We start from the raw sequence: 53,938 nt of genomic DNA on the forward strand, positions 1-53,938 counted from the left end.
GCCGGTTAACAGCCGGCTGCTCTACCACTGAGCTACCGCGGAACAGGTCGCTCTCAAGAGAGGGCGGTTGATAGCCGCCCCGGTGACTCGGCGCAAGCCGCACAATCGCGCTGCGGCGAGATGAACCAGTAAAGCTTGTGGAGGAATTTCCTGGGCGACGAGGTCTTCGAATGATCGAAGGAAGAGTGGCTCCGCGGGTAGGATTCGAACCTACGACCAGCCGGTTAACAGCCGGCTGCTCTACCACTGAGCTACCGCGGAACAGGTCGCTCTCAAGAGAGGGCGGTTGATAGCCGCCTCGGTGACTCGGCGCAAGCGCCTTCGAGATAAAAAACAGCCCGGTTCGAAAACCGGGCTGTGAAAAGTTGAGTGATGGTGGGGCGCCTTCAAAAAGAAGACGCTCACAACCTCGCCAATCATGGTTAACCAGATCTTAATTTCACACCGACCCGCCAAAAGGTCGCAGGGGTGAAGCACGGGCGCCCTGCCCGGCGGCATCGGTATGACGCCGCTTGGGCGGCCAAGGCTCGCGACCAAGTCTCGCGACCATGTGTAACAGCGATACGTCGGCATCTTCCCGCCGGCCGACTCGGCGGCTAAAGCGTTCACCATGAACGAACCCGACGACCAGTGGTCGGTCACGCTCCAGCGCGGCGTGGCCAGCCTCGACTTCCAGGTGGCGCGCGATCCCGCCGTGGCCGCGCCCGTCATGACCGGCCTGCTGGGCGACCTGCGCGGGGCGCGGGCGATGGTCCAGGCCGCCGCCATGGCCGCCGCCGAGGCCGATCGCTGGGTGGCCGCCGGGTCGGGCGACGTTCCCATTCCGCGCGCCCTGGTGCTGACCCGCCGCGACCTGGCCAAGGCCAAGGCCGCCGAACCGCCCGGCAGCACGACCTCTCCGTTCACGGCCGGCTACGCCGCCGTCTATCGCCTTGAGCTGGCCCGCCTGCTTTGGGCCGCCATTTCCGACGCCCCGGCCCGCCGGCTGGAGGAACTGGCCCGCCGGGTTCCGGCCAACTAGAAACGTCGCCAGAGGGCGATGACCGCCCCACGCTCGCGCAGGGCGTTGCGACCGGAGGCCGTGCCGGTGAGCCCGGCCTGGGCCGACCAGCCGGCCGGCAGGGCGTAGACCGCCGAAAGCTCCAGGTTCAGGTAGCGATAGGCCTCGTAGCCGCCCTGCCCGGCTCCGAGCGACGAGACGGCATAGGCCTGCGCCATCAGCGTCAGCGGCTTCCTGGGCCGCACGCCGAGCGTGGCCTCGAAGCGCCGCTCGTCGGGCGGATCGCCGTCGCGGCGGCGCAGCCCGCCCTGGACATCGGCGAAGACCTCGCGGCCGCCCACGGTTCCGCTCCAACCGACCAGCAGGCGGCTGTCATATTCGGTGTCGGGCGAGCCCTTCTGCGCCGCGCCCGGATCGGCGTCGCCGCCCGGCAGGCGCACCGAGGTCTGGTTCGACATCACCCAGCCGTCGCGCGCCAGCAGGCGGTAGCGAACCCCGACCTCGATATGCCCTGGCTCGTCGGCGCGGCCGTTGGCGGTGCGCAGGCGGCGGACCGAACCCTGGAGGCCGAGGGTCAGCCGGTCGGTCAGGCCGTATTCGGCGAAGGCCTGCAGCTCGGTCTTGCGGTAGTCGACGATGTCGACCGCGCCGCCGCCGGCGTCGAAGCCGTGGGTGCTGTCCTGGGCGCGCAGGCTGACGATCACCTCCTTGCCGCCCTTGGGCTGGGTCCAGGCCGCCGCCTCGGCCTGGCTCCACGACGCAACCGTCGCCACAGCCGCCAGCAGAGCGACGCCCCCGCGCCGCCTCACATCGAAGTCCATGCCGCCTCGCCCCTCCGCGACCGGTGAGCGATGATAGAAGCACGAACTATCGCTAAGGCTGCATATGATTTTATGCGATTGACTCGCAACAACATGAGTCCTAGATCTTGTTGCGAACCAATCGCAAATCGATGTCGGGTTTTCCCTCCCCTCACCCATGACATCGCCTGCGTCCGGCGGGGCTCTCCTCCGCCGGACGCCTTTTGCGCCGAACTGCGTCCGCCGACTGCCCGCCGACTTGGAGGTCTCAATGAGCTGCGCCTGCGGACTGGAGATGGACTTCGAGGACACCGGCCCCGAGGGCCTGGCGCGGGGCGAGCGCCTCTTGCTGTGGGGCGTGCGCACCTGGGCGGCGCTGCGCCTGCAAGGCCAACCAGCCGACGCCGCGATCCGCGCGACCTTCGCCCGCAACGCCTCGCCGCGCACGGCGGCGCTGTTCATGCAGACCATGCTGCTGGTCGAGAGCGATCTCGTCCGGCCGTTGCAGATCCAGTGCCCGCACTGCGCCGGCTACGCCATGGACGAGCAGCGGCTGGTGACCGCCTGCGGCCTCGCCGCAGCGGCGCCGGGCCTGGCCGCAAGGCTGCTGGCCCCGTTGGTGACGCGGCCCGAGGTGGCCAGCACGTTCGCCCGCGCCCTCAATCACGCCCTGGCCCTGGACGGCTGCCCCCTGCCCGTGCGGATGGGCGAACCGGTGGAAGAAGCCCCGCCCCTGCGCATGGCGACGGTGCACTAACCCCGCACGCTGGAGACGGCTTGGCGGAACGGCGCAGCTCGCCTATCCAGAAACCATGACCGCTCCCCGTATCGTCGCCCGCGACCTGGCCTATTCCGGCTGGCTGCGCCTGCATATGCTGACCCTGGAGACCGAGGGCGGCGAGCGCTTCAAGCGCGTGGTCGAGGACCACGGCTCGGCCGTCGCGGTCCTGCCCTACGACCCGGAACGCAAGGTTGCCGTAGTGGTGCGCCTGACCCGGGCGCCGCTGCTGATGAAGGAAGCCCAGCCCGTCGTCGAGGCGCCGGCCGGGCTGATCGACGCCGGCGAGACGCCGGCCGACGCCGCCCGCCGCGAGGCGATGGAAGAGACCGGCCTGACCCTGCGCGAGATCATTCCGGCCGGCGAGATCTGGAGCATGCCGGGCGTGTCCAGCGAGCACATGACGCTGTTCCTGGCCGAATATGGCGCGGCCGACCGCACCCACGTCGGCGGCGGCCTGGCCGAGGAGCACGAGGACATCGAGGTGATCGAGCGCCCGCTCGACGCGCTGTGGGCCGAGACCAATGGTTCCGCGCCCGCAGACGCCAAGACCCGGATCCTGTTGCAGGCCCTGCGGCTGAAGCGTCCCGACCTCTTCGACGGTCCGCTCTAGAGCGCGACCTCGAAGCGCAGGCCGTCATAGGCCGGCTCGACGCCCGGCGGCAGCTGGCCGGCCAGGGCGTTGTAGTCGAGGTCGATGTGCAGGTTGGTCAGGATCGCCCGCTTCGGCTTGGCCCGCTCGATCCAGCTCAGCGCCCGCTCGACGGTGGCGTGAGTGGGATGCGGCGTCCAGCGCAGGGCGTCGACGATCAGCACGTCGAGGTTCTCCACCGCCGGCCAGCTGGCCTCGGGGATCTCGAGAACGTCGGGAATGTAGGCCACGTCGCGGAAGCGGAAGCCGGCGGCGCGGATTTCGCCGTGGTCGACGTCGAAATTGACCACCGGGATCGCGCCGCTTGGGCCATCGATACTCCAAGCCTCGCCATGCGGCGGCAGACGACGCGCCTCGCAGATGGCCGGATAGCCGCCCTTGGTCTCGAAGATGTATTTGAACCGGAGCAGCAGGCCGTCATAGGTGGCCGGGTCCATGAAGGTCGGAATGCGGAAGCGGTGGTTCTGATAGAACGGCCGCACGTCATCGATGCCGTGGGCTTGGTCGGCGTGATCGTGGGTGAACAGCACCGCGTCGATACGGCCGGCGCCCGCCCGGGCGGTCTGCAGCCGCAGGTCCGGCGAGGTGTCGACAAGCACCGTGGTGTCGCCGCGCGGATCACCGCCCGACAGCCGCCGCACCAGCATCGAGCAGCGCGAGCGGTGATTCTTCGGCTCGGCCGGATCGCAGACGCCCCAATTGCCGTCGGCGCGCGGCACTCCTCCGGAGGAGCCGCTGCCGAGGATGGTGAACTCGAGCCGGCCGCCGGTCATGGGCGCGGTATCGCGTCGAACAGGGCGAAGAAGGCGTCTTCCGAGCGCTGCTCGGCTTCAGCACGGGTCCAGCCGCGGATCTCGGCAAGCTTGTCGACGATGTGCGGCAGGTGGGCCGGCTCGCAGCGGCGGCCGCGCATCGGCACGGGGGCCAGATAGGGACAGTCGGTCTCGACGATGATGCGGTCGGCCGGCATGTCGCGGATCACGGAACGCACGTCCTCGGCCTGCTTGAAGGTGGCGATGCCCGAGACCGAGAACCAGGCGCCCAGGGCGGCGGCCCGGCGGGCCAGGTCCGCGCCGCTGGTGTAGCAGTGCATCAGGATCTTGAAGGCGCCCTTGGCGTGCTCCTCCTCCAGGATCTGGCCCATGACGTCGTCGGCCTCGCGGGTGTGGACCACCAGCGGCAGGCCCGTCTGGCGGGCGGCGGCGACATGTTCCTTGAACACGGCGGCCTGCACCTCGCGGGGCGACAGATCATAGTGGAAGTCCAGTCCCGTCTCGCCGATGCCGACGACCCGGGGCTTGCCGGCCAGCTCGACCAGGTGGGCGGTCGTCAGGTCGACGTGGTCCTTGGCCTCGTGCGGGTGAGCGCCGACCGTGCACCAGATGTCGGCCTCGGTCATGGCGATGGCGTGGACGGCCGGGAAGTTGGGGATCTTGTCGCAGATGGTCAGCATCATCTCGACGCCGGCCTCGCGGGCGCGGGAGATGACGGCGTCGCGGTCCTCGGCGAACTGGGGCGCGTGCAGGTTTACGTGGCTGTCGATGAGCATGCGGTCAGATGGCGGCCTTGGCGGCGGCGCGCAAGTCCGCAATCGCCGTCCAGAACACGTCGGCGCGGTCGAGGTTCACCGCCTCGGCCTCGATCGGCCAGCGGATCAGCCGCTCCCAGGCGCCGGCCCAGCGGTCGAGGCCGGCGGGCGTGCGATCGCCGGCCATGCCCACGGCCATGGAATGGATCTGGTCGGCCAGGCGCTCAAACAAGAGCTCGAAGCGGGCTTGGCCTTCGGCGCCCTTGAAGGTGTCGGCCAGGGCCAGCAGCGCGGCCTCGTCGATCTCGGGCAGCTTGCGCAGGATCTCGCCGGCGGTGTCGTCGGCCTCCAGGGCCTTGGCCGCGGCCAGCTGCAGGGCCTTGCCCGGCGCGCCGTGGGCCATGCGGCCCAGGCGCTCGGCCTGGCGTCGATCCAGGCCAAGGCGATGCTCGACCATGTCGGCGGCGCGCTCGACGCCGGGCGCGGGCACGGCCAGGCGGCGACAGCGCGAGCGGATGGTCGGCAGCAGCTTGCCCGGCGAATGGCTGATCAGCAGGATGATCCCGCGCGCCGGCGGCTCCTCCAGCGTCTTCAGGACGGCGTTGGCGGCGTTGACGTTGAGATCGTCGGCGGCGTCGATGATCGCCACCCGGTAAGGCGAGGACGCCGGCGAATTGGCGAAGAAGCCTGGCAGCAGGCGAGCCTCGTCGACGGGGATGGACTTGCGGGCCTTGCCGTCGTCGGTGGCGCGCTCCAGCACCATCAGGTCGGGATGCGAGCGGGCCGCCACCTGGCGGCTGATGAAGTCCGACGGCGCCGAGCCCAGCAGACCGAAGGCCGGATCGGGCCGCGCGCCCAGCAGCCGGCGGGCCATGCGATAGGCCAGGGTCGCCTTGCCGACGCCCTCCGGACCGGTCAGCAGCCAGGCGTGGTGCAGCCGGCCACGGCCCAGGGCGTCGATGAACGCGGCCTCGGCCTTGTCCTGGCCGTCGAGCGAGAAGACGTCGCGCGGATGCGGAGGCGCGTCGCTCATGCCAGGTCCAGCCGCTCGGACACGGCCTCCCATACGGCCTGAGAGACCTCTTCGATGGTGGCGGTGGCGTCGACCACCGCGCAGCGATCCCGTTCGCGGCGCGCGATCTCCAGGAAGCCGGCGCGCAGCCGCTCGTGGAAATCCAGGCCCTTGGATTCGAAGCGCGCAGCCCCACCCCGCGCGGAGGCGCGTTCGAGGCCGACGGTCGCGGGCAGGTCGAAGACCAGGGTCAGGGTCGGGATCGTGGCGCCCAGCACATGCTCTTCCAGGCTGGCGATCAGCGAGGCCGGCGCATCGCCGCCGGCGCCCTGATAGGCGCGGGTCGAATCGGCGAAGCGGTCGCAGACGACCACCGCGCCGCGATCCAGGGCGGGACGGATCACCCGCTCCACGTGGTCGCGGCGGGCGGCGTACATCAGCAGGGTTTCGGTCACCGGCGACCAGCGGTCGGCCGCGCCGTGCACCAGCAGTTCGCGGATCGCCTCGCCGCCGGGACTGCCGCCCGGCTCGCGGGTGACGACGACCTCGTGGCCGAGCGTCTCCAGCCGCTGCGCCAGGAGGCGCACCTGAGTGGATTTGCCGGCGCCTTCGCCGCCTTCGAAGCTGATGAAAGTTCCGCGGGTCACCGGCCTCAAATCGGCTGGAACGCGGGGCTTGTCCAGACCTGGTTGGGTGGGCTCTACACCGAACCGTAAAACCCCCGCGAAAGCGGGGACCCAGGCTTTTTTTCTGAAACGCGGGGCGCTCGACGATAAAACGCCTGGGTCCCCGCTTTCGCGGGGATTTTACGGATAGAGGTTCTTTAGGGCCGCAGCACCGTGGCGTCGCCGAAGCCGAGCGAGGCGACGCGGTCGCGGACGCCCCAGGCCTCGCCCTCGTCGGCGCCGCAGTTGACGACGACGCGGTAGAGGGTGCCGCCGCCGCGATCCATCGGCTCGACGGTGACGCGGCCGGCCGAGGCCAGGCGATCGGCGGCGCGCTGGGCATTTTCGCGGTTGGCGAAGCTGCCGGCCTGGACGCGATAGGCGCCGCTGGACGGTGCATCGACCTTGGTGACGCGCGACGACGGGGCCTCGGCCGGCGGGTCATAGAGATTCGCGGCCGTCTCGCGCGGGATTTCCCGATAGGCCGGCTGGGACGGCGGCGGGGTGGCCGGAATGGCGGCGAAGCGGCGGGGCTGGTCGACGGCGCTCTTGGGCGCCGGGCCGATATAGCGCACCCGCACACGGGCCAGACCCCTGCCCTTGTAGCCCAGTTCGTCGGCCGCGGCCTTGGAGAGGTCGATCAGGCGGTCGCCGACGAACGGGCCGCGATCGTTGACCCGCACGCGCATCTTCTTGCCGTTGTCGAGGTTGGTCACCTCCACGATCGACGGCAGGGGCAGCGTCTTGTGGGCGGCCGACGGCAGATCCATGTCGAACAGCTCGCCATTGGCGGTGCGACGATTGTGGAACTGCTCGCCGTACCACGAGCCGGTTCCGACCACGTCGTAGTCCGGATCCGCCTTCGGATAGTACCAGATGCCCTTGATCTGATAGGGCTTCTCGGTGCCGCGCAGGCCCTGGCCGTAACCGGGCGGCGGCGGACCATGATATTCGCGGTCGGGCGAGCTGCTGGCGACCGGCTTGTTGATCGGCAGGCGCGGCGACGGCGTCGCGCAGGCGGCCAGGCCCGCGGCGCCCAGCGCCGTCAGCCCCAGGACCTTCAGCGCGCGGATTTCAGAACTGTAGGTGCGCCGCATGCGTCGCCAAAACTCCGGATGGTCGTCCCCCATCGTGGTTTCAGCTTCGTTCAGATGTTTTTAGGCTTGGTTAAGGATGCCTGCGACAGATCGTTCTGGAGCCGAAGCACAAGCGCTGATATAGCCGCCCGCTCCGGACAGGTGGCCGAGTGGTTTAAGGCAGCGGTCTTGAAAACCGCCGTAGGTGGAAGCCTACCGTGGGTTCGAATCCCACCCTGTCCGCCACCCCTTCTTCAGACGCACCGCTCTCACGACGCCGAGGCCAACACCTCGGCTGTCGTCGTGACCACCGCGTATTCGCCGTGCAGGTTCGAGAGGCTGAACAGGCTCCACTCCCCGGCGGGGCGCATCCGGCCGTGCAGGTCGGCCTTGTCGAAGGTGAAACAGGCGTCGCCCGGCACGGTGACATCGAAGCCCTGGCAGGCGGCGGCGCGGACCGTGGCTTCGACGGAGTTGCTGGTGCTGACCCCGACGATCACCAACCGCGACAGATCGCGCGCCTTCAGCCAGCCCACGAGTTCGCCGCCGGCGAAGGCGTCTGGGACGATCTTCTCCAGACGGTGCTCGGACGGCAAGGGCTCGAACCTCGGCTGAAACTCCGATGACGGCTCCCCGCGTTGGAAGGCGCCGTCGGGCGAGCGGCTGAAGTGGCGCACGTGCACGACCGGAAGACCACGTTCGCGCCAGGCGGCCAGCAGGCGGGCGATGTTGTCCTCGGCGCCAGGATTGTCCCGGGGGCCGGTATTCTGCGGCAGCATGGCGCGCTGCAGGTCGATCAGGATCAGGGCCGGCTTGGTCATCCCGCCAGCTTGATCGGACGCCTCGCGGCGCGCAACCGGGCCGGCTCAGGTCCTTCCCTTGTCTGAAACTCTGGCATCCGGGGCCTCGCCAAGGTAACCAACGCCCCTTCCCGACCTTTCCAGTCCCGCGACCAAGATCCTTTCCCCATGACCGACACGACCTCCGCCGCCGTATATGGCTTTCCCCCGCGCGAGGTGATCGAGACGCCGCGTGGCGCGATCCAGACGGCCCCGACCGTGCCGGGCGCCGAGCCGCTGGAAGGGCTGGCCGACGCCTCGCTGGACGCTTTCGTCGCCCTAGCGCCGGCCGGCGCCGTGGAGCGCCGCTATGTGCTGGCCCAGATGCTGCGCGCACTGAAGCCGGGCGGCCGGCTGACCGTGGCCGCGCCCAAGGATCGCGGCGGCCTGCGGCTGAAGAAGGAGCTGGAGGCGTTCGGCTGCAAGATCGGCGAGGACGCTCGCCGTCACCACCGTATCTGCATCACCCTGCGCCCCGAGACGCCGGCGGGTCTCACCGAGGCCCTGGCCGAGGGCGCGCCGCGCCGCATCGACGGCGAGGGCCTGTGGACCCAGCCCGGCGTGTTCAGCTGGGATCGCCTCGACACCGGCACCGCCCTGTTGATGAGCGCCCTGCCCGCCTTCTCCGGCGCCGGCGCGGACCTGGGCTGCGGCATCGGCGTGCTGGCCCACCAGGTGCTGGCCTCGCCCAAGGTGACCAAGCTCGCCCTCATCGACATCGACCGCCGGGCGCTGGACGCGGCGCGGCGCAATGTCGGCGACGATCGGGTGAGCTTCTCGCATGCCGACGTGCGGCTGGGCCTGCCGGAGCTTTCGGGCCTCGACTTCGTGGTCTCCAATCCCCCGTTCCATGAAGGCGGCGGCGAGGACAAGGCGCTGGGCCAGGCCTTCATTCGCGGCGCCGCGGCCTTGCTGAAGAAGGGCGGCGCGCTGTGGCTCGTGGCCAATCGTCACCTGCCCTACGAGGCGGTGCTGGGCGAGCACTTCACGCGGGTGCGGTCCGTGATCGACCAGAACGGCTTCAAGGTGTTCGAGGCCGTCAAATGAGCAAGCCGCTGATGGCGCGCCTGGATCGGCTGCTGGCCAATCTGGGCTATGGCGCGCGGCGCGAGGTGCAGGCTCTGGTCTCGGCGGGCAAGGTCACCTTCGACGGCGTGCCGCTGAAGGACGCCGGCAAGCGCATCGCGGTGACCGCCGACCTGCCCCAGCACCTGATGATCCGTGGCGTTCCGGTGGATCCGCCCGCCCCTCTGGTGCTGCTGATGAACAAGCCCCTTGGCGTGGTGTGCTCGCACCGGGAGGACGGGGCCAAGATCTACGACCTGCTGCCGCGTCGCTGGCAGGTGCGCGATCCGGCGCTGTCGAGCGTGGGGCGGCTGGACAAGGACACCTCGGGCCTGCTGCTGATCACCGACGACGGCGACTTCCTGCACCGGGTGATCTCGCCCAAGCGGCATGTGGCCAAGACCTATCTGGCGCATCTCGACCGGCCCCTGTCGGGCAAGGAGGGCGAGGCCTTCGCCAGCGGGACGCTGATGCTGGAAGGCGAGGAAAAGCCGCTGCTGCCGGCGCAGCTGGACGTGGTCGACGAGACCACCGCGCGCCTGACCATCACCGAGGGCCGCTACCACCAGGTGCGCCGGATGTTCGCGGCCATGGGCAACCACGTGGTCGCCCTGCACCGCGAGCGGATCGGCGGGATCACCCTGCCCGGCGACCTGGAGCCCGGCAAGTATCGGATCCTCAGCGGCGAAGAGGCCGAGCAGGTGTTTTCGTGAGCGATATCGAGGTCGACGCCCGGGGCCATCGCTGCCCTGTGCCGACCTTGCGCCTGCGCCGGGCGCTGGAGCACGCCCCGGCCGGGGCGACCGTGCGGCTGCTGGCCGACGACCCGTTGGCCCGCATCGACGTGCCGCATTTCGCCCGCCAGTTGGGGGCGACGCTGGAAGGGGTCGAGGACCTGCCCTCCGGCGCGATCAGCTTTCGGGTGACGAAGGCGCCTTGAGGCCGATGGCCTTGGGGCCGTCGAGCAGGGCCTGGGGCCGCTCGTCCAGGGCGATCTCGACCTCGGTGGCCAGAGCCCCGCCGAAGAACACGGCGTTCACGCTCCACGACAGCCAGATCAGGAAGATGATCACGGCCGAGATCGAGCCGTAGGTCGCGCCCAGATGGGCCACCTTCTCGACGTAGAAGGCGCTGGCCCACGACATGAAGACGCAGAACAGGGCCGCGGCGACGCCGCCCGTGATCGAGGCGCGCCAGCCGACCGGCACGCGCGACATGGCGTAGCGGTAGATCAGGGTCATGCCGACCACGAGGCCGAAGGTCGCCCAGCTCCACTCGCTCTGGATCCACGAGACGCCCTGCAGCGGCCGCAGGTCCAGGGTGCTGGAGAGCAGCCGGAAGGTCAGGAAGATGCCCGACATGGCGAACAGCAGGCCGAAGGCCGCGATCAGCACGAACAGCGCCATCAGGTTGAAGCCGAAGAAGCCGCGCTGGTCCTCCTCGTCATGGATGAACGACAGGCCGGCCAGCAGGGCCTTGAAGCCGCGATGGGCGGCGTAGACGCCGATGACCAGGATCACGAGGCTCTGCAGCGAGACGGTGTAGACCGGCGCATGGGCCAGGCGCTGCATCTCGCTCTGGAAGATAGGCCGGGCGCCGGTCGGCATCATGAAGGCCAGGGCGTCGGCCTGGCGGGCGGCTGTGCTGGGATCCAGCAGCAGGCTGTAGAGCCCGATCAGGATGGCCAGGCCCGGGAACACGGCCAGCAGGGCGAAGAACGAGACGCCGCCGACATACAGCATGACGTCGCGCCCCCACAGCCGGGACAGGGCCAGGCCGAGGACGCGGAGAATTTCCTGGATCCAGTGGATCGGGTCGAGATCGAGGTCTCGCCAGCGGATGGGGGCCTTGGGGGGCTGCATCCGCCGGAAACTGCCTGCCGTCGCCCGGTGAAGCAACCCTTGGCGGCTCGGCTTGTCGTCAAACAGTCAAAGACGCGCCGCCTCAGGGAAAGCGACGCGTCTCCGCAGGACTTGCCTGAACCGGACGCCACATCGAGGGACGGGTTGGCGCAGCGGCCGGTTACAGGTCGAAATTAGGATTCGCCGCCTGAACCGCGCCTGAACGTGGTTGTCAGTTTGGCGGGGGTGCGAAAACCTCGCCCCTACAGCGCCCCAGACGCCTCCAGCGCGGCGATGGCCGCGCCATCGAAGCCCCAGTCCGACAGAGCCTGGGCGTTGTCGGCCCCGATCTTCGGCGGCGGGCCCTGGATGACGCCGGGGGTGGCCGAAAAGCGTGGCGCGGGCGCGGGCTGGATGACGCCGGCGATCTCGACGAAGGTCTCGCGGGCCTTGTTGTGGGCGTGGTCGGGGGCCTCGTCCATGGAGAGGACCGGGGCGAAGCAGACGTCGGTGGCGTCCATCAGCTCGCACCACGCGTCGCGGGTCTTGGTGGCGATCACGGCGGCCAGCTTCTCGCGCAGGGCGGGCCAGTCCTCGCGGCTCATCTGGGCCTGGAAGTGCGGGTCGGTGATCCCGGTCTTCTCCAGCAGCAGCAGGTAGAACTGCGGCTCGATCGAGCCGATCGACACCCACTTGCCGTCAGCGCACTGGTAGGTGTCGTAGAAGTGGGCCCCGCCGTCGAGCAGGTTGCTCCGCCGCCCCTCGCGCCACATGCCCATGGCCTTGAAGCCGTAGAACATCGCCATCAGCGAGGCCGCGCCGTCGCTCATGGCGCAGTCGATGACCTGGCCCTGGCCGCTCTCGCGCGCATGGATCACGCCCGCCAGCAGGCCGAAGGCCAGATAGAGCGCCCCGCCCCCGAAGTCGCCGACCAGGTTCAGCGGCGGGATCGGCTTGTCCTCCGTGCCGATGGCGTCGAGAGCGCCGGTGATGGCGATGTAGTTCATGTCGTGGCCAGCGGCCTTGGCGTAGGGGCCGGTCTGGCCCCAGCCGGTCATGCGGCCGTAGACGAGCTTGGGATTACGGGCCAGGGCGACGTCGGGACCAAGACCCAGGCGCTCCATCACCCCCGGACGGAAGCCCTCGAACACCGCGTCGGCGGTCTCCATCAGCTTCAGGCAGGTTTCGACGGCGGCGGGCTGCTTGAGGTCCAGCGCCACCGAGCGACGGCCGCGGGCGGTGACATCGGCGGGCGAGGAGCGGCCCGAACCCTTGCGGTCGATGCGCACGACGTCGGCGCCGAGGTCCGACAGCAGCATGCCGCAGAACGGCCCCGGGCCGATCCCGGCGAACTCCAGCACCTTCAGCCCCGACAGCGGTCCCTGGCCCATGCGTTCCTCCTGTTTTCTGTTCTGTTGGCGCCAGTAGGACCCGGCTGACGCTCGGTCAGGCAAGCCCGGCCGCAAACCACCTGTCGACAAGGTAAAGGCTGCGACCTTGCATCCCTTTGCCGCACCCCCGCCTCTGCTATGTTGGCTCGCGAATCGAGGCCCTGCGCCAGCGGAGAACGAATTTGGCGGTGAACGCCCGGATCCTGATCGTGGCGCGTGACGACACGCGGGCCGGTCCCCTTTCCGAGGGGCTGGACCGGCTGGGCTGGCGCACCATCACCGCCCGCGGCCCCTATGCGGCCCTGGCGGCGCTGGGCGATCTGCAGATCGAGGCCGTGATCGTCGACATCGACGCCGCCGGTCCCGACAGCCAGACGCTGGCTCGCCGCCTCAAGGCCGCCGTGGCCCCGCGCCGCCTGCCGGTGATCGCCATCGGCGAGCCGGGCACGGACGCCGGCCAGGCCGCCTTCGACCTGACCCTGTCGCCCCCGCTGCATCCGTCGCAGGCGGTGCTGCGCCTGGAATCCCTGGTCCGCACGGCCATCGCCGAGGAAGAGTTCGAGCTTCGCCTGACCACCTTCGGCGATCGCGGCCGCCGGCTGGACCTGCCCGAGCCCACGGCCACGCCCTATCGCGTACTGGCCATCGGCGAGCCGGCCCCGCAGTTCCTGGCCCTCTCCAACGCCCTGACCCGGGGCGGCGCGGACGTGGTCGGCGCCTTCACCGCCTACACCGCCTTCGACTACCTGCACGAGCGGGCCTTCGACGCGGTGGTGCTGTGGGCCGGCGAGAACCAGCAGGAGGCGATGTCGATCGCCGCCGGCATGCGCCGCAACACGCGGCTCTTCCACATCCCGGCGCTGCTCTACATGAACGCCGAGAGCTATGTGACGATGTCCGAGGCGTTCCATCGCGGCGTCTCCGACGTGGCCTCGCCCCAGACGCCGGAGGGCGACACCGCCCGCCGGGTCATCGAGCTGGCCCGCAACTACCGTCGCGGTGAAGCCATTCGCGGCGCGCTGGAGAAGGCCCGCAGCTCGGGCCTGATGGACGCGGCCACCGGCCTCTTCACCCGTGACCTGTTCGCCGCCCACCTGGCGCGGCTGGCCGGCGCGGCGCGCGAGCGTGGACGGCCGCTGTCGATCGGCGTGCTGCGCGTCGCCGACAAGCCCGAGGTCGTCTGGGCGCGGCAGAACGGCTGGCTCGACCGGGCCATCCCGCAGATCGGCTCGATGGTCGGCCGCCTGGTCCGCGTCGAGGACACCGCCGCCCGCCTGGCGCCGGAAGTCTTCGCCCTGGCCCTGCCCGCCACCAACCTGGCCGCCGCCAAGGCCGCCGCCGAGCGCATCGCCGCCGTCATCGGCTGCACGGCCTTCGACGCCGGCGAGGACCGCAGCCCGTTCGTCTGTGAGTTCGACATCGGCGTGGCCCAGATCGAGCCCGGCGAAACCGCCATCCACGCGCTGGAACGCGCCGCCTCGCTGGCGCTCCAGAAAGCCGTCTAGTCTGTAGGAGCTTCCAATGGGTCAGCCGATCACCGTCGACGTCGTCGCCGACGTTGTCTGCCCGTGGTGCTATCTGGGCTGGCGGCGGGTGAAGAGCGCCCTGGCCGCCCGTCCGGACCTCGAGCCGATCGTCGTCTGGCGTCCCTATCAGCTGGATCCCACCCTTCCCGAGGAAGGCGTCGATCGCGCCGCCTACATGGCCAGCAAGTTCAAGGACCCGGTGCGGCTGAAGGCCGTGCACAAGGCGCTGCAGGAAGCCGGGGCCGAGGAAGGCATCGACTTCGCCTTCGACAAGATCGCCCTGTCGCCCAACACCAGCGCCGCCCACCGCCTGATCCGCTGGGCGCGCGGCGCGGCCGTGCAGGACGAGGTGGTCGAGGCCCTGTTCGCGGCCTATTTCGAGCAGGGTCGCGACATCGGCGATCCGGTCGTGCTGGCCGACATCGCCAAGGGCGCGGGCATGGACGAGGTGGCGGTGCTGGGCCTGCTGTCGGACGGCGCCGACAAGGACGTGGTCGCCCAGCAGCACGCCATGGCCGTGCAGGGCGGCGTCACCGGCGTGCCGGTGGCGATCTTCGCCGGCAAGGTGGCGGTGGTCGGCGCCGAGAGCCCGGAGAACCTGCAGAAGGCGATCGAGCAGGCGCTGGCCTAATTCCTTCTCCCCTTGCGGGAGAAGGTGTCGGCGATAGCCGACGGATGAGGGGTCGCGCCGCCGCCGGACGCTTCGTGCGGCTGAACCGCCGTCGTTGCGGAGGGTTCTGAGAGACCCCTCACCCGACCTGCTTCGCAGGCCACCCTCTCCCGCAAGGGGAGAGGGATCAGGTTAGCGCCGGCTGCGCCTCAAGCCGCATCCGGTACGCCATGACTGCCGTGTGGCCCAGCTTCTCGACCAGGCGCCAGTTGACGATGGCCCCGACCGGCGCGCCGACCACCGGCAGCAGCTGGGCCAGTTTCGCCAGGTCGATGTGATCGCGGTACTGCTGCTGGAAGGCGCGCCAGTCGAAGCCGGAGAGGTCGGTCGGGTGCTGGCGCTGGTCCCAGCCATCCATGGCCTCGAACACCCGGGCGCGATGGCCCGAGTCCGAAAAAGCCAGCTCGAAGATGTGCAGGATGTAGAGCCGCTCGGAGAGTTCGGCCCCGTCGTGACCGAAGGCGGCGGCGATCTCGAACAGCAGCTTGATCTTGAAGCTCATCAGCAGCGGAAAGTCGGCGGCGGCCAGGACGAAGCCCCCTGCCCCGGCGATCCCGCCCTCGGCGGCGGCGGCCTTCTTCCATCCGTCGATGGCCGCCCGCACGCGAACCAGCCGCTCGTCGAGCGTGGCCTGGACCAGCGGCGCGCCGGTGGCGAAGTCCGAGCCCGTCAGAATGGCCCGGGTCATGCCCTGCATGGCGGCGGTGATCGCCGCGTGGACCTTTTCCGGGATGATCCTGTTGACCTTCAACTGCACCGCACGGGCGGCCAGGCCCAGCGCGCCGGGCGGCTTGGTCATCTCGGCGCGCCAGGCGGCGAGGTCGGCGGTGGCGGCGGTCTGGGCCAGAGGGCGCTCCGGAATGGCGCGAGCCTTGCCTGAAGGTCGCTGAGAATCATGGCGGCGGGCCGATTTGACACGCCGACCGCCGGATCATGACGCATTCCGCGCGAGGCCAAGAGTCCGTTGTACCTGTCGATTGAAACGCCGACCTCGTCGCCCGTCCGTCCCGCCGTTCTGGGACGCCTGGTCGCCGGCCCCGAAGGCCACGACGCCCCGCCCGCCTTCGCGACCGGCCTGATGGGCGCGGCGACGGGGTCCGACGCCCTGCTGTCGCGGGCGGTCTCGACCCAGCTTCGCGAGTTCGCCCGCCGCCAGACGGCGCGCGAGACGGTGGCCCGCATCGCCGAGCACGCCACGCGCGGCCGGACCCAGGCCACGGTCGATCCGGCCTGGATGAACGCCTTCGTCGATCACGTGGAACGCGCCCACGGTGATCGGGCCCTCACGCTGTGGGGCATGGTGCTGGCCGGCGAGATGCTGTCGCCCGGCAGCTTCTCGGTGCACGCCATGCGTCTGCTGGCTGAGTTGCCGACGCGAACCATCGGCCTCTTCGCCACGGCCGCCGCCCATTCGCTGAACGACGTGGTGTTCCAGGAGGCCTGCGGCTTCAGCAAGCCGGAAGCCGTCGCCCTGGAGGCGGCGGGCCTGATCTCCGGCGGCGGCGACACCTTCAACCTGCCGATGGCCGCCACTTCGCTGGCGACGGTGACGATGGAGGGCGAGCACGGCCTGGGCGCGTCGCTACCCGCCCCGACCTCGTTCGGCGTCTATGTGCTGTCGCCGGTCGGGCTGGAGTGGCGGCGGCTGGCCTCGAACGAGCCGGCCCTGACTCGCGCCCGGCGCATCGCCCAGGCGCTGGCCAGCCGACGCCTCGGCGCCCGCTTCCACGTGCTGCACGCCGTGGCGCCGGACGGCGCGACGGTGCTGGAAACCATCTGACCACAACCATCCACACGGGCGTCCACATTAGCGTCCACACCCTGGACCAGCGTCCACACCTATCGCCCGCTCTATCCCCAAGCGCGCCGGTTCGCCGTCTCGCTGTCGGAGTCCCAGCCGCCTATAGCTTGCCAACCCATTCACCATGTGACTTCGCCCCGACCTTGAGCCAGCTGAAATTGCCGTTGGAACGTCCGCCCAGCTTCGAGCGGGACGACTTCGCCGTCTCGCCGGCCAACGAGGACGCCGTGCGCGCCGTCGACGCCTGGCCGGCGTGGCCGAACGGCCGCCTGGCCCTGATCGGCCCGTCGGGGAGCGGCAAGACGCATCTGGCGCGCGCCTGGGCCGCCCAGGCCGGCGCCGTGATCATCGACGCCGCCGATCCCAACCTCGCGCCGCTGGACCTGCCCGCCCTGCGCGGCCGCCCGATCCTGGTCGAGGACGCCGACCGCCGCGCCCTGGGCGGCGTGGTATCGGACGAGGACCTGTTCCACCTGCTGAACATGGCCGGGGTCGACGGCGGCAGCCTGCTGCTGACGGCCCAGACCGCGCCGCTGGAATGGCAGACGGTGGTGCCGGACCTGCGCTCGCGCCTCAACGCCCTGACCGCCGCCCTCATCGACGAGCCCGACGACGTGGTGCTGGAGGCCGTGCTGCGCCGCGCCTTCGCCGATCGCCTGATCCGCCCCGCCGACGACGTCTACGCCTTCCTGCTGCGCCGCATCCCGCGCAGCGCGCCCGAGGCCGTGGCCCTGGTGGCGCTGCTGGACGAGGCGGCGTCGGAAAGCGGTCGTGGAATCACCCGCGCCTTCGCCGCCCAGATCCTGGCCTTCGGCGACGAGGACGGCTTCGAGGACTGACGGAACGCCTCGATCCGCTTGAAGAAACGGCGTTTGTCTTGCGGCTGTCATCAGGCTCGGTCACGATGCGGACCGTTGCCCTGGAGTAGACGATGACCGACGCCGCCGCCCTCGCGCCCGCCCCTCACAAGGTGGAGACCGCGCCCGAGGATCGCGCGCGCCTCGTGCTCGACGAAGACCTGCTGGCCGCGCCCGAGCGGTTCTTCAACCGGGAACTCTCGTGGCTGGCCTTCAACCAGCGCGTTCTCGAGGAAAGCGCCAACCCGCGCCACCCGCTGCTGGAGCGCCTGCGCTTCCTGTCGATCAGCGCCAACAACCTCGACGAATTCTACATGGTCCGCGTGGCCGGCCTGAAGGGCCAGGTGCGCGAGGGCGTGCGCGTGGTCAGCCAGGACGGCCTGACCCCCGGCGAGCAGCTGACCCGCATCAACGCCTCGGCCTTCGAGCTGATGAGCGAGCAGCAGAAGATCTGGCGCGAGGTGCGCGCCGAGCTCTGGGCCGAGGGCCTGAAGCTGCTGGACGCCAAGGACATCGTCGGCGCCGACCGCGAGCGGGCCGAGGAGATCTTCAAGTCGCGCATCTTCCCGGTGCTGACGCCGCTGGCGGTGGATCCGGCCCACCCGTTCCCGTTCATCCCGAACCTGGGCTTCTGCCTGGCGCTGAAGCTGCGCCGGATCTCGGACGACAAGCACCTCTACGCCCTGGCCCCGATCCCCAACCAGGTGCAGCGTTTCTGGGAGCTTTCGGCCGGTCCGCTGAAGGGCCGCAAGCGCGAACGCAAGATCGTGGCGCTGGAAAGCTTCATCATCCTGTTCCTCGACCACCTGTTCCCCGGCTACGAGGTCGAGGGCCGAGGCCTGTTCCGCCTGATCCGCGACAGCGACCTGGAGATCGAAGAAGAGGCCGAAGACCTGGTGCGCGAGTTCGAGGCGCGCCTCAAGAAGCGCCGCCTCGGCCGCGTGGTGCGGGTGAAGATCCAGACCACCATGCCCGCCGACCTGCGCGAGTTCATCACCGAGGGCCTGCGCGCCCAGCCCGAGGACGTGGTGCTGGTCGACGGCAAGCTGGGCCTGGCCCAGATGAGCGAGCTGATCCCACCCGATCGCCCGGACCTAAAGTTCAAGCCCTACAACGCCCGTTTCCCCGAGCGGGTGCGCGACCACGGCGGCGACTGCTTCGCGGCGATCCGCGAGAAGGATATCCTGGTCCACCACCCGTTCGAGAGCTTCGACGTGGTGGTGCAGTTCATCCGCCAGGCCGCCCGCGACCCGAACGTGCTGGCGATCAAGCAGACGCTGTACCGCACCTCCAAGGACAGCCCGATCGTGGCGGCCCTGATCGAGGCGGCCGACAACGGCAAGAACGTCACCGCCCTGGTGGAGATCAAGGCGCGGTTCGACGAGGAAAATAACCTGAAGTGGGCGCGTGACCTGGAACGGGCCGGCGTGCACGTGGTGTTCGGCTTCGTCGACTGGAAGACTCACGCCAAGCTGTCGGTCGTCGTGCGGCGCGAGGGCGAATCCCTGCGCACCTACTGCCACTTCGGCACCGGCAACTATCACCCGCAGACGGCGAGGGTTTATACCGACCTCAGCCTCTTCACCTGCGATCCGGCCATGGGCCGTGATGGCGGCAAGCTGTTCAACTTCATCACCGGCTACGCCCAGCCCGGCGCGCTGGAGAAGCTGTCGTTCTCGCCCCAGACGCTGAAGCCCGACCTGCTGGCGATGATCGCCGCCGAGGCGGCCAACGCGCGGGCCGGCAAGCCGGCCGGCATCTGGGCCAAGATGAACGCCGTCGTCGATCCGCAGATCATCGACGCCCTCTACGCCGCCAGCCAGGACGGCGTGCAGATCGATCTGGTCGTGCGCGGCATCTGTTGTTTGAGGCCTGGGATTGCAGGACTGTCGGAGAACATCCGCGTCAAGTCGATCGTCGGCCGCTTCCTGGAGCACAGCCGCGTGGTGGCCTTCGCCAACGGCGCCGACATGCCCAGCGCCCAGACCCGCGCCTTCATCAGCTCGGCCGACTGGATGCCGCGCAACCTCGACCGCCGGGTGGAAAGCCTGGTGCCGGTCGAGACCCCGACCGTGCACCAGCAGGTGCTGAGCCAGATCATGGTCGCCAACCTCAACGACGAGGCCCAGAGCTGGCGCCTCGACAGCGAGGGCCACTACGCCCGCGATCCGGCCTGGGAGAGCAAGGGCGCGTTCTCGGCCCACGAATACTTCATGACCAATCCCAGCCTGTCGGGCCGCGGGCATCACGTGCAGGACCTGCCGCGGGCCTTCGACCACGTGGGCCCCAAGCGCAAGCGCTAGGATCCGGCGCCCAAAACCTGGGGAGCGACGGCTTTCGTGACGGTTTCGTCCAAGGCCGCCGCTTCCCCTGAGCGCCGAATGCGTTAAACCAGCCTCATGCCCCTCTCGGCGCCGCGCGACGCGGCCGTGATCGATATCGGCTCGAACTCGGTGCGCCTGGTGGTGTACCGGCTGGAAGGCCGCGCCATCTGGACCGTGTTCAACGAGAAGGTGCTCGCCGGCCTTGGCCGCGAACTCGGCTCCAAGAACCGTCTGGCCCCTGATGGCGTCACCCAGACGATGGCGGCGCTGAAGCGCTTCAAGGCGGTGCTGAAGGCCGTGCAGCCGGCCGAGACCTTCGTCGCCGCCACCGCCGCCGTGCGCGAGGCCTCCGACGGTCCGGCCTTCGTCAAGCGGGTGCTGGAGGAGACGGGCCTTTCGATCCGCATTCTCTCCGGCGAGGAAGAAGCCCGCTACGCCGCGCTCGGCGTGCTGGCCGGAACGCCCGACGCCACGGGCGTGGTCGGCGACTTGGGCGGGGCCAGCCTTGAGCTGGTGCGGCTGGAGACGACCGGGGCCGGCCAGGGCGTGACCCTGCCGCTGGGTCCGTTCAGCCTGGGCCTGACCGAAGGCTTCGACGCCGACCGCGTGCGCCGCCTGGCCGCCCAGCGCCTGGCCCCCGTGGCCGAGGCCTTCAAGGCCGACACCTTCCACGCCGTCGGCGGCGCCTGGCGAAACCTGGCTTTGCTGCACATGCGGCTGTCGGGATATCCGCTGCAGGTGGTGCACCAGTACGAGATCGGCCGCGTCGAGGCCCTGGAGGCCGCGCGCCTGGTGTCGCACCAGTCGAAAAGTTCGCTCGAACGCATCGAGGGCATGTCCAAGAAGCGGATCGAGACCCTGCCCTACGCCGCCATCGTGCTGGAAAGCCTGATCGAGCGCCTGGATCTCAAGCGCATCGAGATCTCGGCCTTCGGCGTGCGCGAAGGGCTGCTGTTCGAGGCCATGCCGCCGCGCGTGCGGGGCCTGGACCCGCTGATCGAGGGCTGCGCCTCGCTGACGGCCCGCCAGGGCGTGGCCGACGACCTGGGCGTGGCGCTGCAGACCTGGCTGACGCCGGCCTTCGACAAGCTGGAGCCGCTGTTCGACGGCCGCGACGCGGTGCTGACGGCCGCCGCCTGCCGTCTGGCCGACCTCGGCGCGCGCCTGCACCCGGACCATCGCGCCGATCTGGTGTTCGAGCAGGTGCTGCGCGCCCCGATCGCCGGCCAGACCCACGCCGAACGCGCCTTCCTGGCCGCCGCCGCCTTCGCCCGCCACGCCACGGCCTTCACCCCGCCGGAGCTGGACGTGCTGGAACGCCTGCTCAGCCCCGCCCGCATCAAGCGCGCCCGGGCCCTGGGCGCGGCCATCCGCCTGGGCTGCGACTTGTCGGGCCGCAGCCCGGCCCTGCTGTCGCGCTCGCGACTGACGATCGACAAGAGCGACGTCCAGCTGTCGGCCGAAGAGGGCTATGCGGCCATGCTGCTGGGCGAACAGACCGCCAAGCGGGCCTCGACCCTGGCCCAGGTGCTGAGCCTGAAGCTGAAGATCGCGCCGCTATAGGCTTTCCTGTCTGAAGCCCGCGACAGCGCGCCGCAGGCGGAACGCCGTTCCGCGAGCATGGTTTGTTAGCCACGCCAAGCTGAAGCTCCTCGTCTCAGCACGGGGAGAAAGCCGGCATGCAGAAGCAAGTCGCCTACGAACATCAGGACCAGATCCAAGCGCCTTCGAGCCCACCACGCGGCGACATCGTACGATTGGCCAACGCCGGCTCGAAGGCCGTCGAAAGCCCCGCCAGGCGATTGCAGCAGGACGTGGCGACCGCGTTCGGCGCCAAGGAAGGCTGGTCGGTGAAGCGGACCGTCTTGCTCGGCGCGGCCTATCACCTGGTGGTGCTGGGCGCCCTGGGGCTGGCGGCGAGCCAAGCTGTAGTCCACCTGGCAGGCTGACCCAGCCTAGGCGGCGCCCAGCACTCGCACCAGGACGGCGTGCAGGGCGGCGACCTCGAACGGCTTCTCGACGAAATCCTGCATACCGGCCGCGCGGCAGGCGGCCATCTCGGCCGGGCTGACCGCGCCGGTCACCGCCACCACCGGCGTCTGCTGGTTGAGGCCGTCGGCGCGCAGCCGGCGGGTGGTGTCCAGCCCGTCGAGGCCGGGCATGTTGACGTCCATCAGCACCACGTCGAAGCGCGTCTCGCCGGCGAGAACCAGCGCGCTTTCGCCGTCGGCCGCCAGGGTGACGTCCAGACCGAAGGCCTCCAGCACCTGGGCCAGGGTGCGGCGGTTGATCTCGTGGTCGTCGACCACCAGGACGGCCGGTGCGTCGTCGAAACCGTCGGCGGCCGCGTCGAGCGGCTCGGGCGTCGGCGGCTCCTCGCCGACCGGGGCCGGCAGGGTCAGGACGAAGCGCGCGCCCGGCCCCTCGACCGGCTCGGCGGCGAGATCGCCGCCCATCAGGCGGGCCAGATCGCGGCTGATGGCCAGGCCCAGTCCCGTGCCGCCGAAGGTGCGGGCCGTGTCGGCGCCCAGTTGGTCGTAGGCGGTGAAGAGGCGCGCCAACTGTTCGGGGCCGAGACCCGGCCCGGTGTCGGTGACCGCCAGGGTCAGCAGCAGCCCGCCCTCGGCGCGCGGGGTCATCTCCAGCGCCACGCAGATGCGGCCCTCGGGCGTGAACTTGATGGCGTTGGACAGCAGATTGTTCAGCACCTGGCGCAGCCGCACCGGGTCGCCCTTGATCCAGCGCGGCAGGTGGCGGCCGCCGGTGAAGCGCAGCGCCAAGGCCTTGTCTCGGGCCTCGGCGCGCCAGAACCGCAGGGTGTCGCAGATCAGGAGGCGCGGCGCGAAGTCGATCGTCTCGACAGTCATGCGCCCGGCCTCGATCTTCGACAGGTCGAGCAGGTCGTTCAGCAAGGCCCGCATCATCACGCCGGCGTCGGCGATCAGACCGGCCTTGCCCCGGGCCTGGCCGCGCGAGGTGCGGGCGATCTCGCCGGCCCCGGCCAGGATGGCGCTGAGCGGCGTGCGCAGCTCGTGGCTGACCATGGCGACGAAGGCGCTCTTGGCGGCGTCGGCGGCCACGGCCTGTTCGCGACGGATCTCAGCGGCCGTCCTCGCCTCGCGCTCGGCCATCAGGGTCTGGCGCGACCAGCCGAAGACCAGCGATGTGACCAGCACCATCAGTCCGCCGCCGATCAGGAAGGCCTTCACACCCACGTCCTCGTGGTTGGCGGCCAGGACCGGCGAGACGAAGAGATAGGCCAGATGCGGCGTGGCGGTGACCGCGAAGGCCATTCGCGACCCCTTGGCCCCCATCAGAGCGGTCATCACCGAGCCGGCCAGAAGCAGAGCGCCGCCAGCCGCGCCGGCGGGCAGGCCCGTTCGCCACAGCGGCACCGCCAGCCAGCCGAACGCGACGGCCAGCAGGAAGTCAGCGCCCAGGCAGGCGAGAACCCAGCGGCCCGGATTTCCCTCGAAGCCGCGCAGGGCCACGGCCTGGAGACCTTGCGCCGCGAGACAGGCGAACGCCCAAGGCAGCATGAAGGAAAAGCGCGGCGCTAGGCCGATCGCCGCACAGACCATCGCGATGACAAAGAGACGCAGAGGAATCTGCTGCCGCAGGGCCTTTGCCGGTCTTGCATAACTGCGCGCGGCCCTGACCAGCCACGGATCCTGTTCCGCGTACGCCAACTCGACCTAAATCCCCAGTCTTCGGCCGTCCCCACGGCCGACATCTCCGCGACGCCCTTATAGCGTCCGGAGGTCACGATGATTTTGTCAAAACATGTCGGCCAAATGGCCGCTGTGCCGTCTTGCACAAAAGCAGCGCTTGCTCTTCGCGCCGGGTCGTCGGCGGCGCAACCCCTTTTGAGTCGCGCCACCGGAACGACGGTATCAGGCCGGGCGGGGAGCCCGGCGAACCTCGACGACACGGACCTTGGTCCCGTCGAGCACCAGGGCCAGTTCGCCCCGCTTGATCTTCAAGGCGTCCGTGCCGAAGGCGTCGCGACGCCAGCCTTGCAGGGCCGGAGTTTCAGCCTCGTCGTCGGCGGCGATCTTTTCGAGATCCGAGACAGTGGCGATCAGCTTGGACGCCACGCCGGCCTCTTCGGCGCGAGCCTTGAGCAGAACCTTCAGCAGCTCGACCACGGCGCCGGCCGAGGGCGGCGGCGGCGGACCGGGCTTGTCGACCACGGGGGCGTAGCCCTCGGGATCGGCCAGGGCGGCCTTGATCGCGGCCAGCAGGTCGGGACCGAACTTGCTGCCGCCGAAGCCCTTGGGCACGCCGCGCAGGGTGTTCAGGCCGTCCAGCGAAGTCGGAGCCTGGGTGGCCAGCTCGTCGATGGCCTCGTCCTTGAGGATGCGGCCGCGCGGCTGGTCGCGCTGCTGGGCGGTGCGCTCGCGCCAGGCCGAGACGGCCTTGAACACGGCCAGATACTTGGCTTGCGTCTTGCGCGGGCGCAGACGGCGCCAGGCCTTTTCCGGGTCGACGTCGTAGGCGGCCGGATCGCTGAGCGCCTTCATCTCCTCCTCGACCCAGGCCAGGCGGCCCGATTCCTGGAGGCGATCGCGCAGCACCGGGAACAGACGCGCCAGGTGCGTCACGTCGGCCAGGGCGTAGGCCAGCTGGGCGTCGGTCAGCGGGCGGCGCGCCCAGTCGGTGAAGCGGCTCGACTTGTCGATCTCGATCTTCAGCATCTGACGCACCAGGGCGTCATAGGCGATCTGCTCGCCGAAACCCGCGGCCATGCCGGCCACCTGGGTGTCGAACAGCGGCGTTGGCATCGCTTTGAGATTGTTGAAGATCTCGACGTCCTGACGGGCGGCGTGAAACACCTTGAGCAGGGTCTCGTCGCGCATCAGTTCGAGCAGCGGCTCGAGGTCGAGGCCGTCCGCCAGCGGGTCGATCACGGCGTCCGAAGACGGCGAAGCGACCTGAATCAAGCAGAGCTTGGGCCAATAGGTGGTCTCGCGCATGAACTCGGTGTCCACGGCGATGAAGGGCTGCCCCTTCAAACCATTACAGAACTCCGCCAGCGCGGCGGTGGTGGTGATCGGCGTCATCGGCTGCTAATAGCCTCGCGCACCCCCGAGTCTGCAAGCGTCAAGCGTTGCGGAGCAGCCACTTTTCTGTCCCAAAGCGCCCGAGAGGGTCCGCGAAGGGCCTGGAACCACAGATGAGCGACCCGATGAGCGATCCGAAGACCGACCAAGCCGGCGGCCTGACCTACGCCCAGGCGGGCGTCGACATCGATGCCGGCAACGCCCTTGTGGACGCCATCAAGCCGCTGGCCAAGGCGACCCGCCGCCCCGGCGCGGAAGCCAGCCTCGGCGGCTTTGGCGCGCTGTTCGACCTGAAGGCGGCCGGCTACGAGGACGCCCTGCTGGTTACGACGACCGACGGCGTCGGCACCAAGCTACGGATCGCCATCGACGCGGGCATGCACGCCACGGTCGGCATCGACCTGGTGGCCATGTGCGTCAACGACCTGCTGGCGCAGGGCGCCGAGCCGCTGATGTTCCTGGACTACTTCGCCACCGGCAAGCTGGACGTCGAGACCGCCAAGAGCGTGGTCGCCGGCATCGCCGAGGGCTGCAAGCTGGCCGGCGCGGCCCTGGTGGGCGGCGAGACCGCCGAGATGCCGGGCATGTACAATGACGGCGAATACGACCTGGCCGGCTTCTCGGTCGGCGCGGTCGAACGCGACGGCGTCCTGCCCAAGCTGGACAAGCAGCGGGCCGGCGACGTGATCATCGGCATCGGCTCGTCGGGCCCGCACTCGAACGGCTATTCGCTGGTGCGCCGCGTGGTCGAGCGTTCGGGCCTGGCCTGGGACGCCCCCTGCCCGTTTGAAGACGGCAAGACGCTGGCCGAGGCTCTGATGGCTCCGACCCGCATCTATGTGAAGTCGCTCCTGCCGCTGCTGCAGTCGGGCCGGGTCAAGGGCGGCGCCCACATCACCGGCGGCGGCCTGATCGAGAACCCGCCGCGCTGCATCGCCGAGGGCCTGGTTCCGCAGTTCGACTGGAACGCCTGGCCCCTGCCGCCCGTGTTCGAGTGGCTGCAAGAGGTCGGCCAGATCGACGCTCACGAACTGCGCCGCACCTTCAACTGCGGCGTCGGCTTTATCCTGATCGTCGCGCAAGCCGACGTGGAGCCGGTGCTCGCCGCCCTGCTCAACGCTGGCGAAGACGCGTTTGTTTGCGGCCAGCTGGCCGCCGCCTAATGGCCACGCGGACCAAGGTCGCCGCCCTGATCTCGGGCCGGGGCTCCAACATGGAGGCCCTGGTCCGCGCCGCCCAGCCCCCGGACTGCCCGTTCGAGATCGCCCTGGTGCTGGCCAACAAGGCTGACGCCGGGGGTCTGGCCACGGCTGAGGCGGCCGGGATCGAGGCGCTGTGCGTGCCGAGCAAGCCGTTCGGCAAGGACCGCGAGGCCCACGAGCGCGCGGTCGACGCGGCCCTGCGTGAGCGCGGGATCGAGGTCATCGCCCTGGCCGGCTACATGCGCATCCTCACCCCGTTCCTGGTCGACTCGTGGGAAGGCCGGATGCTGAACATCCATCCGTCCCTGCTGCCCAAGTATCCGGGCCTCGACACCCACGCCCGCGCCATCGCGGCGGGTGATGCCGAAGCCGGCTGCACGGTGCATCTGGTCACGGCCGGGGTGGACGAAGGTCCGATCCTGGGCCAGGCGCGGGTGGCGATCGAGGCCGGCGACGATGATCATGCGCTGGCGGCGCGGGTGCTGAAGGAAGAGCACAGGCTCTATCCGGCGGTGCTGAGCGCGTTCGTACGGGGGCTTTGAGGCGCGGTTTTCGCTCTTCGGCTTTGCGTGATACGCTCAATGCATGAAGTCCGAGCCCTCCATCTTCGACGAGATCGATGAAGACGCAGACGCTCGCCGCCACGCCGAGGCGATGGACGACATCGCCGCCGGCCGTCTGATTCCAAACGACGAAGTCTGCGCCTGGCTGGAAAGCTGGGGCACGCCCGACGAGAAGCCGGCTCCGGCCTCGTGGTTCAAGTAGTCTGGACACGTAGCGCGGCCTTGGACCTTCGCGCGATCCAGGCCTATGTCGCGACATTCAAACCGCTCGCCGCCCAGCGTCTCGCCGCGCGGCTAGTCAGCGCCGCCCGCAGCCTCGAAACAGCGCCGGATCGCGGCCGGTCGATCAGCCGTGGCCGACGCGAACTGACCGTGATCCCGCCCTATCTGATCCGCTACGTCGTTTTTCCCGACCGGGTGGTGATCCTCGAAATCCGCCACGGCGCCCGCGAACAGGACTAGCCCCAAACAAAAAGGCCGGCGGGTCGCCCCGCCGGCCTTTTCATAACCTAAAGCTCGAAAGCCTTAGCCGACGATGTCGGCGTCGGTGAAGAACTGGGCGATTTCGATGCCCGCGTTCTCGAGGCTGTCCGAACCGTGGACCGAGTTTTCGCCGATCGACAGGGCGAACAGCTTGCGGATGGTGCCTTCGGCGGCGTTGTCCGGGTTGGTGGCGCCCATGACTTCGCGGTACTTGGCCACGGCGCCTTCGGCTTCCAGGACCTGCACGACGACCGGCTCGGCGGTCATCTGGGCGACGAGTTCACCGTAGAACGGGCGCTCGGCGTGCACTTCGTAGAACTTCTTGGCCTGAGCTTCGGTCAGGTGGACGCGGCGTTGAGCGACGATGCGCAGGCCGGCTTCCTCGATCACGGCGTTGATCTTGCCGGTGATGTTGCGGCGGGTCGCGTCGGGCTTCAGGATCGAGAAGGTGCGTTCGGTCATTCCGAAAATCTCACAGAGAAAGTTTGTGAATTGGGAGGTTGCGGGCTTATAGCCGGGCGCCTCCTCCCCGCCAACCCCGCGTTCCCAACATGCTTCAGATCAACGAACTTACTTTCGACGCCTGGGGACGCCGGTTCTTCGACAAGGCGACCGTCAGCCTGCCTCCCGGGGCCAAGGTCGGCCTGATCGGCCGCAACGGCGTGGGCAAGTCGACGCTGTTCAAGCTGATCCTCGGGCACCTGGTCGCCGCCGGCGACGAGATCAGCATGCCCAAGAACGCCCGCATCGGTTCGGTGGACCAGGAGCACCCGGCCACGCCCGTCACCCTGCTCGACACCGTGCTGGAGGCCGACGAGGAGCGTCACGACCTGCTGACCCGGCTGGAGACCGCCGATCCCGAGGAGATGGGCGAGATCTGGAGCCGGCTGATCGAGATCGACGCCGACTCCGCGCCGTCGCGGGCCTCGGAAATCCTGGCGGGCCTGGGCTTCACCCAGGAAGACCTGCAACGGCCGATGAGCGAGTTCTCGGGCGGCTGGCGGATGCGCGTGGCCCTGGCCGCGGCGCTGTTCGCCGAGCCCGACATGCTGCTGCTCGACGAACCGACCAACTATCTCGACCTCGAAGGCGCCCTCTGGCTGGAAGCGCGGCTGAAGAAGTACCCGCACACCGCGCTGATCGTCAGCCACGACCGCGAACTGCTCAACAACAGTTGCACCCACATGCTGCACCTGGCCGGCGGCAAGCTGGAGCTCTACACCGGCGGCTACGACGACTTCGAGAAGCGCCGCGCCGAGAAGGCCCGCCTGCAACTGTCGGCCAAGGCCAAGCAGGACGCCGAGCGCGCCCACCTGCAATCCTTCGTCGACCGCTTCAAGGCCAAGGCCTCCAAGGCGGCCCAGGCCCAGTCGCGGATGAAGCGCCTGGCCAAGATGGAGCCGGTGTCCACCACGATCGAGGAGCGCGTCGCACCCTTCACCCTGCCCTCGCCGCCCCGCCCGCTGCCCCCGCCGCTGATCCGGCTGGAAAAGGCCAATGTCGGCTATGAGCAGGGCCGCGCGATCCTCAAGAACCTCAACCTGCGCATGGACCTGGACGACCGCATCGGTCTTCTCGGCGTCAACGGCGCGGGCAAGTCGACCTTCGCCAAGATGATCGCCGGCGCGCTGGACATCCAGACCGGCGAACTGCACCGCGACAAGAAGATGAAGGTCGGCTGGTTCCACCAACATCAGATCGAGGCGATGGATCCCAACGATACGCCGCTGGAGATCGTCCGCCGGGCCATGCCGGACTCCAGCGAATCCTCGCGCCGTTCGCGCCTGGCCCAATGGGGCCTGAACTTCGACAAGCAGGAGACCACGGTCGCCAACCTGTCGGGCGGCGAGCGCGCGCGCCTGCTGCTGAACCTGGTGGCCATGGACGCCCCGCACGTCCTGATCCTCGACGAACCGACCAACCACCTCGACATCGACAGCCGCCGGGCCCTGCTCGACGCCCTGAACGACTACGAGGGCGCGGTGCTGCTGATCACCCACGACCGCTCGCTGATGGAGCTGGTCGCCGACCGCCTGTGGCTGGCGGCCGACGGCAAGGTCGTTCCGTTCGACGGCGACATGGACGACTACGCCAAGTTCGTGCTCGACCGCGCCAAGCAGGCGGTGAAGCCGACCCAGGTGGCGCGCGAACCGGCCAAGGCCGAGACGGCGTCCGCCCCGGCGGCCAGGAAGGTCGCCATCGAGCCGCTGCGCCGCAAGGTCGAGGCGGCCGAACAGGTGCTGAACCGCAAGACCCGGGACCTGGCCGAACTGGAAGCCCAGCTGGCCGACCCGCAGCTCTATGTGAAGACGCCGGCCAAGGTGCCCGAACTGGAGAAGCGCCGCGACAACGCCAAGGCCAAGCTCGACGAGGCCGAGGCCGCGTGGATGGAGCTGGCCGAGCAGCTGGCGGAAGCCGAGGGCTGAGGCCCCACTCGCGGTAAACGTCAATAAACCAAGAGATTTAGCCGTTCCGACAGACCTGCGGTCGTATCCCTTGCGACATGACCGCAGCCCTCGCCAGCCGCAACCACGTCGTCGCCAATCCGGAAGGATTGTCGGCCGGCTGCGTGCTGGAGGCCTTCGCCGCCTGGCTCGACCAGCGCCTGGCCGAGGCCACGCGGCTGGAGATGGACCTGGCCTTCCGCGACCGTCCGTTCGACGTCGAGATCGGCCGCGTCCCGGCCCTGGTCGGCTGGGAGCACCGCTATCTCGCCCCCGGCGCCGAGGCGCCCAAGGGCAAGATGTGGACGGTCTACCGCCTGCACGACCAGACCGGCCGCCCCAGCGAACTGGCGACCGCCCGGGCCAGCGCCGATAAGCTGGAAGACCTGACGCCCCTGCTGGGCGAACTGGGCTACCTCGGCGTATTCGACGGCGACGCGGCGATGTTCCCGGGCGTCGGCAAGCGCTAAGCTTTTCGAGCTTCGGCTTCCAACGCCTTGACGATGCCGGGCCAGGCCGGCTTGCGAGGCTGATTCATACCTTCGAGATAGATGTTGCGGACGCTGGTCCAGCAGCGGACCCCCTCCTGCATCTCCTCGCGAAAATGGGCCAGTTCGTCTGCCGGCGCGGCGTGCGCCACGCGCTCGACGTCGCGCAGCATCCTTTGCAGCACCTCGATGTTCTTTTCGCAGGCGTCGATCATCCGCCGATTGACGGCGTCGAGCGGTCGCTTGCCGGTGGCGCGGCGCAGACGGCTGCGCGGGGGTTTGGACTTGGGCATGGGGTTTCTCCGCTCCTTAGGGAACCTCCCCCTGTGGGGGAGGCGATCGCGCAGCGATCGGTGGGGGGGTGTTTTTGCGAGGACGGCCAGCGTGGCGGCGGCTGAAACCGTCCCCCCACCGGCCTTCGGCCGCCTCCCCCACGGGGGGAGGTTCCTTGGGATGCGGACACGGCTTCTCAGGCTCCCGCGCAGTTGCGCGTTAGGTCGGGGAGGCGCGGAGCGACCGGGCGGAGCCCGGAGACCGTATGGTTTGTTTGCGTTTCGGCTTCGTCAGACCGCTCCGCCGCACCGTAGGCTCGAAGGACCGGGGGCGCGGGCCTCTTTCAGCCCTGGACCCGGTTGTCCCTCGGACGGGCAGGATCAATAGCCCCGCGGTGATCCGGCGGCGCCTCGGCTGATCCTGTTAGGCCGGTTTGAAACGATCCCGGCCCTGTCGACCCGCTCGTCTCGTCACGGAACGGCTTGGCGGCCCAATCACGCCTTCTGAGCGATCCTGCAAACCCGCCCTTCCCATGACGCCCCAAGCGGCCCCGCTCGATGCGATCCACAGCCGCTAACTCGGGCCGGTACCAAGAGCCCTCCCCATGGCTGGGATGGCTTTGATTATGGGGTGACTTGAGTGGGGGAGGATAACTTGGGGTTATAAAGTTGTAGGGCTTTGAGTTCGCTGGACTCTTTTCCGATTACGCCGTGCGAGCAGCGTGCGTATCCCCCGATCCTTCTCCCCTTGCGGGAGAAGGTGGCGGCGAAGCCGACGGATGAGGGGTCTCTCAGACATCCAACATCGCACCCGGCCTGACCGGTGCACGCGGCGTTGAGGTCTGAGAGACCCCTCACCCGACCTCGCTCCGAGGCCACCCTCTCCCGCAAGGGGAGAGGGATCAAACGCCGTGGGTTTCAGAAAAAGCCTGGGCCCCCGCTTTCGCGGGGATTTTACGGGGAGAGGAATCAGGCCCCCCGCCCGGCCTGACCGCTGCACGCGGCGTTGAGGTCTGAGAGACCCCTCACCCGACCTCGCTCCGCGAGGCCACCCTCTCCCGCAAGGGGAGAGGGATCAGCGTGGCTTCAGTTTGATCGACCTCACCGCAGCCGCCCCTTCCGAGCGCAGGACCAGGACGTTGGTCCCGGCCAGCAGGTGCACCGTTCCGCCCGAACGAACTTCCGCACCGCCGTTGGCCGTCAGCGTCATCGCCCCCTGGCCGTCGATCCGCACTGCGTAGGCCCCTGCCCGGTCCGCCGTCACCGTGTAGCGCAGCCATTCGCCGGCGGTGAGGTCTGTGACGCTCTTGCCGTCGGGGGCGATGTCGACGCCGTCGTTGCGGGCGGTGCGGCCGTTGTTCCAGAGGGTGCGGTCGGCCCCGGTGGCGACGTGGTAGTTGGCGGCGTCGGCGTCCCAGTAGGCCTTGCCCATGACGCCGAGGTCGTAGTCGACGGCGGCGATGGTTCCGCCCTTGGCTGTGACGCGCTGGGGCTTGAACGGCCGGACGCTGTCGTCGTGCGGCTGACGCAGCATGGCGTCGAGCACGTCGGGGTGGCGCAGGTTGTTCTCGAAGCGGACGTCATGGGACGCCAGCTTCATCAGCACGGCGTAGGCCTGGTCGGGCTGGACCGGGGTCTTGGCCTCGCCGGTCAGGGTGGCGACGACGGCGTCGTAGTCGGGGCCGACCTGGACCTCCAGCGGCTGGTTGAAGCCGATCTTCTTCAGCGGCCAGAAGGCCCAGCCGATCCCATGGCCCTCGACCAGGCGGATGGCGTCGGCGAACCAGACGTTGGAGTTCTCGCCGGATTCGCCCAGCCAGACCGGCAGGCCGGTCTGCTCGCGCAGTTTCAGGATCGGCTCGACCGAGGCCTGGTCGTTGCGGTTCCAGTACTTGTGGAACGACAGGGCCAGATTGCCGTCCCAGGGCTTTCCCAGACCCTTGTAGTTGTTGCCCCAGCAGTTGCCCTCGATGATCACCAGGTGGCGCTGGTCGACCTCGCGGATCGCCGCCGTGATCCGGCGCTGGACGTCCCAGAGCAGCGCCTGCTTCTCGTCGGCGCAGCCGTTGCCCGACGCCTTCCTGTCGAAGTCCCAGTTGGGTTCGTTGAGCACGTCGTAGGCGGCGATGGCCGGCTCGTCCTTGTAGCGCTCGGCCAGTTTCTTCCAGAGGGCTATGGTCTTGCGCTGGTTCTCCGGGCTGTCCCACAGCGAGGGCTTGGCCGGGTCGCGATCGGAGATGGCCAGATCATTGCCCTGCCCGCCCGGCGCGGCGTGCAGATCCAGGATCAGGTGCATGCCATTGGCCTTAGTCCAGGCCAAGAGGTCGTCGATGCGGCGGAAGCCGTCCTCCTTCCAGGTGTCGGCGCCGGGGACGGGCTCCTGGCCGACCGGCAGGGTCAGGAGGGCGTAGTGCATCGGCAGGCGCACGGAGTTGAAGCCGGCGGCGGCCATGTCGTCGATGTCGGCCTTGGTGGTGTGGTTGTCGAGCCAGGCCGTGTGGATCGCCATCTCGCGCTCTGAGCCGACCAGGGCCGCGATGCGGGCGCGGATGACGTGCTCCTGGCCGAGCTTGGACAGGCGCAGCATGTAGCCCTCCTGCAGCATCCAGCCGCCCAGCCCCATGCCGCGCAGGACGACGGGCGCGCCGGTCTCGTCGACGATGCGGTCGCCCTGCGCCTTGAGCCACTGCGGACCGGGAGGCGGCGGCGCTTCGGCGGCGAGCGCGGTCGAGACGGCGAGCAGAGACGCGGCGGCGGCCAGGACGGCGGCGAACTTCATGGACGAACTCCCCAGCGCGCGCGGCTGGTTGGGAGGTCGCCGCTGCGTCGCGGGCGGAGTTGGCCCGGGGACTTAGAATTTGTCCAGATGGACGGGCCATTTGTCCATGAGGACAAATGGTTAGGGGGAATTCTGGAGGTGGGCGGCGCTAGTTCTTCAAGCAGAAAATTGCCCGTCATCCCGGCCGTAGAGAAGCGAAGAGCCGGGACCCAGGGGCGGCGCGCAGTGAGGCGGCGACCGCTGGCAGCGCGAACCTTATCGCGGCGCCCAGTCCCCTGGGTCCCGGATAAGCCCTTCGGGCTTTCCGGGATGACGATCTTCTTGAGAGCTGTGAGGGAGGAAGCCCCTCAGCCGCACTTCACCTGCTGGACCACGCCCGTGTCCGGATTGAACAGGATGTTCAGGCGGTCGGCGCGGTAATCCATGGTCACCGGACAGGTGGTGCAGGCCACGCGCCAGCGGGAGGGATCGACCGGGGCCGGCAGTTCGGTGCGGTTCTTGCCGACGAAGGCTTGGGCGTCCTTCAGGCCGCACTGGTCCTTTTCGGGCTCCGGCGGCTTGGGCAGGGCGATGGCCGGCGGGGCGACCGGGGTTTCGGGCGGCGGCGGCGGGGCGGGCTCGGGCGCGCCGGTCGAGCAGGCCGCCAGGACCATGGCCGCGCCGAACATCACGCCAAACCGCTTCACGAACCGCGTCATGCCTTCTTCTCCCATCCGCGTTCGGCCTGCTGCCAGTAGGACACCGGGTGGCCGGCCGCCTTGAACGCCTTCCAACGGCCCCGCGCCAGCCGCAGGGCCTCTTCGTCACGACCGTCGAACAGCAGGATGCAGCGCGTGAACGCGGCAAGGTCCCCCGGCTCGGCGCCGTCGAGCAGGAACAACGCGTCCCCGCCGTTCGGGTTGTCGAGACCGGCGCTGAGCAGCACCGGCTGGCGCTCGGCCAGCGGCTCCTCGGCCATGCCGTGCGGCAGGAAGCTGTCGTCGCGAAAGGTCCAGAGGTGGGCGTCCAGCGCGTTGAGGCGCGCGGGGTCCCCGCCCCGGACCAGAGCCTTCCAGCCGCGCCCCAGGGTCTTTTCCAAAAGCTCGGGCAGCACCTGTTCGGCGCTGCTTCGCTCCAGATGGTAGAACCAGATCTCGCAGGGCGCGGCGGACATGCGTGGCGTCAGCCTTCGTAGGCGTCGGCGACGAGGCGGTTGAGCAGGCGCACGCCGAAGCCGGCCGCGCCGTCGGGCACGGTCGGATCGGTCGAGCCCTTGCGCCAGGCGGTCGAGGCGATGTCGAGGTGGGCCCACGGCACGCCGTTGACGAAGCGCTGCAGGAACAGGCCCGCCGTGATCGAGCCGGCCGGACGGCCGCCGATGTTCTTCATGTCGGCGATCGGGCTTTCGATCTGCTTCTCGTAGGCCTTGGGCAGCGGCAGGCGCCACAGCGGCTCGCGCTCGGACTCGCCGGCGGCCAGCAGCTTCTCCGACAGGCCGTCGTTGTTGCTGAACAGGCCCGCATAGTCGTTGCCCAGCGAGATGATGATCGCGCCGGTCAGGGTGGCCAGATCGATCATGAACTTCGGCTTGAAGCGCTCCTGGGTGTACCAGAGGGCGTCGGCCAGGACGAGGCGGCCTTCGGCGTCGGTGTTGATGACCTCGATGGTCTGGCCCGACATCGAGGTGACCACGTCGCCGGGGCGCTGGGCGTTACCGTCGGGCATGTTCTCGACGAGGCCGAGCACGCCGATGGCGTTGACCTTGGCCTTGCGGCCGGCCAGGGCGTGCATGACGCCGGCCACGGCGGCCGCGCCGCCCATGTCCCACTTCATGTCTTCCATGCCGTCGGCCGGCTTGATCGAGATGCCGCCGGTGTCGAAGCAGACGCCCTTGCCGACGAAGGCGATCGGCTGGGCCGACTTGTCGGCCGCGCCGTTCCAGCGGGCGATGACCAGCTGGCTCTCGCGGACGCTGCCCTGGCCGACGCCCAGGAGCGAGCCCATGCCGAGCTTGGCCATTTCGGCCTCGCCGAGGATCTCGACCTCCAGGCCCAGGCTCTCGAGGCCCTTCACGCGGGCGGCGAACTCTTCCGGATGCAGGATGTTGGCCGGCTCGGAGACGAGGTCGCGGCTGAACAGGATGGCGTCGGCCAGGGGCTCGAGCGCGGCGAAGGCCTTCTGGGCCTTGGCCGGATCGGCGGCGGCGACCTTCACCGTGGCGACCGAGGGCTTCTTCTCGGCCTTTTCGGTGGTGCGGTACTTGTCGAAGCGGTAGGCGGCCAGCTTGACGCCGAAGGCGACGCGGGCGGCGGTCTCGGCGTCGCCGCCGAGCTTGAGCAGCAGTTCGGTGACGCCCGAGGTCTTGACCGCGCCATAGGCATGGGCGGCGGCGATCTCGACGGTCTCCGGCTCGACCACGCCCGAACCGTCGACGCCGATCACCACCACGCGGGCGGCGTCGAGGCCGGCCGGGGCGACGATGTCGAGCACCTGGCCCTTGGCGCCGATGAAGCGGCCGCCGGCCGCGGCGCGGACGATGGCCCCGCCGGCGGCGTCGTTGACCGCCTTGGCCTCGGGCGAAAGGGCGGCGGCCTCGTAGGCGAGGACGGCGATGGCGGCGTTGGCGCCGGCCTGGCTGTCGGCGGGGACGAACTCGATACGCATGGAGCGCTCCTGGGAAGCGGAAAGCCCGGTCGCGGCGCGGCCTCAAGAAGGCCGCGATCCGACGCGACAGGACGTGAACGCCCGGCATAGTCCATGCCGATCCTTGGGAAAAGACCGTCGCCGTTCACAGCCCCGTCACGCCGTCCCAACGCCGTCCCACATCATGTCTTCGGTTGTGCCAAGCCGAGCCAGACGTGTAGAACACGCCAACGCCGGGGTTCGCCGCGCGAATCCGTGAAGCCCCCGAAACCACCCCCGCATGCGCCTGATCGAACGCTATCTTTTCCGACAGCTGGTCGGGCCGACCCTCCTGGCCACCGCGGCCCTGGCGGCGCTGGCTCTGCTCGCCCGTAGCCTGTCGGAATTCGACATTCTCGTGGAGCAGCGCCAGACGGCGTTGATCTTCGCCAAGATGATCCTGCTGGCCCTGCCGCAGCTGCTCAACATCATCATGCCGATCGCCCTGTTCGTGGCCGCCCTGGTGGCCCTGAACCGTCTGCATACCGAGCAGGAGATCGTCGTCTGCTTCGCCGGCGGCATGAGTCGCTGGCGGGTGATCTCGCCGGCCATGCGGCTGGCGGTGGGCGCGACCCTGGTGTCGCTGGCGCTGGGCCTCTGGGCGCAGCCATGGTCGGCGAGGCTGATCCGCGAGACGGCCTTCGACATGAAGACGGACCTGGCCTCGACCCTGGTGCGGCCCGGCGAGTTCACCGAGCCCGGCCCCGGCCTGACGGTCTACGCCCAGTCGATCGACCGCGACAACCTGATCAAGAACCTGTTCATCCACCAGGAAAAGCCCAACGGCGGCTCGGTGACCTACACGGCCCGCGAAGGCGTCATCGCCAAGCGCAACGGCCTGCCGGTGCTGATCATGCGCAAGGGCTCGAACCAGGAATTCTCCAGCAGCGGCGTGCTGAACTATCTGTCGTTCGAGGAATACGTGTTCGACCTGTCGAGCCTGTTCCAGAGCGACGAGCTGCTGCACTACAAGATCGCCGACCGCTATCCGCACGAGCTGTTCTTTCCCGACCTCACCCAGGAGTGGGAACAGCACAACCGGGTGAAGCTGATCGCCGAGGGCCACTCGCGCCTGTCCAGCCCGCTCTACAACCTCGCCATGATGGCCATGGCCCTGGCGGCCGTGATCGGCGGCTCGTTCAGCCGCATGGGCTACGCCAAGCGGATCGCCGCCGTCGGCGCGGCCGCGGCGGTGGTGCGCATCCTCGGCTTCGGCGTGCAGGCGGCCTGCGACGACCAGGTGTGGCTGAACGTGCTGCAATACGCCGTGCCGCTCGCCGCCACCTGGTGGGGCCTGGCCCAGATCTTCCGCCAGAAGATCATGCGCTACGTGCCGATCGCCACTCATCGCGACGGCCTGCTGCCGCTGGGAGCCGCGTCGTGATCGGTCCCGGGATGATCGAGCGGTACGTCCTGCGCAAGACGCTGGCCTCGCTGGGCGCGGCCCTGGCCGTGCTGGGCGCGCTGGTGATGCTGATCGCCTTCGTCGACATCAGCCGCAACGTCGGCACGCGATCGGAAGACGCGGGCTTTGGCCAGCTGCTGTACCTGACCCTCCTGCAGGCCCCGGCCACCCTGCTGACCCTGACGCCATTCATCTTCCTGTTCGGCACCCTGGGCGCGTTCGTCGGCCTGAACCGCCGCAGCGAGCTGATCGCCATGCGCGCGGCCGGCGTCTCGGCCTGGCGGTTCATCCTGCCGGCGGCCTTCGCTGCCTTCGCGATGGGCGTGGTGACCGTCACCCTGCTCAACCCGCTGACCGCGGCGATGAGCACCCGTTTCGAGACCGAGCGCGACGCGCTGCTGGCCGGCTACCTGAAGAACGCTCCCAAGGGCGCCTGGCTGCGCCAGGGCGACACCAAGCGCCAGATCGTCATCCGCGCCCGCATGCGCGACAATGTGGGCGGCACGGTGCGCCTGCGCGGCGTGTCGTTCTTCGTCTACGACGTCCAGCCCAACGACACCCTGGTCTTCAAGGAGCGCTACGAGGCGGCCGAGGCGCGGCTGGAGCCGGGCTTCTGGCGCCTGACCGGGGTCAGCGTCGCCACGCCCGGCGTCGGCGCCATGCGCACCGAAAGCGTCACCGTGCCGTCCGACCTCGACGAGCGCACCGCCGCCGACCGCTTCAAGAACCCGCAGGCCGTGGCCTTCTGGCGCCTGCCCGAGACCATCTCCCGCACCGAGGCCGCCGGCTTCTCGGCCACGCCGTTCAAGCTGCGCCTGCAGCAGATCCTGGCCACGCCGCTGCTGTTCGCGGCGATGTCGGTGCTGGCGGCGGCCTTTTCGCTGCGCCTGATGCGCCTGGGGGGCCTGGCGGCCCTGGCCGGCTCTGGCGTCGCGCTCGGTTTCGGCTTCTTCTTCTTCAACGAACTCTGCGGCGCGCTCGGCAAGGCCGATCTCCTGGGGCCGATCCTGGCCGCCTGGACCCCGCCGGCCGCGGCGCTTTTGGCGGGGCTGACCCTGCTTTGCTATACCGAGGATGGTTGAGTCTGTGACGCCGGCATCGAGGCCCCTGATGATCGATCTAAGCCCAGCGCCGGCCGCGGCGGTTCGCAAGCTGCTGATGGCCGGCGTCGCGTGGCTGGCGTTCGCCGCCAGCGGCGCGCACGCGGCCCAGCCGTCCCTGGCGAGCGTGCCCGAGGTTCCGGCCAAGCCGGCCGCGGCCGACGACGGCCTCGGCGACGACGGCTACTATCTGGAATCCGACCTGCTGATCCGCGACGACGTGGCCCAGACCATGACCGCCCAGGGATCGGTGGAGGTTCGCTACCAGGGGCGCGTGCTGCGCGCCCAGGAAGTGATCTACGACACCAAGACCGGCGTGGTCACCGCCCACGGCAAGGTGCAGCTGATCAACGCCGACGGCACCGCCCAATTCGCCGACGACCTGACGCTGGACAAGGACATGCGCGCCGGCTTCGCGCGCAACTTCTCCACGCGCCTGGACAAAAACGTGAAGATCGCGGCCGCCACCGCCATCCGCCGCAACGACCAGGTCACCGAACTCAACCAGGCGATCTACACCCCCTGCGACGTCTGCGCCGAGAAGCCGACCCCCACCTGGTCGATCGAGGCCGACAAGGTGGTGCAGGATAAGTCCAAGAAGATCGTCTATTACCACGGGGCGCGCATCCGCCTGTGGGGCGCGCCGCTGGTCTACCTGCCGCTGTTCTGGCACCCGGACCCGCAGGCCGAGCGGAGCTCGGGCTTCCTGACGCCGAAGGTCGGCCTCTCGAAGAAGCGCGGCCTGTCCTACCAGCAGCCCTATCTGCAGGTCATCTCGCCGTCTTCGGATGTCGTGCTAAGCCCTCAAATCAACACGAAAATTAATCCGTTCCTCAACGTCAATTACCGCAAGCGCTTCTACTCGGGCATGCTCGAGGCGCGCATGGGGGCGACGTACGAGAAGGAGTTCGACAACAAGGGCAACCGCTTCGGCGACGCGACCACCCGCAGCTACATCCTGGCCAAGGGCGCGTTCGACATCGACGACAATTGGAAGTGGGGCTTCAGCGCCGAGCGCGCCTCCGACGCCCTGCTGTTCGACAAGTACGACATCAACGACGTCTACGAGCAGCGCGGCCTGTTCACGAGCGAGGATCACCGCCTGACCTCGCAGATCTACGCCTCGCGGCAGGACACGCGGTCGTGGTTCTCGGTCTCGGCCGTCTCGGTGCAGGGCCTGCGGGTCGTGGGCACCGATTCCACCACGGGCCTGGGCAACAAGTTCGAGAACAGCGGGGCCTTCCCGTTCATCGGCCCGCTGGTCGAAGGCCGCTGGGAGCCGGAATCGCCGGTGCTGTTCGGCCGCCTGCGCCTGCAAGGCTCGGGCGTGGTGCTGAACCGCTCCGAATCGCAATTCGGCGAGTCGCCCTACTCCTCGGCCATGCAGACGGCCTATCGCGGCCAGAACGGCGTCGACAGCGCCCGCGGCAGCTTCCAGGCCGACTGGCGCGCCAGCGCCGTGGTCGGTCCCGGCCTGCGCATCCAGCCCTTCGCCCAGGCCCGCGCCGACGCCTACAACATCAAGGGCGTCTATCTGACGACCGCCGCCCTGGCGGCCGGCGACGACGCCGAGGTCAGCTATTCGCGCACCCTGGGCGTGGCCGGCGTCGACCTGAGCCTGCCGCTGTACAAGGGCCTGAAGAACGGCGGCAGCGTCATCCTCGAGCCCCTGGTGCAGATCGCCACCGGTTCGGACAGCTCGCGCGTGCCCGTGGTCGTCGCCCGCGACGGGACCACGACCTACCTCTACAACGAGGACAGTTCGGCCTTCGAGTTCGACGAGACCAACCTGTTCCGCACCAACAAGTCGCCGGGCTTCGACCTCTACGAGGGCGGGACCCGGGCCAACGTCGGCGGTCGCGCGACCTTCACCACGGCCGACGGCCGCGGCGGCAGCATCCTGATCGGCCGCAGCTTCCGCACCAAGTACGACCCGCTGCTGCCGGAACGCACCGGCCTGCAGGAGAAGTCGTCCGACTGGATCGTGGCGGCCACGGTCACGCCTGTGCCGGGCATCAACGCCTATGTCCGCACCCGCCTGGATTCGGACACAACCGAGATCAACCGTATCGAAACCGGCATGGACGCCGCCACGGCGCGCCTGCAGGGCTCGTTCCGCTACCTGAAGGACACCGTCGACTCCAATGGCGAGCGGCAGGAAAACTTCGAGACGCGGGGCCAGTTGAAGCTGACCAGCAAGTGGGCCCTGACGGCCTTCGGCCAGCTGGACCTGGTGGCCGAAACCTGGCGTCGCCGCGACCTGGGCGTCGCCTACACGGACGATTGCATCCGCATCGACATCATCTACCAACACGAAGACCGCTATAGCTCGACGGTGACGGGCCTGAAGCTCCAGCCCGACGAGTCGATCGTGGTCCGCCTAACCCTCGCCACATTGGGTGATACAGGGTACAGCGACTGATTATTCCATCGCGCCGGGGGGCGTGCGGGGGTCCGCACGCGTCCTTGTGGCGCATCGAGGCGCGACCACCGACAGGCAGCTGGAAGGTCGTTGCGTCTCAACGGTTTGAAATCGAGGTCGATCGGCGACGGTCGGGCTCCAGAGGAACGACACTACCCATGCGGGCTGCGCGTAGCGTGACGACTTTTGCGGCCAGCGCCGCGTCCATCCTCGCCCTGACCGTGGCGGCCATGCCGGCCCACGCGCGTCAGGCCGCGCCCACCATCGACGCCCCCGCGGCGGCCCAGCCGGAAGCTCAGGCTCGCGCCAATCCGCTGTCGGAAAGCGTCGCGGCCGTGGTCAACGACGACATCATCTCGTCCTACGACCTGATGCAGCGCATGCGCCTGCTGATGATCACCTCGGGCATGCAGCCGACCCAGGAGAACCTGCCCCAGCTGGAGCAGGAAGCCCTGCGCTCGCTGATCGACGAGCGCGTTCAGCTCCAGGAGCTGCGCCGCGTCGAGAAGGAACAGAAGATCACGATCATCTCGACCGACAAGGAAGTCGACGAGGAGATCGGCAGCATCGCCCAGGGCAACAAGATGACGGCCCAGCAGCTGCTGGACCAGCTGGCCGCCCAGGGCGTCAGCGCCGACACCTGGCGCTCCCAGATCCGCGCCGAGTCGAGCTGGCAGAACTGGATCAGCGGCCGCTACGGCTCGCGCCTGCGCATCGGCGAAGACCAGATCAAGGCCTTCCAGCGCCGCCTGGCCGAGTCGGCCAGCAAGCCGCAGTACCAGGTCAGCGAAGTGTTCATCGACGCCACCCGCGTCGGCGGTCCGGACGTGGCCCTGAACGGCGCCCGCCAGCTGGTGACCCAGATCCAGCAGGGCGCGCCCTTCCCGGCCGTGGCCCGTCAGTTCTCGGCCGCGGCGACCGCGGCCAACGGCGGCGACGCCGGCTGGGTCAGCCCCGGCGAAATGCCGGCCGAGGTCGATGCGGCCCTGGAACAGCTGCGCCCCGGCCAGCTGTCGGCCCCGATCTCGGTCAAGGACGGCGTCTACATCGTCTATCTGCGCGACAAGCGCTCGGGCGCCAAGGCGACCCTGGTCGACCTGAAGCAGGTGGCCGTGGCCCTGGCCAAGGACGCTCCGGAAGCCGACGTGCAGTCGGCCACCGCCCTGCTGGCCGGCCTGAAGCCCAAGCTGACCAGCTGCCAGACCCTCGAGGCCGAAGCCGGCAAGGTGGACGGCGTCGTGGCCGGCGACCTCGGCGAAGCCGAGATCGGCGATCTGGCCCCGGCCTTCCAGGAGGCCGCCAACGCCCTCAACGTCGGCCAGATCTCGGATCCGATCCGCACCGACGCTGGCCTGCACCTGATCGCGGTGTGCGGCAAGCGCCAGTCGGGCGCCGCGGCGCCGTCGCATGACCAGATCGAGAATCGCCTGCGGGGTCAGCAACTTGCGCTGATCTCCAAACGTTACCTGCGAGACCTGCGCAACTCCGCCACCATCGAGACCCGGTGAAGACAGACATCCTGGCCCTGAGCGTCGGCGATCCCGCCGGCGTCGGGCCCGAGATCATCGCCAAGGCCTGGGCGGCCCTCCGGGAGACCGGACCCGTGTTCATGGCCGTCGGTGATCTCCAGAGCCTGGCCGCGGCCGGCGGCGGGGTGAAGGTTCGCCCCGTGACCGGTCCGGTCGAGGCCGCCAGGGTCTTCGCCGACGCCCTGCCGGTGCTGGACCTGCCGCTGCAGTCGCCGGTGATCGCCGGCCAGCCCTCCAGCGCCCACGCCGCCCAGATCATCCGCTGTATCGAGACCGGCGCCGGCCTGGCCCTGTCGGGCGCGGTGGCGGGCCTGGTCACGGCGCCGATCGCCAAGGCCCCGCTGTACGAGGCCGGCTTCAAGTTTCCCGGCCATACCGAGTTCCTCGCCGAACTGACCGCTCCGGCGCCCTACGATGGCGCGCGCGGGCCAGTGATGATGCTGACCGCCGGCGACCTGCGCGCCACCCTGGTGACGATCCACCAGTCGGTGGGCTCGGTGCCGGGCGCGCTCAGCGTCGAGCGCATCGTCGAGGCGGGCCTGGTCACCGCCCAAGCCCTGAAGACCGATTTCGGGATCGCCGCGCCGCGTCTGGCCGTGGCCGCGCTCAACCCGCACGCCGGTGAAGGCGGAGCCCTGGGCCGCGAGGAGATCGACGTGATCATCCCGGCGGTGGAGGCCCTGCGCGCCCGCGGCATCGACGCCCGCGGCCCCTCGCCCGCCGACAGCCTGTTTCACCCCGACGCCCGACGGACCTATGACGGGGTGCTGTGCATGTACCACGACCAGGCCCTGATCCCGGTGAAGATGCTCGACTTCTGGGGCGGGGTGAACGTGACCCTGGGCCTGCCGATCGTGCGCACCTCGCCCGACCACGGCACCGGCTTCGACATCGCCGGCCGCGGGATCGCCCGCCCCGACAGCCTGATCGCCGCCATCCACCTGGCCGCCCAGATCGCCGCTCGGCGTAGCGCCAGCTAGGCTTTCGCGGCGTTTCGATCTAGACGGGGACCATGACGTCCCCTTCCCTCGCCGACCTGCCGCCGCTGCGTGAAGCGCTGGAGCGCCACGGCCTGCTGGCCCGCAAGAGCTTCGGCCAGCACTTCCTGCTCGACCTCAACATCACCCGCAAGATCGCGCGCCTGGCCGAGGTGGGCGAAGGCGACACGGTGATCGAGGTGGGCCCTGGCCCCGGCGGCCTGACACGGGCCCTGCTGGAGACCGGCGCGCGGGTGATCGCCGTCGAGAAGGACAGCCGCTTCCTGCCGCTGCTGGGCGAACTGTCCGAAGCCGCCGAGGGCCGCCTGACCCTGGTCGAGGGCGACGCCCTGCGGGCCGACATGGCCGCCCTGGCCGGCGGTCCAGCCCACATGGTCTCCAACCTTCCCTACAATGTCGGCACCCAGTTGCTGATCGACTGGCTGACCGGGCCTTTCCGGCCGCTGTCGATGACCCTGATGTTCCAGAAGGAGGTCGCCGACCGCATCGCCGCCCAGGACGGCGACGACGCCTATGGGCGGCTGGCGGTGATCTCGCAGACCGTCTGCACGGCCAAGGTGGTCATGGACCTGCCGGCCCGCGCCTTCACGCCGCCTCCCAAGGTCGCTTCGGCCGTGGTGCGGCTGGTCCCGCTGGCGCCCGCGCCGGACAAGGCGATGGTCTCGGCGCTGGAGCGGGTGACCGCCGCGGCCTTCGGCCAGCGCCGCAAGATGCTGCGCTCGAGCCTCAAGCCCCTGGGCGGCGGCGCCCTGTGCGAAGCGGCCGGGATCGACCCGGACGCCCGGGCCGAGACCATCCCGGTCGACGGCTTCCAGGACCTGGCCAGGGCCCTGATCGCCGCCGGCTGAAGCTGAAGCGCTTGCCAAGCGGCGCGCGCGGGGGAATCAATCTCTGCATGCAGGCCTCGCCCGAGCAGCAGCACCTGGTCCAGGTCGTCGACGACGACGAGCTGGTGACCGAATTCGTCCGGTTCCGCCTGGAGGCCGAGGGCTTCGCCGTCGAGGTGGCGCACAACGCCGAGGACGCCCTGGCGGCGGCCGTGCGCCGCCCGCCGCACCTTCTGCTGCTCGATGTCGGCCTGCCGGAGATCAACGGCCTGACCCTGCTGCGCCGGCTGCGGGTGGAAAAGCGGCTCAAGGACGTGCCGGCGATCATGATCACCGCCTCGGCCGCGGGCGCCAACGTCAAGGCCGCCATGGAGGCCGGCGCCGTCGGCTACGTGCTCAAGCCGTTTTCAGCCGACGACCTGTTGCAAAGGGTGCGCGCGGCGACCAAGAACCAGTCTCGCGTCTGGTTATGACGCATCGCGTACGGAGCCCCGCATGACGACCCGTCCCCTGGCCCTGGTGATCGACGACGACACCCTGATGCTGGAGTTCGTGTCGGGCGCGCTGACCGACGGCGGGTTCGACGTGCGGACGGCCGAGGACGCCCAGAGCCTGCTGACCGACGTGCACGACCGCAAGCCGGCCATCGTGTTCCTGGACGTGCGGATGCCCGGCGAGACCGGGATCGAGGTGCTGCGCCGCCTGCGGGTCAGCGACTGGGGCCGCGAGGTGCCAGTGGTGATCATGACCGGCGAGCGGCGCCTGGACCGCGTGGTCGAGGCCATGAGCGCCGGCGCCACGACCTACATGATGAAGCCGTTCACGCCCGCCCAGATCGTCATGCGGGCCAAGGAACTGATCCAGCCGCGCGAGAGCGGCAGCTTTCACTACTGACCAGTCGGGTCCTGCTTTCCGGGAAGCCCTTGGTCCGCCGCTGAAACTCCCCCCAACCGCTTAATCCCCGCGAAGGCGGGGACCCAAGCTGATGATCAGGATGAGGCGCGGTCGTGGGCAAGCCCGCCGGCTCGGCTTGGATCCCCGCCTGCGCGGGAATGCTCGGAGAAGGGGGCTAGGACCTCAGATATCTTCCGCCAGCAGGTCGCCGACCAGGTTCCCGATCCAGGGGTTGCGCGAGCGCTTCTGGCGTTCGGCGTGGTAGATGTGGGCCAGGTCCGCATAGGCCTTGTCGAAGTCGTCGTTGAGCACGACGTAGTCGAACTTCTCCCAGGCGGCGACCTCGTCCTTGGCGCGCGACAGGCGCCGCGCGATGACTTCCTCGCTGTCCTGGCTGCGGGCGTGCAGGCGGCGGCTCATCTCGGCCAGCGAAGGCGGCAGGATGTAGACCAGCACGCTGTCGGGACCGGCCTGGGCGTGCACCTTCATGGCGCCCTGGAAGTCGATGTCGAACAGCACGCTTTCGCCCTCGTCGAGCGCGGCCAGGATCGGGGCCTTGGGGCTGCCGTAGTAGTTGCCGTAGACCTCGGCCCACTCGAAGAAGGCGTCCTGGGCGATCATCTCCTGGAACTTGTCCTTGGAGACGAAGTGGTAGTCGCGGCCGTCGTGCTCGCCGGGACGCGGCTCGCGGGTGGTGGCGCTGATCGACAGGTGCAGGTCGCCGTGGTCGGCCACCAAGCGACGGGTCAGCGAGGTCTTGCCGACGCCCGAGGGGGCCACCACCATCAGGAGGAGGCCGCGGTGCTTGCCCCCGTGCTTCTGGGCCGGGTTATTCGACATTCTGAACCTGTTCGCGAAACTGTTCGATCGTGGCCTTGAGTTCCAGGCCGTGGGCGGTCAGCGCGGTCAGCGCCGACTTGCTGCAGAGGGTGTTGGCCTCGCGCATGAATTCCTGGGACAGGAAATCCAGGCGGCGGCCCGAGGCGCCGTCGCTCGACAGCAGGGTGCGGGCGGCGGCGACGTGGCCGGCCAGGCGGTCGAGCTCCTCGCGGACGTCGGCCTTGACCGCCAGGGCGGCGGCTTCCTGGACGATGCGGTCCTGAGGAGCGCTTTCGCCGAGCAGTTCGGTCATGCGGCGCTCGAAGCGCTGCTTGAGGATCGAGGGCTGGCCCTCGGCCTCGGCGGCGGCCAGGCCGGTGAGGGTCTCGATGCGATCGACGAGGCCGGCCAGCACCGGGGCGAGCGAAGCGCCCTCCTCCTGGCGCGCGGTCTTCAGGCCGTCGAGCGCCTGGGCCAGGCTGGCGGCTATGGCGGCTTCCAGGGCGGTGCGGGCCTCGGCGTCCTCGTCGTCCTCGCGGACCTCGATGACGCCGCGCAGGGCCAGCATGCCGTCGAGCGTGGGCTTGGCGACCATGCCGGTGGCGACATAGGGGCCGCCGGCCTTCAGGTAGCGCTCCAGCACCTCGACATTGACCTGCGGGGCCGCCGAGGCCTCGGCCTTGCGGGCCTGGACGTTGACCGTGAGCTGGCCGCGTTGGAAGCGGGCCTGCGCCCCGTCGCGGGCGGCGCGGTCGAGGCCTTCGAAGCCCGGCGGGCCGCGAAAGCGGGTCTCGAGGTTGCGGCCGTTGACGCTGCGGGTCTCGACGGCCCAGCTCCAGTCGCCCAGAGCGCCCTCGACGCGCGCGAACCCGGTCATGCCCGACAGCGCCATGCGATCAGCCTCCCGCCAGCGGCGTCGTTGCAGCCTTGGCCTGACGCTCGATCTTGCGCCACTGGGCCACGTTACGCTCGTGCTCTTCGTAGGTCTTGGCGAAGACGTGGCCGCCGGTGCCGTCGGCGACGAAATAGAGCTCGTCGGTCTTGGGCGGGTTCAGCACGGCCGCCAGGGCCGCGCGGCCCGGATTGGCGATCGGCGTCGGCGGCAGGCCGGGGATCTTGTAGGTGTTGTAGGGCGTGAACGTATCCAGCTCCGACCGGCGCAGGCCCCGGCCCAGGGGCCGGCCGCGGGTGATGCCGTAGATCACGGTCGGGTCGGTATCCAGCCGCATGCCCAGGCGCAGGCGGTTGATGAACAGGGCCGCGACGCGCGGACGCTCGCTGGCCAGGCCCGTCTCCTTCTCGACGATCGAGGCCAGGGTGACGGCCTCGTCCTTGGTCTGGAACGGCAGGCCCGCCTCGCGCTCGGCCCAGAGGGCGTTCAGCACCTTGTCGCGATCGTCCATCATGCGCTGGAGGACGGCGGCCCGCTCCTCGCCGCGCTCGACCTGGTAGGTCTCGGGCAGGACGGCGCCTTCCGGCGGGGTCGGCACGTCGCCGACCAGCACGTCGGAGCGCTGCAGGATCTCGACGACCATGTCCGAGGTCATGCCCTCGGGAATGGTCACCTGGTGGCGCACGACCTTGCCGTCGCGGACCATGGCCAGCACGGTCGACAGCGAGGCGCCGGTGGGGAATTCGTACTCGCCGGCCTTCAGCTTGCGGGCCGCGCGGGTGATCTGGGCGGCGGTCAGGAACAGCGAGGACGAGCGGATCGCCCCGCCGGCTTCCAGCGCGCCGGCGATCTCGGAGACGCTGGCGCCGCGGCGCAGGACCACCGAGGTGTATTCGCCGTTCTTGGCCTTGGGGCCGGGTCCGCCATAGACGAACACCGCCCCGCCGACGACGACCAGCGCCGCGACCGCGGCGACCACCAGGCCGCCGCCGGCCATGGCGGCCAGGCGACGTCCCAGGGACGCGGTCTCCCGCTTGCGGGCGCTCGACGTCCGCTTGGACGCCGGAGCCTTCTTCTGCGGACGCGGCGGCTTGCTCACGAGACTTGGCTCACGAGATTTTACGGAACACGACGGAGGCGTTGGTGCCGCCGAAGCCGAAGCTGTTGGACACGGCCACGTCGATCTTCTTCGGCACGGCCTTGTTGGGCGCCAGGTTCATCGGCACGTCGACGTCGGGATTGTCGAGGTTGATGGTCGGCGGGCAGATCTGGTCGCGGATGGCTAGGATCGAGAAGATCGACTCGATGGCGCCGGCGGCGCCCAGAAGGTGGCCGGTCATCGACTTGGTCGAGGACATCACCACGTTCTTGGCGTGATCGCCCAGGAAGCGGGCGACGGCGCCGGCTTCCAGGCCGTCGGCCATGGTCGAGGTGCCGTGGGCGTTGATGTAGTCGATGTCCGAGGGCTGGAGGCCCGCGTCCTTGACCGCCGCCGCCAGGGCCCGACCGCCGCCTTCGCCGTCATCCGACGGGGCGGTGATGTGGTAGGCGTCGCCCGACAGGCCGTAGCCGACCACTTCGGCGTAGATCTTGGCGCCGCGCGCCTTGGCGTGCTCGTACTCTTCGAGAACGACCACCCCAGCGCCCTCGCCCATGACGAAGCCGTCACGGTCCTTGTCGTAGGGGCGCGAGGCCTTTTCCGGGGTCTCGTTGAAGGCGGTGGCCACGGCGCGGCAGGCGATGAAGCCGGCGATGCCGAGCTTGCAGACGGCCGCTTCGGCGCCGCCGGCGATCATCACGTCGGCGTCGCCGTACTTGATCAGGCGCGCGGCGTCGCCGATGGCGTGGGCGCCGGTGGCGCAGGCCGTCACCACGGCGTGGTTGGGGCCCTTGAAGCCGTACTTGATCGAGACCTGGCCCGAGATCAGGTTGATCAGGGCCGAGGAGATGAAGAACGGGCTGACGCGGCGCGGGCCCTTGGCTTCCAGTTCCAGGGCGGTGTCGGCGATCGTCGACAGGCCGCCGATGCCCGAACCCAGGATGACGCCCGTGCGCCACTTCTGCTCGTCGGTCTCGGGAACCCAGCCCGAATCCTTCACGGCCTCGTCCGCCGCGGCGATGCCGTAGAGGATGAAGTCGTCGACGCGCTTCTGGTCGCGCGGGCTCATGGTCTTGTCGGGGTCGAACGAGCCCTCGACGTCCGGACCGCCGCCGCCGCGACCATCGACCCGCGGCACCTCGCAGGCGACCTGACAGGCATAGTCGGTCGGGTCGAAAGCTGTGATGCGACCCGCGCCGGACTTTCCAGCCACGATGTTCTTCCAGGACACTTCGACGCCCTGGCCCAGAGGAGTCAGCAGGCCCAGCCCGGTGACGACGACTCTACGCATGGATTGCTCCCAACCTTCCGACGCACCGTTCTCGGACGATAAGGCGAACCCCTACCGGCCGGTTGCGGCGCGAATCTTGGCCACATACGAAAACCGCCGCGCGCACGATGGCAAGAGCCCGTGCTGCGCGGCGGCTGATAGTCCTGTTCGCCCGCGAGGGTACGAACCCGACGCCCTTAGGCGCCGGTCTTTTCCGTGATGAACTTCACGGCGTCGCCAACCGTCTGGATGTGCTCGGCGGCGTCGTCCGGAATTTCGATGTCGAATTCTTCTTCGAACGCCATCACCAGCTCAACGTTGTCGAGGCTGTCGGCGCCCAGGTCGTCGATGAAGCTAGCCTTCTCGGTGACCTTCTCGGGATCGGCATCCAGGTGTTCGATGACGATCTTACGCACGCGCTCGAGAATGTCGGACATTCTGTTAGTCCCTCGTTTTGAAATCTGTTTGTCCCGCGGCCGGTTTGAAAACTATTCACCGTCCGCGAGATGTCGGGTCACCGCCTATCACGTTCCTTTTCGGGTGACCAGCGGGTCAGCCGCGAAGAAGCGGGGCCATTTAAAGCCCAAGGCGGCGTTCGCCTAGATCATGGCCATGCCGCCGTTGACGTGCAAGGTCTGACCGGTGACGTAACCGCCCTGATCGCTGGCCAGGTAAACGCAGGCGGCGGCGATATCGCTCCCCTCGCCCAGCTTTCCGGCCGGAATGGTCGACAGGATGCCGGCCTTCTGGGCGTCGTTCAGGGCCTCGGTCATCGGGCTGGCGATGAAGCCGGGGGCGACGCAGTTGACGGTCACGCCGCGGCTGGCCAGCTCCTGGGCCAAGGCCTTGGAAAACCCGATCATTCCGGCCTTGGAGGCCGCATAGTTGGTCTGGCCGGGGTTGCCGGTGACGCCCACGACCGAGGTGATGCCGATGATGCGGCCGGCGCGGCGCTTCATCATGCCCTTGGCGGCGGCGCGGGCCAGGCGGAAGTAGCCTTCCAGATTGACCTTGATGACGGTTTCCCAGTCCTCGTCCTTCATCCGCACGATCAGGCCGTCGCGGGTGATGCCGGCGTTGGCGATGACGATGTCGAGCGGAGCGCCGGCGGCTTCCTCGGCCTTGGCGACCAGGCCGTCGACCTGTTCGGCGTCCGACAGATTCGCCACGACGAACGAGGCGCGCTCGCCCAGCTCGTTCTTCAGCTCGGTCAGGGCCGATTCGCGGGTGCCCGAGAGCACGACATGGGCGCCCTGGCCGTGCAGGGCCCGGGCGATGGCGCCGCCGATGCCGCCGGTCGCGCCGGTGACGAGGGCGGTCTTGCCGGTCAGATCAAACATTCGAGGTTTCTCCGTTCGGAGGGATTGGGAGTGCGGGCTCCCCGTCCTTCGACAAGCTCAGGATGAGGAACCCGAAGAGTTCAGAGCGATTGGGCGAAGGCTTCGAGGTCGGCCGGGGTGTTCAGCGGCGTGGCCTCGGCGTCCGGGGCGATGCGCTTGGCCATGCCCGACAGCACCTTGCCGGCGCCGGCCTCGGCGAAGCGGGTGACGCCGCCCTCGCCGGCCAGCCAGGTCATGCTCTCGCGCCAGCGGACGCGGCCAGTGACCTGCTCGACCAGCAGTTTGCGGATGACGTCCGGGTCGTGGACCGGCGAGGCGGTGACGTTGGCCAGCAGCGGGGCCTTCGGCGCCAGGATGGTGGTGGCGGCGAGCGCCGCGGCCATCTCGTCGGCGGCCGGCTGCATCAGCGGGCAGTGGAACGGCGCCGAGACGTTCAGCGGAATGGCGCGGGCGCCCAGTTCCTTGGCCTTCTCGATGGCCCGATCGACCGCGGCCTTAGCGCCGGAGATCACGACGTTGCCGTTGTTGTTGTCGTTGGCCACGACACAGACGCCGACTTCCGAGCCGGCCGCAGCGGCGGCTTCGGCCAGGGCCAGATCGGTCTTGGGGCCGATCAGCGAGGCCATGGCGCCCTCGCCCACCGGCACGGCGCGCTGCATGGCCTGGCCGCGCAGCTTCAGCAGGCGGGCGGTGTCCGACAGGCTGATGGCGCCGGCGGCGGCCAGGGCCGAGTATTCGCCGAGGCTGTGACCGGCCACGAAGGCGGCGCGCTCGATGCCGATCCCGAACTCCTTCTCCAGGGTGCGGGTCACGGCCAGGCTGACGGCCATCAGAGCCGGCTGGGCGTTCTCGGTCAGGGTGAGATCACCCTCGGGACCTTCGCGCATCAGCTGGGAGAGTTTCTGGCCCAGGGCGTCGTCGACTTCCTGGAACACTTCGCGGGCGGACGCGAAGGCCTCCGCCAGCTCGACGCCCATGCCGACCGATTGGCTGCCCTGGCCCGGGAAGATGAAGGCGATGCTCATGGCGGCCCGCTCCTCTGTAATTCAATGTCTTGGGGGCGGAGGGTTAGGGGAAACACAAGGCCTGGGCAAGCCGGACCGATGTTTTGCCTGTGCTTGCTTTCCGCAGGGGCGCGTCCACATTGCTCGCCGTTCCGTATCTGAACGCGCCATGCTCTCCCCCGCCCTATCGGAGTCGCCAAGATGAAACGCCTCACCCTCGCCGCCTCGCTGGCCGCCTTCAGCCTGCTGGCCGCCGCCCCCGCCCTGGCGGCGCTGAAGCCCGGCGACAAGGCCCCCGACTTCACCGCCCCGGCGGCGCTGGCGGGCAAGGACTTCGAGTTCAAGCTCAGCAAGGCCCTGAAGAAGGGTCCCGTGGTGCTCTACTTCTTCCCGGCCGCCTACACCTCGGGCTGCACCGCCGAAGCCCACGAGTTCGCCGAGGCCACCCCTGAGTTCGAGAAGCTGGGCGCGACCGTCATCGGCGTCACCGGCGGCAATGTCGACCGGATCAAGGACTTCTCGAAGGAGCACTGCCGCGACAAGTTCGCGGTGGCGGCCGCCAACCCGGCCCTGATCAAGGACTACGACGTCAAGCTGCCGCTGAAGGACAACATGTCCAACCGCACCTCCTATGTCATCGCCCCCGACGGCAAGGTGCTGCTGGCCTACAGCGACTTCAACTTCCAGGGCCACGTGACCAAGACCATGGAAGCGGTGAAGGCCTACAAGAAGAAGTAGGGGCGAAGCCGGGGCCGCCTCGTGAGAGGCGGCCCCCTCCCCGTCTAGAACTTCACCTTCACCCCGGCGCTCCACATCGCCGGTTCGTCGGCCAGGCGGTAGACGATCAGGCCGGGGATGAAGACCGCGCCCGAGACGTAGTCCTTGGCGTCGAGGACGTTGCGGCCCTGCACGAACACCCGCCAGGCGGCCGAGGGCGATTCCCAGGCGACGCCGGCGTTGACGCGGTCGACCGCGCCGATGCGGCCGGCCTGCGCATTGGTCGCCTCGGCGTAGCGCGGGCCGCGGTGGCTGTAGTCGGTCGAGAAGATCAGCGCCCCGCCCTTCAGCATCTCCGGCTCGATGCGCCAGGTTCCGCCGACCTGGGCCTGGACCTTGGAGACCAGCGGCAGGGTCTTGGCCCCGGCCTGGGCGGCGGCGGTGGAGGGGTCGAGCTTCTCGTACTCGGCGTCGGTCAGGGCCAGAGAGGCGAAGAGGTCCAGCCCCTTCACCGGCGTGGCGGCGGCCTCGAGTTCCAGGCCGGCGATCCGGGCCTCGGCGGCGTTCTGGGTCAGGATCGAGCCGTTGCTGATGACGTTCTGCTGCAGGTCCTTAAGCTGCTCGACATAGGCGGCCAGGTTGAGGCGGGCGCGATGCTCGAAGGCCTCGATCTTGGCGCCGGCCTCGTAGGACCAGACGGTTTCGGGGTCGTAGGCCTTGGTGAAGATCGAAGGCTCGGCGATCGACAGGGCCACGAACCCGCCGGCGCGGTAGCCCCGCGCGATCGTGCCGTAGACCATGACGTCGTCGGAGACGTCGTACTGAAGATTGAACTTCGGGGTCCAGACCTTCCACTCGCCTTCGTTCGAGCGGCTGGTCAGGCTGGCCGGATAGGCGGCCAGGCCGTTCTGGATCGTGCCGGCGATGGTCTTTTCGTCCTTGGTCCAGCGCAGGCCGGCCGAGCCCTTCAGGCGGTCGGTGAAGCGCCATTCAAGCTGGCCGTAGGCGGCGACGCTTTCCGAGGAGGCGTGGATGGTCGTCGGCAGCAGCGGCACGGCGTAGGACCCGTAGATGCCCGCGCCGATGGTGTCGGACAGCACCTGGCCGCCGGTCTCCTTGAACCAGAACAGGCCGCCGATCCATTGCAGGCGGCCTTCGAAGGACTCGCCCAGGGCCTGGAACTCCTGGCTGGACTGCTCCTGCTCGGTCTGGCTGCCGCGCAGGAAGCCCGCGACGAGGCCGGCGCCGGCCACCAGGCCGCCTGAGAAGTCGAGCGTCCAGCGGTCGTCGAGGCGCTGATAGGCGGTGATCGACTTCAGCTGCACCGCGCCCAGGTCGTAGCCGAGGTGGAGGGCCAGACTCTTCTGCTCGGTCTTGGTGTCGGTGTTCAGCGGCGAGCGGGTCGAGCCGAAGTCGCCGCCGGCCAGGGGCTTCAGCGTGACCGGGTCGAGCGGCGAGAAGTGCTGGCCGTCGGTGTCGGTGCGGGCGTAGGCGGCCGAGACCGTGGCGCTGAACGGGCCGGTGTCGATCAGGCCCAGCGCCAGGCGGACCCCGGCGTCGCGACGGGCGCCGACCTTCTTCTTGAGGGCGGTGTTCTGCTGCCAGCCGTCGCGTTCGGAGAACAGGGCCGAGGCCGTGGCGCCGACATGGTCGGTGATCGCCCCGCCGGCGCTGGCCTTGTAGCGCTGCAGGCCGTAGTCGCCCCACGAGGCCTCCAGCGAGCCGCCGGCCGCGTCGCCAGGCTGGCGGGTGACATATTTCAGGGCGCCGGTCATCGAGTTGCGGCCGTAGAGCGTGCCCTGCGGTCCGCGCAGGACCTCAACGCGGGTAACGTCGGCCAGG

Annotated in this window: 54 protein-coding genes and 3 tRNA genes (2 of these 57 only partly in view); 29 read left to right on the top strand and 28 right to left on the bottom strand. The window is 69.3% G+C overall.

Annotated features, from left to right (window positions below; all coding sequences use genetic code 11):
- Both AC1RRS_RS12590 and AC1RRS_RS12595 read right to left on the bottom strand, forming a co-directional pair.
- Positions 1-42 (bottom strand) — tRNA-Asn (locus tag AC1RRS_RS12590) (it extends 133 nt beyond the left edge of the window).
- A gap of 144 nt (positions 43-186) precedes the next feature.
- Positions 187-261: transfer RNA gene (locus AC1RRS_RS12595), tRNA-Asn, on the bottom strand.
- A 349-nt stretch (positions 262-610) separates the two neighbouring features.
- On the opposite strand from AC1RRS_RS12595, the gene AC1RRS_RS12600 reads away from it, so the two are divergent.
- The gene (locus AC1RRS_RS12600; protein ID WP_492855468.1) at positions 611-1,021 is read left to right on the top strand and encodes a hypothetical protein; all 411 of its coding nucleotides are present in this window, start codon (positions 611-613) and stop codon (positions 1,019-1,021) included.
- Here AC1RRS_RS12600 and AC1RRS_RS12605 read toward each other — a convergent pair.
- Entirely contained in the window at positions 1,018-1,821 is an 804-nt protein-coding gene (locus tag AC1RRS_RS12605) for a hypothetical protein (RefSeq protein ID WP_492855469.1), read from the bottom strand. The genes AC1RRS_RS12600 and AC1RRS_RS12605 overlap by 4 nt on opposite strands.
- Before the next feature lie 250 nt (positions 1,822-2,071).
- Here AC1RRS_RS12605 and AC1RRS_RS12610 point away from each other — a divergent pair, with 250 nt between their 5' ends.
- Both AC1RRS_RS12610 and AC1RRS_RS12615 read left to right on the top strand, forming a co-directional pair.
- Positions 2,072-2,557, top strand: a complete 486-nt coding sequence (locus AC1RRS_RS12610) for a hypothetical protein (protein ID WP_492855470.1) — start codon at positions 2,072-2,074, stop codon at positions 2,555-2,557.
- A gap of 55 nt (positions 2,558-2,612) precedes the next feature.
- Positions 2,613-3,191, top strand: coding sequence for an NUDIX domain-containing protein (locus AC1RRS_RS12615; RefSeq protein WP_492855471.1), 579 nt, complete (start codon positions 2,613-2,615; stop codon positions 3,189-3,191).
- Here AC1RRS_RS12615 and AC1RRS_RS12620 read toward each other — a convergent pair.
- The 5 genes from AC1RRS_RS12620 to AC1RRS_RS12640 form a co-directional block, all read right to left on the bottom strand.
- The gene (locus tag AC1RRS_RS12620) at positions 3,188-4,003 is read right to left on the bottom strand and encodes an MBL fold metallo-hydrolase (RefSeq protein WP_492855472.1); all 816 of its coding nucleotides are present in this window, start codon (positions 4,001-4,003) and stop codon (positions 3,188-3,190) included. The two genes, AC1RRS_RS12615 and AC1RRS_RS12620, sit on opposite strands and share 4 nt — an antisense overlap.
- Complete coding sequence (locus tag AC1RRS_RS12625) at positions 4,000-4,779, bottom strand: TatD family hydrolase (protein ID WP_492855473.1); 780 nt, start codon at positions 4,777-4,779, stop codon at positions 4,000-4,002. The genes AC1RRS_RS12620 and AC1RRS_RS12625 overlap by 4 nt, the downstream gene beginning before the upstream one ends.
- 4 nt (positions 4,780-4,783) lie before the next feature.
- Entirely contained in the window at positions 4,784-5,791 is a 1,008-nt protein-coding gene (locus tag AC1RRS_RS12630) for a DNA polymerase III subunit delta' (protein WP_492855474.1), read from the bottom strand.
- Positions 5,788-6,417 (bottom strand): dTMP kinase, encoded by a 630-nt coding sequence (tmk, locus tag AC1RRS_RS12635; RefSeq protein ID WP_492855475.1) that lies wholly within the window; start codon positions 6,415-6,417, stop codon positions 5,788-5,790. Before tmk ends, AC1RRS_RS12630 begins: the two co-directional genes overlap by 4 nt.
- 176 nt (positions 6,418-6,593) lie before the next feature.
- On the bottom strand, positions 6,594-7,532 hold the full coding sequence (locus AC1RRS_RS12640) for a septal ring lytic transglycosylase RlpA family protein (protein WP_492855476.1): 939 nt from the start codon (positions 7,530-7,532) through the stop codon (positions 6,594-6,596).
- 135 nt (positions 7,533-7,667) lie between these two features.
- On the opposite strand from AC1RRS_RS12640, the gene AC1RRS_RS12645 reads away from it, so the two are divergent.
- Positions 7,668-7,757: transfer RNA gene (locus tag AC1RRS_RS12645), tRNA-Ser, on the top strand.
- Positions 7,758-7,780: 23 nt separating this feature from the next.
- On the opposite strand, the gene AC1RRS_RS12650 is transcribed toward AC1RRS_RS12645, so the two are convergent.
- Positions 7,781-8,332 (bottom strand): cysteine hydrolase family protein, encoded by a 552-nt coding sequence (locus tag AC1RRS_RS12650; protein ID WP_492855477.1) that lies wholly within the window; start codon positions 8,330-8,332, stop codon positions 7,781-7,783.
- A 147-nt stretch (positions 8,333-8,479) separates the two neighbouring features.
- Between AC1RRS_RS12650 and AC1RRS_RS12655 the strand changes: the two genes are divergently transcribed.
- The 3 genes from AC1RRS_RS12655 to AC1RRS_RS12665 are packed head-to-tail and all read left to right on the top strand — an operon-like array spanning position 8,480 to position 10,355.
- Complete coding sequence (locus tag AC1RRS_RS12655; RefSeq protein ID WP_492855478.1) at positions 8,480-9,397, top strand: class I SAM-dependent methyltransferase; 918 nt, start codon at positions 8,480-8,482, stop codon at positions 9,395-9,397.
- Complete coding sequence (locus AC1RRS_RS12660) at positions 9,394-10,128, top strand: pseudouridine synthase (protein WP_492855479.1); 735 nt, start codon at positions 9,394-9,396, stop codon at positions 10,126-10,128. Before AC1RRS_RS12655 ends, AC1RRS_RS12660 begins: the two co-directional genes overlap by 4 nt.
- A complete protein-coding gene (locus AC1RRS_RS12665; protein ID WP_058349802.1) occupies positions 10,125-10,355 on the top strand; it encodes a sulfurtransferase TusA family protein in 231 nt (76 codons plus the stop codon). The genes AC1RRS_RS12660 and AC1RRS_RS12665 overlap by 4 nt, the downstream gene beginning before the upstream one ends.
- On the opposite strand, the gene AC1RRS_RS12670 is transcribed toward AC1RRS_RS12665, so the two are convergent.
- Both AC1RRS_RS12670 and AC1RRS_RS12675 read right to left on the bottom strand, forming a co-directional pair.
- Complete coding sequence (locus AC1RRS_RS12670; RefSeq protein WP_487288682.1) at positions 10,327-11,277, bottom strand: YihY/virulence factor BrkB family protein; 951 nt, start codon at positions 11,275-11,277, stop codon at positions 10,327-10,329. The two genes, AC1RRS_RS12665 and AC1RRS_RS12670, sit on opposite strands and share 29 nt — an antisense overlap.
- A gap of 242 nt (positions 11,278-11,519) precedes the next feature.
- Positions 11,520-12,647 (bottom strand): CaiB/BaiF CoA transferase family protein, encoded by a 1,128-nt coding sequence (locus AC1RRS_RS12675; RefSeq protein WP_492855480.1) that lies wholly within the window; start codon positions 12,645-12,647, stop codon positions 11,520-11,522.
- Between the two features lie 182 nt (positions 12,648-12,829).
- Here AC1RRS_RS12675 and AC1RRS_RS12680 point away from each other — a divergent pair, with 182 nt between their 5' ends.
- Positions 12,830-14,152 carry a diguanylate cyclase domain-containing protein gene (locus tag AC1RRS_RS12680; RefSeq protein ID WP_110121253.1) on the top strand — a complete coding sequence of 441 codons (1,323 nt, stop codon included), beginning with the start codon at positions 12,830-12,832 and terminating at the stop codon, positions 14,150-14,152.
- A 16-nt stretch (positions 14,153-14,168) separates the two neighbouring features.
- Positions 14,169-14,804, top strand: coding sequence for a DsbA family oxidoreductase (locus tag AC1RRS_RS12685; protein WP_492855482.1), 636 nt, complete (start codon positions 14,169-14,171; stop codon positions 14,802-14,804).
- 166 nt (positions 14,805-14,970) lie between these two features.
- Here the strand turns inward: AC1RRS_RS12685 and AC1RRS_RS12690 are convergent, their stop codons facing one another.
- Entirely contained in the window at positions 14,971-15,690 is a 720-nt protein-coding gene (locus AC1RRS_RS12690; protein WP_492855619.1) for an EcsC family protein, read from the bottom strand.
- Positions 15,691-15,807: 117 nt separating this feature from the next.
- Here AC1RRS_RS12690 and AC1RRS_RS12695 point away from each other — a divergent pair, with 117 nt between their 5' ends.
- The 5 genes from AC1RRS_RS12695 to AC1RRS_RS12715 all read left to right on the top strand — a co-directional run bounded on the left by AC1RRS_RS12695 (position 15,808) and on the right by AC1RRS_RS12715 (position 21,774).
- The gene (locus AC1RRS_RS12695; RefSeq protein WP_492855483.1) at positions 15,808-16,623 is read left to right on the top strand and encodes a DUF2806 domain-containing protein; all 816 of its coding nucleotides are present in this window, start codon (positions 15,808-15,810) and stop codon (positions 16,621-16,623) included.
- Between the two features lie 164 nt (positions 16,624-16,787).
- Positions 16,788-17,483: a DnaA regulatory inactivator HdaA gene (gene hdaA / locus AC1RRS_RS12700; RefSeq protein ID WP_492855484.1), complete on the top strand. Its 696-nt coding sequence runs from the start codon at positions 16,788-16,790 to the stop codon at positions 17,481-17,483.
- Positions 17,484-17,575: 92 nt separating this feature from the next.
- Positions 17,576-19,804, top strand: coding sequence for an RNA degradosome polyphosphate kinase (locus AC1RRS_RS12705; RefSeq protein ID WP_492855485.1), 2,229 nt, complete (start codon positions 17,576-17,578; stop codon positions 19,802-19,804).
- A gap of 96 nt (positions 19,805-19,900) precedes the next feature.
- A complete protein-coding gene (locus AC1RRS_RS12710) occupies positions 19,901-21,388 on the top strand; it encodes a Ppx/GppA phosphatase family protein (RefSeq protein ID WP_487288690.1) in 1,488 nt (495 codons plus the stop codon).
- 116 nt (positions 21,389-21,504) lie between these two features.
- Entirely contained in the window at positions 21,505-21,774 is a 270-nt protein-coding gene (locus AC1RRS_RS12715) for a hypothetical protein (RefSeq protein WP_492855486.1), read from the top strand.
- A 6-nt stretch (positions 21,775-21,780) separates the two neighbouring features.
- Here AC1RRS_RS12715 and AC1RRS_RS12720 read toward each other — a convergent pair whose 3' ends face one another.
- Positions 21,781-23,364 carry a response regulator gene (locus AC1RRS_RS12720; protein WP_492855487.1) on the bottom strand — a complete coding sequence of 528 codons (1,584 nt, stop codon included), beginning with the start codon at positions 23,362-23,364 and terminating at the stop codon, positions 21,781-21,783.
- 354 nt (positions 23,365-23,718) lie between these two features.
- On the bottom strand, positions 23,719-24,888 hold the full coding sequence (rnd, locus tag AC1RRS_RS12725) for a ribonuclease D (RefSeq protein ID WP_110121262.1): 1,170 nt from the start codon (positions 24,886-24,888) through the stop codon (positions 23,719-23,721).
- A gap of 125 nt (positions 24,889-25,013) precedes the next feature.
- Here rnd and purM point away from each other — a divergent pair, with 125 nt between their 5' ends.
- From purM to AC1RRS_RS12745, 4 genes are read left to right on the top strand one after another with little or no spacing between them, the layout of a single operon-like run.
- Positions 25,014-26,051, top strand: coding sequence for a phosphoribosylformylglycinamidine cyclo-ligase (gene purM, locus AC1RRS_RS12730; RefSeq protein WP_492855620.1), 1,038 nt, complete (start codon positions 25,014-25,016; stop codon positions 26,049-26,051).
- Positions 26,051-26,632 carry a phosphoribosylglycinamide formyltransferase gene (gene purN / locus AC1RRS_RS12735; RefSeq protein WP_492855488.1) on the top strand — a complete coding sequence of 194 codons (582 nt, stop codon included), beginning with the start codon at positions 26,051-26,053 and terminating at the stop codon, positions 26,630-26,632. The genes purM and purN overlap by 1 nt, the downstream gene beginning before the upstream one ends.
- Positions 26,633-26,675: 43 nt before the next feature.
- A complete protein-coding gene (locus AC1RRS_RS12740) occupies positions 26,676-26,855 on the top strand; it encodes an antitoxin (protein WP_492855489.1) in 180 nt (59 codons plus the stop codon).
- Between the two features lie 20 nt (positions 26,856-26,875).
- Complete coding sequence (locus AC1RRS_RS12745) at positions 26,876-27,115, top strand: type II toxin-antitoxin system RelE/ParE family toxin (protein WP_492855490.1); 240 nt, start codon at positions 26,876-26,878, stop codon at positions 27,113-27,115.
- Positions 27,116-27,178: 63 nt separating this feature from the next.
- On the opposite strand, the gene ndk is transcribed toward AC1RRS_RS12745, so the two are convergent.
- On the bottom strand, positions 27,179-27,598 hold the full coding sequence (ndk, locus tag AC1RRS_RS12750) for a nucleoside-diphosphate kinase (RefSeq protein ID WP_058350417.1): 420 nt from the start codon (positions 27,596-27,598) through the stop codon (positions 27,179-27,181).
- A gap of 89 nt (positions 27,599-27,687) precedes the next feature.
- Here ndk and AC1RRS_RS12755 point away from each other — a divergent pair, with 89 nt between their 5' ends.
- A complete protein-coding gene (locus tag AC1RRS_RS12755; protein ID WP_492855491.1) occupies positions 27,688-29,562 on the top strand; it encodes an ABC-F family ATP-binding cassette domain-containing protein in 1,875 nt (624 codons plus the stop codon).
- Between the two features lie 77 nt (positions 29,563-29,639).
- On the top strand, positions 29,640-30,050 hold the full coding sequence (locus tag AC1RRS_RS12760; protein WP_110121266.1) for a hypothetical protein: 411 nt from the start codon (positions 29,640-29,642) through the stop codon (positions 30,048-30,050).
- Here AC1RRS_RS12760 and AC1RRS_RS12765 read toward each other — a convergent pair.
- The 5 genes from AC1RRS_RS12765 to AC1RRS_RS12785 form a co-directional block, all read right to left on the bottom strand.
- On the bottom strand, positions 30,047-30,361 hold the full coding sequence (locus AC1RRS_RS12765) for a hypothetical protein (RefSeq protein ID WP_492855492.1): 315 nt from the start codon (positions 30,359-30,361) through the stop codon (positions 30,047-30,049). The two genes, AC1RRS_RS12760 and AC1RRS_RS12765, sit on opposite strands and share 4 nt — an antisense overlap.
- A gap of 1,054 nt (positions 30,362-31,415) precedes the next feature.
- Positions 31,416-33,119 carry a cellulase family glycosylhydrolase gene (locus AC1RRS_RS12770; RefSeq protein WP_492855493.1) on the bottom strand — a complete coding sequence of 568 codons (1,704 nt, stop codon included), beginning with the start codon at positions 33,117-33,119 and terminating at the stop codon, positions 31,416-31,418.
- Between the two features lie 347 nt (positions 33,120-33,466).
- Positions 33,467-33,817 (bottom strand): peptidase inhibitor I78, encoded by a 351-nt coding sequence (locus AC1RRS_RS12775; protein WP_199228291.1) that lies wholly within the window; start codon positions 33,815-33,817, stop codon positions 33,467-33,469.
- Positions 33,814-34,272, bottom strand: coding sequence for a DNA polymerase III subunit chi (locus AC1RRS_RS12780; RefSeq protein WP_110117847.1), 459 nt, complete (start codon positions 34,270-34,272; stop codon positions 33,814-33,816). Before AC1RRS_RS12780 ends, AC1RRS_RS12775 begins: the two co-directional genes overlap by 4 nt.
- Before the next feature lie 8 nt (positions 34,273-34,280).
- Entirely contained in the window at positions 34,281-35,762 is a 1,482-nt protein-coding gene (locus AC1RRS_RS12785) for a leucyl aminopeptidase (protein WP_492855494.1), read from the bottom strand.
- 259 nt (positions 35,763-36,021) lie between these two features.
- Between AC1RRS_RS12785 and lptF the strand changes: the two genes are divergently transcribed.
- From lptF to AC1RRS_RS12825, 8 genes are all read left to right on the top strand, one after another.
- Complete coding sequence (gene lptF / locus AC1RRS_RS12790) at positions 36,022-37,164, top strand: LPS export ABC transporter permease LptF (RefSeq protein WP_492855495.1); 1,143 nt, start codon at positions 36,022-36,024, stop codon at positions 37,162-37,164.
- On the top strand, positions 37,161-38,267 hold the full coding sequence (lptG, locus tag AC1RRS_RS12795) for an LPS export ABC transporter permease LptG (RefSeq protein ID WP_492855496.1): 1,107 nt from the start codon (positions 37,161-37,163) through the stop codon (positions 38,265-38,267). The genes lptF and lptG overlap by 4 nt, the downstream gene beginning before the upstream one ends.
- Before the next feature lie 28 nt (positions 38,268-38,295).
- On the top strand, positions 38,296-40,707 hold the full coding sequence (locus AC1RRS_RS12800; RefSeq protein WP_492855497.1) for an LPS-assembly protein LptD: 2,412 nt from the start codon (positions 38,296-38,298) through the stop codon (positions 40,705-40,707).
- Positions 40,708-40,865: 158 nt separating this feature from the next.
- Positions 40,866-42,215 carry a peptidylprolyl isomerase gene (locus AC1RRS_RS12805; RefSeq protein WP_492855498.1) on the top strand — a complete coding sequence of 450 codons (1,350 nt, stop codon included), beginning with the start codon at positions 40,866-40,868 and terminating at the stop codon, positions 42,213-42,215.
- A complete protein-coding gene (gene pdxA / locus AC1RRS_RS12810) occupies positions 42,212-43,216 on the top strand; it encodes a 4-hydroxythreonine-4-phosphate dehydrogenase PdxA (RefSeq protein WP_492855499.1) in 1,005 nt (334 codons plus the stop codon). Before AC1RRS_RS12805 ends, pdxA begins: the two co-directional genes overlap by 4 nt.
- Positions 43,217-43,248: 32 nt before the next feature.
- Entirely contained in the window at positions 43,249-44,082 is an 834-nt protein-coding gene (rsmA, locus tag AC1RRS_RS12815) for a 16S rRNA (adenine(1518)-N(6)/adenine(1519)-N(6))-dimethyltransferase RsmA (protein ID WP_487288707.1), read from the top strand.
- Between the two features lie 47 nt (positions 44,083-44,129).
- Complete coding sequence (locus AC1RRS_RS12820; RefSeq protein ID WP_492855501.1) at positions 44,130-44,534, top strand: response regulator transcription factor; 405 nt, start codon at positions 44,130-44,132, stop codon at positions 44,532-44,534.
- 22 nt (positions 44,535-44,556) lie between these two features.
- Positions 44,557-44,955: a response regulator gene (locus AC1RRS_RS12825; RefSeq protein WP_492855502.1), complete on the top strand. Its 399-nt coding sequence runs from the start codon at positions 44,557-44,559 to the stop codon at positions 44,953-44,955.
- A 183-nt stretch (positions 44,956-45,138) separates the two neighbouring features.
- Here AC1RRS_RS12825 and gmk read toward each other — a convergent pair whose 3' ends face one another.
- From gmk to fabD, 7 genes are all read right to left on the bottom strand, one after another.
- A complete protein-coding gene (gene gmk / locus AC1RRS_RS12830; RefSeq protein ID WP_487288709.1) occupies positions 45,139-45,795 on the bottom strand; it encodes a guanylate kinase in 657 nt (218 codons plus the stop codon).
- On the bottom strand, positions 45,785-46,666 hold the full coding sequence (locus AC1RRS_RS12835; protein ID WP_492855503.1) for a YicC/YloC family endoribonuclease: 882 nt from the start codon (positions 46,664-46,666) through the stop codon (positions 45,785-45,787). The genes gmk and AC1RRS_RS12835 overlap by 11 nt, the downstream gene beginning before the upstream one ends.
- A gap of 4 nt (positions 46,667-46,670) precedes the next feature.
- Positions 46,671-47,765, bottom strand: coding sequence for an endolytic transglycosylase MltG (gene mltG, locus AC1RRS_RS12840; protein WP_492855505.1), 1,095 nt, complete (start codon positions 47,763-47,765; stop codon positions 46,671-46,673).
- A 10-nt stretch (positions 47,766-47,775) separates the two neighbouring features.
- A complete protein-coding gene (gene fabF, locus AC1RRS_RS12845) occupies positions 47,776-49,056 on the bottom strand; it encodes a beta-ketoacyl-ACP synthase II (protein WP_492855506.1) in 1,281 nt (426 codons plus the stop codon).
- A gap of 176 nt (positions 49,057-49,232) precedes the next feature.
- A complete protein-coding gene (locus AC1RRS_RS12850; RefSeq protein WP_007672577.1) occupies positions 49,233-49,472 on the bottom strand; it encodes an acyl carrier protein in 240 nt (79 codons plus the stop codon).
- Between the two features lie 162 nt (positions 49,473-49,634).
- Entirely contained in the window at positions 49,635-50,375 is a 741-nt protein-coding gene (fabG, locus tag AC1RRS_RS12855) for a 3-oxoacyl-[acyl-carrier-protein] reductase (protein ID WP_492855507.1), read from the bottom strand.
- Between the two features lie 80 nt (positions 50,376-50,455).
- A complete protein-coding gene (fabD, locus tag AC1RRS_RS12860) occupies positions 50,456-51,400 on the bottom strand; it encodes an ACP S-malonyltransferase (protein ID WP_492855509.1) in 945 nt (314 codons plus the stop codon).
- Between the two features lie 180 nt (positions 51,401-51,580).
- Between fabD and AC1RRS_RS12865 the strand changes: the two genes are divergently transcribed.
- A complete protein-coding gene (locus AC1RRS_RS12865) occupies positions 51,581-52,117 on the top strand; it encodes a peroxiredoxin (RefSeq protein WP_492855510.1) in 537 nt (178 codons plus the stop codon).
- 44 nt (positions 52,118-52,161) lie between these two features.
- Here AC1RRS_RS12865 and AC1RRS_RS12870 read toward each other — a convergent pair whose 3' ends face one another.
- Positions 52,162-53,938 carry the 3' portion of a TonB-dependent receptor gene (locus AC1RRS_RS12870; RefSeq protein WP_492855511.1) on the bottom strand. Its footprint extends 386 nt past the window's final position, so the window shows 1,777 of its 2,163 coding nt (coding positions 387-2,163); its start codon lies beyond the right edge, outside the window; the stop codon is at positions 52,162-52,164.

The organism is Caulobacter sp. GW821-FHT12A07 (genome assembly GCF_058807655.1).

Bases quoted from the DNA above. Each gene is read 5' to 3' on its own strand.
- AC1RRS_RS12675 (WP_492855480.1), bottom strand. From the start codon at position 12,647: ATGGGCCAGGGACCGCTGTCGGGGCTGAAGGTGCTGGAGTTCGCCGGG.
- fabG (WP_492855507.1), bottom strand. From the start codon at position 50,375: ATGTTTGATCTGACCGGCAAGACCGCCCTCGTCACCGGCGCGACCGGC.
- AC1RRS_RS12785 (WP_492855494.1), bottom strand. From the start codon at position 35,762: ATGCGTATCGAGTTCGTCCCCGCCGACAGCCAGGCCGGCGCCAACGCC.
- AC1RRS_RS12655 (WP_492855478.1), top strand. From the start codon at position 8,480: ATGACCGACACGACCTCCGCCGCCGTATATGGCTTTCCCCCGCGCGAG.
- AC1RRS_RS12625 (WP_492855473.1), bottom strand. From the start codon at position 4,779: ATGCTCATCGACAGCCACGTAAACCTGCACGCGCCCCAGTTCGCCGAG.
- AC1RRS_RS12660 (WP_492855479.1), top strand. From the start codon at position 9,394: ATGAGCAAGCCGCTGATGGCGCGCCTGGATCGGCTGCTGGCCAATCTG.
- fabF (WP_492855506.1), bottom strand. From the start codon at position 49,056: ATGCGTAGAGTCGTCGTCACCGGGCTGGGCCTGCTGACTCCTCTGGGC.
- AC1RRS_RS12740 (WP_492855489.1), top strand. From the start codon at position 26,676: ATGAAGTCCGAGCCCTCCATCTTCGACGAGATCGATGAAGACGCAGAC.
- rsmA (WP_487288707.1), top strand. From the start codon at position 43,249: ATGACGTCCCCTTCCCTCGCCGACCTGCCGCCGCTGCGTGAAGCGCTG.
- AC1RRS_RS12770 (WP_492855493.1), bottom strand. From the start codon at position 33,119: ATGAAGTTCGCCGCCGTCCTGGCCGCCGCCGCGTCTCTGCTCGCCGTC.
- AC1RRS_RS12825 (WP_492855502.1), top strand. From the start codon at position 44,557: ATGACGACCCGTCCCCTGGCCCTGGTGATCGACGACGACACCCTGATG.
- AC1RRS_RS12755 (WP_492855491.1), top strand. From the start codon at position 27,688: ATGCTTCAGATCAACGAACTTACTTTCGACGCCTGGGGACGCCGGTTC.
- AC1RRS_RS12715 (WP_492855486.1), top strand. From the start codon at position 21,505: ATGCAGAAGCAAGTCGCCTACGAACATCAGGACCAGATCCAAGCGCCT.
- gmk (WP_487288709.1), bottom strand. From the start codon at position 45,795: ATGTCGAATAACCCGGCCCAGAAGCACGGGGGCAAGCACCGCGGCCTC.
- AC1RRS_RS12820 (WP_492855501.1), top strand. From the start codon at position 44,130: ATGCAGGCCTCGCCCGAGCAGCAGCACCTGGTCCAGGTCGTCGACGAC.
- AC1RRS_RS12670 (WP_487288682.1), bottom strand. From the start codon at position 11,277: ATGCAGCCCCCCAAGGCCCCCATCCGCTGGCGAGACCTCGATCTCGAC.
- AC1RRS_RS12760 (WP_110121266.1), top strand. From the start codon at position 29,640: ATGACCGCAGCCCTCGCCAGCCGCAACCACGTCGTCGCCAATCCGGAA.
- AC1RRS_RS12805 (WP_492855498.1), top strand. From the start codon at position 40,866: ATGCGGGCTGCGCGTAGCGTGACGACTTTTGCGGCCAGCGCCGCGTCC.
- AC1RRS_RS12610 (WP_492855470.1), top strand. From the start codon at position 2,072: ATGAGCTGCGCCTGCGGACTGGAGATGGACTTCGAGGACACCGGCCCC.
- ndk (WP_058350417.1), bottom strand. From the start codon at position 27,598: ATGACCGAACGCACCTTCTCGATCCTGAAGCCCGACGCGACCCGCCGC.
- AC1RRS_RS12615 (WP_492855471.1), top strand. From the start codon at position 2,613: ATGACCGCTCCCCGTATCGTCGCCCGCGACCTGGCCTATTCCGGCTGG.
- AC1RRS_RS12865 (WP_492855510.1), top strand. From the start codon at position 51,581: ATGAAACGCCTCACCCTCGCCGCCTCGCTGGCCGCCTTCAGCCTGCTG.
- purN (WP_492855488.1), top strand. From the start codon at position 26,051: ATGGCCACGCGGACCAAGGTCGCCGCCCTGATCTCGGGCCGGGGCTCC.
- AC1RRS_RS12620 (WP_492855472.1), bottom strand. From the start codon at position 4,003: ATGACCGGCGGCCGGCTCGAGTTCACCATCCTCGGCAGCGGCTCCTCC.
- AC1RRS_RS12630 (WP_492855474.1), bottom strand. From the start codon at position 5,791: ATGAGCGACGCGCCTCCGCATCCGCGCGACGTCTTCTCGCTCGACGGC.
- AC1RRS_RS12780 (WP_110117847.1), bottom strand. From the start codon at position 34,272: ATGTCCGCCGCGCCCTGCGAGATCTGGTTCTACCATCTGGAGCGAAGC.
- lptF (WP_492855495.1), top strand. From the start codon at position 36,022: ATGCGCCTGATCGAACGCTATCTTTTCCGACAGCTGGTCGGGCCGACC.
- AC1RRS_RS12800 (WP_492855497.1), top strand. From the start codon at position 38,296: ATGATCGATCTAAGCCCAGCGCCGGCCGCGGCGGTTCGCAAGCTGCTG.
- AC1RRS_RS12720 (WP_492855487.1), bottom strand. From the start codon at position 23,364: ATGCTGCCTTGGGCGTTCGCCTGTCTCGCGGCGCAAGGTCTCCAGGCC.
- AC1RRS_RS12775 (WP_199228291.1), bottom strand. From the start codon at position 33,817: ATGACGCGGTTCGTGAAGCGGTTTGGCGTGATGTTCGGCGCGGCCATG.
- AC1RRS_RS12765 (WP_492855492.1), bottom strand. From the start codon at position 30,361: ATGCCCAAGTCCAAACCCCCGCGCAGCCGTCTGCGCCGCGCCACCGGC.
- purM (WP_492855620.1), top strand. From the start codon at position 25,014: ATGAGCGATCCGAAGACCGACCAAGCCGGCGGCCTGACCTACGCCCAG.
- AC1RRS_RS12710 (WP_487288690.1), top strand. From the start codon at position 19,901: ATGCCCCTCTCGGCGCCGCGCGACGCGGCCGTGATCGATATCGGCTCG.
- AC1RRS_RS12835 (WP_492855503.1), bottom strand. From the start codon at position 46,666: ATGGCGCTGTCGGGCATGACCGGGTTCGCGCGCGTCGAGGGCGCTCTG.
- AC1RRS_RS12650 (WP_492855477.1), bottom strand. From the start codon at position 8,332: ATGACCAAGCCGGCCCTGATCCTGATCGACCTGCAGCGCGCCATGCTG.
- AC1RRS_RS12685 (WP_492855482.1), top strand. From the start codon at position 14,169: ATGGGTCAGCCGATCACCGTCGACGTCGTCGCCGACGTTGTCTGCCCG.
- AC1RRS_RS12850 (WP_007672577.1), bottom strand. From the start codon at position 49,472: ATGTCCGACATTCTCGAGCGCGTGCGTAAGATCGTCATCGAACACCTG.
- AC1RRS_RS12600 (WP_492855468.1), top strand. From the start codon at position 611: ATGAACGAACCCGACGACCAGTGGTCGGTCACGCTCCAGCGCGGCGTG.
- AC1RRS_RS12640 (WP_492855476.1), bottom strand. From the start codon at position 7,532: ATGCGGCGCACCTACAGTTCTGAAATCCGCGCGCTGAAGGTCCTGGGG.
- rnd (WP_110121262.1), bottom strand. From the start codon at position 24,888: ATGACGCCGATCACCACCACCGCCGCGCTGGCGGAGTTCTGTAATGGT.
- AC1RRS_RS12705 (WP_492855485.1), top strand. From the start codon at position 17,576: ATGACCGACGCCGCCGCCCTCGCGCCCGCCCCTCACAAGGTGGAGACC.
- fabD (WP_492855509.1), bottom strand. From the start codon at position 51,400: ATGAGCATCGCCTTCATCTTCCCGGGCCAGGGCAGCCAATCGGTCGGC.
- AC1RRS_RS12605 (WP_492855469.1), bottom strand. From the start codon at position 1,821: ATGGACTTCGATGTGAGGCGGCGCGGGGGCGTCGCTCTGCTGGCGGCT.